This is a genomic window from Hungatella sp. L36 (genome assembly GCF_014288035.1).
The window spans coordinates 691,678-749,348 of record NZ_JACOPC010000001.1; the positions used below are offsets into that span (position 1 = coordinate 691,678).

The window sequence follows — 57,671 nt, forward strand, 5'->3', positions numbered from 1 at the left end:
AGTACCTCCTGTAATTTAATCTATCTACCGTTAAAATTATATCATATACTGTCAGAATTTGTCTATTTTTTCTTTGCCGGGTTACAGACTCCCCGGTGATTTCAGAACTGTGAAAAGCAGGTGCAGCAGGTTCCGGGGCTCATAGATCATGGGCGGCCGGTCAGGAAACCAGTATTTCATGCGGATGATATAGACCACCACCATTAGGAAGATGCAGACGGCTATGTAGACGGAAAACAGGCGCGCTTTTCGTTCCAGGACGTAATGCTCGTACAGAAATAAGAGCCCTCCGGCCAATAGCGGCAGGAGAAATGGATTGCACAGAAGACTGCCATGGATATCCCCTTTTAACAGCAGGACGGTGGCTCGGGTAAGTCCGCATCCGGGGCATGGAATCCCCAATAAGAGCCGGGCCGGGCACACCTTGCCAGCAGCGGCAGTCATGACAGACAGAAAAATTGCGCACAGAAGCATTCCGGGCAGGCAGTGTCTGACATCGGAAATCAGATGTTTTATTCTTTTTTTATACAAAATCGGGCTGTGTTTCTTTTTCATAAATTACATAGTATCCTTTTCAGCGTTTGTATGAAGCTGCAGATTTCATTATAAGGCAGTGTTACCGCTTTTACAAGCTTGTGCCTCGAATAGAGGTTTGATATAATGAAGCTGTTTGATATGCGAAATTAAAATAAACAGGATGGGGGCGTATATGATCAAAAAAACTCATATTGTATTTCTGTCATTTCTCTGTGCCGCGCTTGGAGGCTGTGGGAGCAGCAGGCCATTGGCGGAGAAAGAGACTTCTCCGCTTACCGTCGTGACCGCCACAGATCTGCACTATTTATCACCGGAGCTTACGGACTATGGAACCGGATTTATGAGAATGGTCGGAAATGGGGATGGAAAGCTGACTCAGTATGCGCCGGAGATTACGGACGCTTTTTTAGAGGAGGTAGAGAAGCTGCATCCGGACGCGCTTATTTTAAGCGGAGATCTCAGTTTTAACGGTGAGAAGACAAGCCATGAGGAACTGGCCGGGAAACTGTTCAAGCTGCAGGAACAGGGAATCCCGGTTCTGGTGCTGCCCGGAAATCATGATATCCTTTATCCGTTTGCCGCCCAATTTGAGGCAGAGACGGTGACGAGGACGGAACGGGTCAGCGGCGAAGAATTTCGTGATATATATGGCAGTCTGGGGTATCAGGACGCGGCTGGAAAGGATGAAGAATCCTTAAGCTTTCTGTATGAGCTGTCGGAACGGGTCTGGCTGCTGCTTCTGGACGCGAATACGGAGGACGCACCCGGCCGGATTAAGGATTCCACGATGCAGTGGGCGGAGCGGCAGATGAAACGCGCTGAGGAAGCGGGGGCCTCCATTATCACGGTGACTCACCAGAATGTCCTGGCTCAGAACAAACTTCTGTCACAGGGCTTCCTGCTGGATCATCATGAGGAGATGGAACAGCTGCTGAAAGCTCATGGGATCGCTTTGAATCTAAGCGGTCACGTTCATATCCAGCATATTGCGGAGAGCGGCGGCCTTTATGACATCGCAACCGGATCCCTCACCGTGTTCCCGCACCGGTACGGCGTTTTGACGGTTGATCCGGATGGAAGCATCACGTATGAAACGAAGCCGGTAAATGTGGATCGATGGGATGGGGAAAAAGCTGGAATCCCCGGTGAATATGGGGATTTTGAAGCACTGTCCCAGGCGTATTTTGACGCGTGCACGCGAAAAAAGATGAAGAAAGAGCTGGAAGCGCTGTCAGTTTCGGAGGAGGAGCTGGCGCAGATGACGGAACTGGCCGTGGAGATGAACCGGAACTACTTTGCCGGCATGACAAAACCGGAACAAGAAGTGACGGATACCGAGGGCTGGAAGCTTTGGAAAGAAAAAGGCGCAGAGCTCTTTTTCGGAAAATACATGGATTCCATGCTGGAAGATGCGGGATGTAATGAAAACAAACTGAAAATAGTAAGGGATCTGAGGCCATAGTTCCCGGAGACGATTTTGGAAGGAGGCTTATCCATGGATAAGAAAAATACAAGAATACTGGTCAGCGCCTGTCTGCTGGGTGTCAACTGCCGCTACGACGGAAAGAACGGCCGTCGTGACGAGGTGCTGAAGCTGCTTCGGGAGTATGAACTGATTCCGGTCTGTCCGGAGCAGATGGGAGGGATGGAGACCCCCAGAGAGCCGTCGGAATGCCGGAGAGACGGTGGGCGTGTCCAGGTGATGAACCGGAAGGGCCAGGATGTGACAGAGTATTTTGAAAAGGGCGGGGAGGAAGCGCTTAAGATCGCAAAGCTGTATGGATGCCGGTACGCCATTTTGAAGGAGCGCAGCCCGTCCTGCGGCAGCGGGATCATCTACGACGGAACCTTTTCGGGTGCTAAGACGGCCGGAGACGGGGTGACAGCCCGCCTTCTCAAGGAGCATGGGATCAAAGTTGTGGGGGAAAGCGGCATTTCAAGCTTGATATCGGAAATCAGCAGTGATATGATGGATGACAACATAAAAATTACAGAGGAGTGACAGGAATATGAAAACAAATGTAACGAGAGACCAGGCGCTTTCCCTTCTTATGAAATATAATAAGGAGCCCTTCCATATACTTCACGGGCTTACTGTGGAAGGCACCATGCGCTGGTATGCAAAGGAACTGGGATACGGTGAGGACGAGGATTTCTGGGGAATCGCCGGCCTTCTCCACGATGTGGATTTTGAAAATTATCCGGAGGAGCACTGCATCAAGGCGCCGGAGCTTCTGGCCGAAGCCGGGGCTGAACCGGAGCTTGTTCATGCGGTCGTAAGCCATGGCTATGGACTCGTCTCTGATGTGGAACCGGAGCATGATATGGAGAAGGTACTGTTCGCGTCAGACGAACTCACAGGCCTGATCGGAGCCGCCGCGAGAATGCGCCCATCGAAGAGCGTCATGGATATGGAGGTCTCCAGTTTGAAGAAAAAATATAAGGATAAACGGTTCGCGGCAGGCTGTTCCCGCGAGGTGATTGCGCAGGGAGCCGAGAGGCTCGGCTGGACGTTAGAGGAGCTGTTTGAAAAGACCATTGAGGCCATGCGTTCCTGCGAGGCCTCTGTCAGCGAAGAGATGGAAAAGCTGGGCGTTTAAGAGCGCCGGAAAGGAAAGACCAATCGGGAGAAGAGAACGATGATATCAGTTTCAGTGCTGAATTTTACAGGAGTTTACGAAAGAGAAAGCTTCTATAAAGATGGGGACTGTGAATGGATTGACTGTTCGGATTTGTCCGGGGTAAACGGATTCTGTGATGAGGCATCCATGAAGGAGATTGAGGCGCGGATCAGTGGGCTGTCAGGCTGGATTCACTTTATAGACGGCGGAAATTTCCACTATTTAAGCTATCTCATGATGAGGAAAATCCGGGAGCCGTTTACCCTGGTGGTATTTGACCATCATACGGATATGAAGCCTTCTATATTTGCCGGACTTTTGTCCTGCGGCTGCTGGATCAAACGGGCTCTGGACGACCAGCCATACTTAAAAAAGGTGATCCTGATCGGTGTCGCGGATTCGCTGGCAGATACCGTAGAATCAGAGTATGAGGACCGCGTGCAGGTGTTTTCGGAGAGCGCGGCCGGGGCAGATGAATCATGGCTTAAGGCTCTGGAAACAGAGGTGTCGGAGGCCGTGTATCTGTCCATAGACAAGGACGTGTTCGGGCGGAAGGAAGTGGTGACTGACTGGGATCAGGGAACCATGACGCTGGAACAGCTTGAGAGGGCGTACCGATGCCTGGAGAGCCGCCGGATTCTGGGTGTGGACATCTGCGGCGAGGCGAATCAGGACGACTCTTTTTCGGGATGGATGTCCGTGTCAGACAAACAAAATGACGCGGCAAACAGACGAATCCTCCGAATGCTTCGAAACGGTCATAAGAAGCCGGAGGGCAGTATACAATAGGGAGAGAGAAATGGAAGAAGCACCGATATTTTCGAAGGCAGCCATCAGGCGGCTGATTCTGCCGCTGATCATCGAGCAGTTTCTCGCCGTCTTAGTGGGAATGGCGGATACGATCATGGTGGCCGGAGTGGGGGAGACCGCGGTCTCGGGAATTTCGCTTGTGGATACGCTTAATATTCTGCTGATCAACGTGTTTACCGCCATGGCTACCGGAGGCGCTGTCATCGCGGCCCAGGAGCTGGGGGACGAAAACAGGGAGGAGGCGTTAAAGGCCTCCAATCAGCTGATTCTTGTGGTTCTGGTATTTTCAACGGTTTTAATGGTGCTGTCCTTACTGTTCAACTACCAGATTCTGCGGACGATTTACGGGAAGATCGAACCGTCCGTCATGAATTATGCCAGAACGTATTACTACCTGACGGCGCTGTCGTTCCCGTTTCTGGCAGTGTATAACGGGTCAGCGGCCATCTGCCGTTCTATGGGTAATTCCGGGATATCCATGAAGGTGTCCATGCTGATGAACGGGATCAACATTGTGGGAAATGCCATTCTGATTTACGGCTTTCATCTGGAGGTGGCCGGGGCTGGGATCTCCACGCTGCTGTCACGAATTACCGCGGCAGTCATTCTGGTGTGGGTGATCCGGAATCCGAAGCTTCCGCTGTGCATCGACAAAAACTTTCATCTGGGCTTCCATCCTGCCATCATCCGGCGGATCATGGGGATCGGAGTTCCCATGGGAGTGGAAAACGGCCTCTTTCAGGGCGGTAAGCTTCTTGTGGCGGGGCTGGTCTCCAGCTTCGGTACGACCTCCATTGCCGCCAATGCGGTGGCGGGAACCATCTGTTCCTTTCAGGTGATTCCGGGCAGCGCCATCTCCCTGGCCATGATAACCGTGGTGGGGCAGGCCGTGGGCGCGAAACGGTATCAGGAGGCGAAACGGTATGCAAAGAACTTTATTTTCCTCATCATGGGAGCGCACTTCCTCATCTGTTTTCCGATGCTGGTATTTCTGCCGCACATTATCGGCTTCTACCATGTGTCAGAACAGACGGCGGAGCTGGCCAGAATCATCTGCACGCTTCATGGGCTATGCTGCGTGCTGATCTGGGCGCCATCCTTTGCGCTTCCCAATGCCCTGCGAGCCGCAGATGACGTGAAATTCGCCATGTGCATTACCATTGCGTCCATGTTTCTGTGCCGGATTGCCATGAGCTTCATTCTGGGACGGTATCTTGGCATGGGGCTGATCGGTGTCTGGATTGCCATGGTTCTGGACTGGGCCGTAAGAGCGGTGGTCTACGTCGCGCGTGTCGCGTCGGGAGGCTGGCTGAAGCATCATAAAGTTCTGGCCGCGCGCCAGGAGGCTGAAAAAACCGTTTTACAAAACACTTGACAGCGCCCGGCAAGTACGATATTATTTCCGTTAAATAAATTGGATATGTGACAGAGGAGAAAGAAAACATGAAAAAGGTTGTGAAATTCGGCGGCAGTTCTCTGGCCAGTGCAAGACAGTTTAAGAAGGTTGGGGACATCATTCGCTCCGAAAAGAGCAGACGCTATGTGGTTCCATCCGCGCCGGGCAAGAGAAACGACAAGGACGAGAAGGTTACGGATATGCTGTATCAGTGTTACGATGCGGCGGCCGAGGGAAAAAGCTACAAGAAGATTCTGGAGAAGATTAAGAGCCGTTACATGGAGATCATCGACGGACTCGATTTAAACCTGAATCTGGATCATGAATTCGAGACCATCGAGGAGAATTTCTTAAAGAAGGCCGGCCGTGATTACGCGGCATCCAGAGGCGAGTACTTAAACGGCATCGTCATGGCCAACTATTTAGGCTATGAATTCATCGACGCGGCAGAGGTCATCTTCTTCGATGAAGACGGCAGCTTCGAGGCGGATATCACCAACCGTGAGCTGGGAGAGCGCTTAGAGCATGTGGAGCGCGCGGTTATTCCGGGCTTTTACGGCGCCACTCACAGCGGAAGCATCCGCACGTTCTCAAGAGGCGGATCCGATGTCACAGGCTCCATTGTGGCGAAGGCCATCCATGCTGATATGTATGAGAACTGGACCGACGTCTCCGGCTTCCTCGTAGCCGATCCGCGCATCATCGATAATCCGGAGGTCATTGAGACCATTACATACAGAGAACTCCGTGAGCTGGCCTACATGGGAGCCAGCGTTCTGCATGAGGACGCCATCTTTCCGGTCAGAAAAGAAGGCATTCCGATCAACATCCGCAATACCAACAGGCCGGAGGAGAAGGGCACTCTGATCGTGGAGAGCACCTGCAGGAAGCCGCGCTATACCATAACGGGAGTTGCGGGCAAGAAGGGCTTCTGTTCCATCAACATTGAGAAAGCCATGATGAACGCCGAGGTAGGGTTCGGCCGCAAGGTCCTGGAGGTATTTGAAAAATACGGCATTTCCTTCGAGCATATGCCTTCGGGAATCGATACCATGACCGTATTTGTCCATCAGTCCGAATTTGAGGAATACGAACAGTCCGTGATCGCGGGAATCCACCGCGCGGTCGAGCCTGATTTCGTGGAACTGGAATCTGACCTGGCGTTAGTTGCCGTCGTGGGACGCGGCATGAAGGCCACGAGAGGCACGGCCGGAAGAATCTTCTCCGCGCTGGCCCACGCCCGTGTCAACGTCAAGATGATCGACCAGGGCTCCAGTGAGTTAAATATCATTATCGGCGTTAAGAATGCAGATTTTGAGGCGGCCATCAAGGCGATCTACGATATCTTTATCTCAACCGAAATCTGATAAATGGTATACCATATATCCAAATGAAAAACCGGTCCGCACTGAGGCTTAAAAGCCTGTGCGAACCGGTTTTTCTGCAGTACTTATTAATCCTCCGGAACAAAGACATCTTTGCCCATTCCGCAGATCGGACATACCCAATCCTCAGGAAGATCTTCAAAAGCTGTGCCTGGATTGATACCGTTGTCCGGATCTCCATCAGCCGGATCATATATGTATCCACATGGCTCACAAACGTATTTTTGCATAACAGTCACCTCTTTCTTTTGTTGATACCCTATTTTACCAGATATGTAACTATTTTACAACCGGTGCAGATAAATATATGGGGCCTGAACGGCTGTCTGCGGCCTGCGAAATAGTTTCTGGTCTGAACAGTGACGAAAAACAGGGAAACTGCCAGAAAATACTTTAGAATACAGGAAATATGTGGTAAAATAAAATCAAAATTTTATACATCAGGGAGGACTAAGATGCAATACCGCAATTTTGGAAAAACAGGAATTAAAGTGTCAGCGCTGGGGTTCGGAACCATGAGATTTCCACTGCTTCACGATGAGGTGGTTGATGAGGAACGCGCCATCGGGATGATCCGTCATGCCATCGATGAGGGCGTGAATTACATTGACACCGCTTATCCTTACCATCAGGGAGAGAGCGAGAGGATCGTGGGAAAAGCGCTGGCGGACGGCTACAGGGAGAAAACGTATCTGGCGACAAAATGTCCCGTATGGAAGCTTCAGAAGGCGGAGGATTTCGAGACTCTGCTGGATGAGCAGCTGGAGAAGCTGAACACGGATCATATCGATTTCTATCTGCTTCACGCCTTGAGCGGCGAACGCATGGAGGATAAGGTAAAGCCGTTTGAACTGATTAAGCGGATGGAAAAAGCGAAGGCTGAGGGAAAGATCCGCTATCTTGGATTTTCCTTCCATGATTCATATGACGTGTTTCAGGATATCATAGATTATTATGATGGATGGGATTTCTGCCAGATTCAGTATAATTACGTGGACACCGAGCACCAGGCCGGAACAAAGGGGCTTAAGTATGCCGCTGAGAGAGGCCTCGGGGTGGTGATCATGGAGCCTTTGCTGGGCGGGAGGCTGGCGAATCCGGCATCCCATTTAAAGAAGGTATTTCCGGAGGACAAGTCTCCTGTGGAGTACGCGCTGGATTTCCTCTGGGATCAGCCTGAGGTCAGCCTGCTGCTCAGCGGAATGAGCGATGAAAAGCAGGTGGAAGAGAATCTGGAGTACGCGAAGAGAAGCAGCGTGGGTATGGCGACGGAGCAGGACAAAGAGGTGGTAAAGGAGGCAAAGCGCGTCTTTGATTCCATGGCTTTGGTGGGATGTACCGGATGCAGATACTGTATGCCATGTCCATTTGGCCTGGATATCCCGAAGATATTCTCGCTGTACAACATGACTGCGGCGCACAGGGAGGAAGATGCCAGGGCGGAGTACGAGGCTCTGGAAAAGAAGGCGGGCGACTGCCGCTCCTGCCACCACTGCGAGAAGGAATGTCCGCAGATGATCAAGGTAAGCGAGGTCATGAAGGAAGTTGCAAAGGTGTTTGAGAAGACAGAAGCCTGATTGGCAGGAAAACAGGCTTTCACGGAAGAATAATTGAAGGAGGAACGGGTTATGCTGGAAAAAATTGATTTATCGAAGAAAATGGATAAAGATACGTACAAGCAGGTCATCGGAGAGCAGAGCGAAAGACTGGGCCTTTTGCAGCGGGAACTGAGAACGGCGGGGATCCCTGTCATGATCGTGTTTGAAGGCATGGGTGCGGCCGGAAAAGGAACGCAGATCAACCGGCTGATTCAGGCGATGGATCCCAGAGGATTCGAGGTCTTTGCCAACAGCAAGGCCACCGAGGAAGAACAGCTTCGCCCGTTCCTGTGGAGATTTTGGACCAAGACACCGGCCGACGGCCGGATCGCCATCTTCGACCGGAGCTGGTACCGCCAGGTGACGATCGAACGGTTCGACGGACAGATCAAGGAGAAGAATCTGCCGGAGGCCTTTCAGGATATTTTATCGTTTGAGCGCCAGCTGGATGACGGCGGAATGGTGATCATCAAGCTGTTCCTCTATATTTCCCAGGAAGAGCAGAAGAAGCGCTTCAAGAAGCTGGAGGACTCCAAGGAGACGTCCTGGCGTGTGACGAAGGACGACTGGCGGAGGAACAAGGAGTATGGCCGTTATCTGGAGATCAACGAGGAGATGCTTCAGAAGACCGATACGGAGCGTGCGCCGTGGTCCATCATCGAGGCGACGGACAAGGATTACGCCGCCGCCAAGATCATGACCCTTGTAGCGGACCGCTTCGAGGCGGCCTTGAGAGAGAAAGCGGCTCCGAAGCCGGAAGTGTCGGAGAAACCTCCGGTGAAGGAAGAGAGATATCAAAACGGTGTGCTCTCCGGTGTGGATCTGACGAAGACGCTGACCAAGGAAGAGTATAAAAAAGAGATCGACCGGCTCCAAAAGCGCCTGGAGTTTCTGCACAGCGAGATTTACCGCCTGAGAATTCCGGTGGTTTTAGGATTTGAGGGCTGGGACGCAGGCGGAAAGGGCGGCGCTATCAAACGGCTCACCAGTCATTTGGATCCACGCGGATACCGTGTGAACCCGACCGCCTCTCCCAATGATATCGAGAAGGTGCACCATTATCTGTGGCGGTTCTGGAACAACGTTCCGAAGGCGGGCCATATCGCCGTCTTCGACCGGACGTGGTACGGCCGCGTCATGGTGGAACGGATCGAGGGCTTCTGTTCGGAGGCGGACTGGAAGCGGGCCTATCAGGAAATCAACGAGATGGAGGCCCACATGGCCAATGCCGGGGCCGTGGTCATCAAGTTCTGGCTCCATATCGACAAGGACGAGCAGGAACGCCGATTCAAGGAACGCCAGCAGAATCCGGCGAAGGAGTGGAAGATTACGGACGAGGACTGGAGAAACCGGGAAAAATGGGACCAGTACGAGACCGCTGTCAACGAGATGCTGGTGCGCACCTCCACAACGTACGCGCCGTGGGTTGTCGTGGAAGGCAACTGCAAGTACTATGCCCGCGTGAAGGTCTTAAGGACTGTGGTCGATGCTCTGGAGGAGCGGGTAAAGGCGTGCGGCAAAAAATAACAGTTAGTCCTGCTTGTGTTTTCCTGTCTTTTAGTGTAAATTAATAGGGAGCAGGAGGCAGGAAATGAAAACAGTAATCATTGTGGGCGGTGGCGCCGCGGGGATGCTGGCAGGCATTGCAGCAGCCAGGAATGGCGGCACCGTCCATATTTTTGAGAAAAATGAAAAGCTGGGGAAAAAGGTCTTTATCACGGGCAAAGGGCGCTGTAATGTGACCAATGCCTGCGACACCGAGGATTTGTTCCGGAATGTGGTGACAAATTCCAAATTCCTTTACAGCAGTTTTTATGGATTTAATAATTTTGATATGATGGCACTTCTGGAGGAGGCGGGCTGTCCGCTGAAGACCGAGAGGGGAAACCGGGTATTTCCGGTGTCCGACAAGTCTTCGGACGTGATTAAGGCGCTGTCCGGAATGCTTGGGAGACTGGGAGCGGAGGTTCACCTTCACTCGGAGGTAAAGGAGCTTCTTCTGGAAGACGGCCGGTGCCGCGGGATTCTCCTGAAAAAGGGCGGCGCGGAGACGAAGGTGTACGGAGATGCGGTGATTGTGGCCTGCGGCGGCCTGTCGTATCCGACTACAGGCTCCACCGGGGACGGATACCGGTTTGCCGGAGCGGCCGGGCACACGGTGACGGAGCTTTCACCGGCCCTGGTGCCGTTTGTGGTGAAGGAACCGGTGGTGAAGGAGCTGCAGGGCCTTTCCTTAAAGAACATTGAAGCTGTGGTGATGCGCGGCAAAAAGGTGATCTACCGGGAGTTCGGGGAGATGCTTTTCACCCATTACGGAGTCAGCGGCCCGGTGCTCTTAAGCGCCAGCAGCTACGCCGTGAAGGAATTGAAGAAAGGACCGCTTTCTCTCGTCATCGACTTAAAACCGGCGCTGTCGGAGGAACAGCTGGATGCGCGGCTGCTCCGTGAATTTGAGGGGACTTTAAACAAGCAGTTTAAGAACGCGCTGGTTCATTTATTCCCATCCAAGCTGGTTCCGGTCATGGTGGAACGGAGCGGGATTTCTCCGGAAAAGAAGGTGAATGAGATCACCAGGGAAGAACGGAAACAGATAATCCAGGCGACGAAATCATTTACCGTGACGATTACGGGGCTTCGCGATTATAACGAGGCCATCATTACGCAGGGCGGCGTATCTGTGAAAGAGGTGAATCCCTCTACCATGGAGTCGAAGCTGGTTTCCGGGCTTTACTTTGCCGGGGAGGTGCTCGATTTGGATGCGGTGACAGGAGGCTTTAACCTCCAGATCGCCTGGTCTACCGCCTGGACGGCCGGAAGCGAGGCTGCCAGGCCGGATCCTGAATGACTGGAAGTCAGACGTGCGCCTGCGCGGCAGAAGAGACGTGTGTGAGTCAGATGTGGGCCTGTGAGTCAGAAGAGACAGAGAGGGGCGCGTCCCCATAGATAAAAGGAGAGTCAAGGATGTCAAAGATTTATAACATTGCAATAGACGGCCCGGCAGGGGCAGGCAAGAGTACCATCGCAAAGGCTGTTTCTGCGAAGCTCGGCTTCGTCTATGTGGACACCGGAGCCATGTACCGGGCCATGGCGCTGTATTTTTTACGAAAAGGAATCAGACCGGACGAGGAAGCCGTGATTTCAGAGGCGGTAAAAGAGGTGGGCGTCACCATTTCCTATGAGGACGGCGCCCAGCAGGTGATATTAAACGGAGAAAATGTATCCGGTCTGATCCGGACGGAGGAGGTCAGCCAGATGGCCTCTGCCTCCTCCATATACTTACCAGTCCGCGAGAAGCTGGTGGAGCTGCAGAAGGAACTGGCCAGAAATGAGAATGTCATCATGGACGGCAGGGACATCGGAACGTGCGTGCTCCCGGAGGCGGATTTAAAGATTTATCTGACAGCGAGCACGGCGGTGCGGGCAAAACGCCGCTACGACGAGCTGACTGAAAAGGGCGAGCCGTGCAGCCTGGAGGAGATCGAAAAGGAGATTGCGGAGAGAGATTACCGCGATATGCACAGAGAAAACTCCCCGCTGAAGCAGGCAGAGGATGCGGTTCTGGTCGATACCTCCGGCCTGACCATCGACGAGGTGATCGGCTGGATACTCAGGCTGGCGGCCGAAAAAGGGATTGGCTAGTGAGGAGACAAAACGTTATGGAAGTGATTGTTGCTAAGACCGCGGGCTTCTGTTTCGGCGTCAAACGCGCCGTGGACAAAGTTTATGAACAGATAGAGCACGCCGGAAAACCGATTTATACCTACGGTCCGATCATCCACAACGAAGAAGTGGTAAAGGATTTTGAGGAAAAGGGCGTACGGGTCATCGAGTCAGAGGAGGAGCTTAAGGCACTCCGCGACGGAATCGTCATCATACGTTCCCACGGTGTGGGAAAGCATGTTTACGATATTCTGGAAGAGAACGGCATCGAGATTGTGGACGCCACCTGCCCGTTTGTGAAGAAGATTCATAAGATCGCACAGGAACAGAATCAGGCGGGAAGACGCCTGATCATCATTGGAAATGAATCGCATCCGGAGGTGCAGGGTATTAAAGGCTGGGGAAATGATAATACTTTAGTGGTGGAAACACCCGACCAAGTGGACAATTTGCCGTTTTCAGAGGGTGAAAAGCTGTGTATCGTGTCCCAGACGACATTTAATTACAAGAAATTTCAAGATTTAGTTGAAAAATTTTCTAAAACGCGTTATGATATACTTGTTTTAAATACGATTTGCAATGCAACACAGGAGAGACAGGTGGAAGCAAGACGGATAGCTTCAGAAGTGGACGCCATGATCGTGGTTGGTGGGAAGACGAGTTCCAATACCCAGAAGCTGTACGAGATATGCCAAAAGGAATGTAAGAACACTTACTATATCCAGACACTAGGTGATTTAGATCCTGAATGTATAAGTTCTGTGCGCAGCGTAGGTATTACAGCCGGGGCTTCAACCCCGAATCATATTATCGAGGAGGTTCATACTAATGTCAGAGTTAAGTTTTGAACAAATGTTAGAGGAATCATTAAAAACAATACGTACAGGAGAGATCGTCACAGGTAAAGTCATCGACGTCAAAGAAGATGAAATCGTCTTGAATATAGGTTTTAAATCCGACGGCATCATCCCGCGTAATGAGTACACGGATGACCAGAATTTAGATCTCGCAACTGTTGTATCTGTTGGTGATGAGATGGAAGCGAAAGTCGTTAAGGTAAACGATGGCGAAGGCCAGGTTGCGTTATCTTACAAGAGACTGGCAGCTGACAGAGGAAACAAGAGATTAGAAGAAGCGTTTGAGAACCATGAGGTTCTTACCGCAAAGGTAGCTGCTGTTCTGGACGGCGGTTTAAGCGTAGTAGTGGAAGGGGCGAGAGTCTTTATTCCGGCAAGCCTGGTATCCGACACATATGAGAAGGATTTATCCAAGTATGCAGACCAGGAGATCGAATTCGTAATTACCGAATTCAATCCGAAGAGAAGAAGAATTATCGGTGACAGAAAGCAGCTTATGGTTGCCAAGAGAGCCGAGATGCAGAAAGAATTATTTGAGAGAATCCATCCGGGAGATGTCGTAGAAGGAACGATTAAGAACGTAACCGATTTCGGTGCATTCATCGACCTTGGCGGCGCAGATGGTTTACTTCATATTTCCGAGATGAGCTGGGGAAGAGTTGAGAGCCCGAAGAAGGTTTTCAAAGCCGGCGAGAAGATGAGAGTCTTAATCAAGGATATCAATGGTGATAAGATCGCATTAAGCTTAAAGTTCCCGGAGACCAATCCGTGGAAGGATGCCGCTGTGAAGTACGCAGCAGGCAATATTGTAACCGGCAGAGTTGCACGTATGACTGATTTCGGCGCATTCGTTGAGCTGGAACCAGGTGTAGATGCATTGCTTCATGTATCTCAGATTTCCAGAGACCATGTAGATAAGCCATCTGACGTATTATCCATCGGCCAGGAGATCGAGGCTAAGGTTGTTGACTTCAACGAAGACGACAGAAAGATCAGCCTGAGCATGAAGGCTCTTCAGATGCAGGATATGTCTCAGATGGATGAAGATGCACCGGTTTATTCTGACGAGGAATAATTTCTGAGTTATAGATATGCAAAAGCTACGCCGCCCCCATGGGATCGCTTTCTGATCCTGTGCGGGCGGTTTTTGTGTTTCATGTGCTTTGCGAGGACCGTACTCTGCGCCAGGGGAGAATGGCTGCTATAGAAAACGTGCTCCGGTGTGAAAGTCCAGTAAGGCAGACTCTTTGCACTGCGAATTTTTGCAGAAACTTTTGCGGACACTAATTAAATGGGTAATCGGAGGTTTAGTGAAAAAATAATCTCATAAATAGTAAAATATACTTGAAAATATAGTAAATATCAGGTATAATAAACTCATTCAGGCAGATATCTTCTGCTGAATTTTAGACACATTTCTATGTAATTCTAATCGGTATTTGGATTGTCGGAAAATGGTTATTTAGAACCGTGATTTGCAGAACCGTTCATGGCTGTATCGGCCGCAAGCTCAGAGGCAGGAATCTAAGGAGGAAAGTGCATATGGCACAGGTGAAACCACAACAGGTATTAGAAAGTCAAAAAAAGCAAGGAGGATTAAAGGGACGGGAGGCACAGAACGCACAGACCGGAAAGCCATTATTCCCGCTGATGACAAGAAGCAGAGAACAGGTGTTGGATATGCTGAAAACCAATCCGGATATATGGCATAAGTTTCAACTCCTGACGAATGAATTTCAGGAGGAGCTGATCGGGTTTTCCATGGGAAGCAGCGGACTGAAAATCAGTTATGATCCCTTTTTTAAACTGGTTTTTGATCCGGATGTACACAATGACCGCTTATCCATGATGCTTTCCTGCATTATGAAGCAGAAGGTGGCGGTAAAACGGGTGTTATCCCCGGAATCTAACCGGATTACGGCGGAAGGCTCTCTGCTGATTATGGATGTACTGGCAGAACTTGAGAGCGGAGAATTGGTGAACATTGAAATTCAGCGTATTGGCTACGCATTTCCGGGAGAGCGGGCCGCCTGCTATTCTTCTGATCTGATACTCCGGCAGTATAGCCGGATAAAAGGCAGGAAAGAGAATGGGTCTACATATAAGAAGCTTCAGAATGTGTATACCATTGTCCTGATTGAGAACAGCAGCGCGGATTTTCACAAAATAGCCGGACAGTATATTCACCGCTCCAGCCAGGTGTTTGATACGGGGCTGGAACTGGATTTACTGCAGAAATATATTTTTGTGGCTCTTGATGTTTTCCGGGAAATCACTTACAATTTAAATGAGGAAATAGAGGCATGGCTGCTCTTCTTAAGTTCTGACAGGCCGGAGGATATCATGAGAATTATAGAGAGATACCCGGATTTCCGCGAAATTTACGAAGAGATAGCTCAATTTCAGGTAAAACCAGAGGAGTTGGTGGGTATGTATTCGAAAGCATTGGAGATTCTGGATAGAAATACAGTGCAGTATATGATTGAGGAACAGAAGCAGGAGATAGAGGAACAGAAGCAGGAGATAGAGGAACAGCAGCGGGAGATAGAGGAACGTAAACGGGAGATTGTGGAACAGCAGCGGGAGATAGAGGAACATAAACGGGAGATGGAGGAACAGCAGCAGGAGATAGAGGAACGTAAACGGGAGATAGAGGAGCAGCAGAAGGAAATCGAACGTTTGAAAAAACTTTTGGAACAAAGATAACAGGGTAACCCGGAAAGGCAGGCCAATGGATACAGTGGATGGCCTGTTTTTTCTATCAGAGTCAGTTGCAGAGACTGTCTTAAGAATGTTAAGAGGAGAAGAGATGGATTCCAGCCATGAGATGATTATACCGAATGATAATTTGCCGTTTAAGCTGTTTCTCTTTGAGGGCGGAGAGGGGAAGTATAAGAGGGCCAGTCACTGGCATCGGTCGATTGAGATTTTTCTTGTTATGGAGGGGAAGATCGATTTTTATCTGGGGGAGAACCATTTTCCAATTGGTGAGAAGGACTTTATTATAGTGAATTCCAATGAAGTGCACGCGATCGACGCGCCGCTTCCAAACCGGACGCTGGTATTGCAGATTCCTGTGCAGACATTTGAGGTTTACTTGCAGGAGCAGCCGTATCTGTCATTTTCCAGGAGATCGGGGGAGCAGAATGGGAAGCTGATGGGTCTTGTGATGGAGATGTACCGGACGTATGAGAGAAAAACGTATGCCTGGGAGCTGAAGGTCAACGGGCTGTTTGAATTTGTCAAGTATCTGCTTCTCACGGAGTTCAAGGATCAGGCGCAGGCTCCGGATATTATCAGGCAGAAGATCCATTTGGAGAAGCTGTCGGAGATTACGGAGTATATGAAAAATCATTACGACGAGGCACTGTCCTTAGAAAAGGTGGCGGACCGCTTTGGTTTTTCCCCTACGTATTTATCCAGAATATTTAAGCGGTATGCCAATATCAGCTACCGCGACTATCTGCAGGATTTGAGGGTGGAGTACGCGGTGAAGGAGATGGTGCATACAGCCCATGAGCTGGGGGATATTGCCGTGAATCACGGATTCTCGGACAGCAGGGCGTTTGCGAAGGCGTTTGCGAAACGTTACGGCTGTCTGCCCAGTGAATATAGGAAAAGGGCAAGAAAGTGCTATTAGGTGGTCAAGTTCCTGCTCACGTAATCTGGCGGAAAACGGTATAATGAAACTATGGCAAATTGCGTGAAACAGGTAAGGAGGCAGCAAATGGAATATTTAATTGGTATTGATGTGGGGACATCGGCGACGAAGACCGTGCTGTTCGATAAAAAAGGCAATATAATTGCATCGGCTTCGAGGGAGTATCCGCTGTATCAGCCGCATAACGGCTGGGCGGAGCAGAAACCCGAGGATTGGCGGGACGCGGTGATTGCCACCGTGGAAGACGTGGTGAAAAAGGCGGGAGCGGGAAAGGACGAGGTAAAGGGAATTGGTATTTCCGGTCAGATGCACGGACTTGTCATGCTCGATGAAGCTGGGAATGTGATCCGTCCTTCCATTATCTGGTGTGACCAGAGGACCGGAGAAGAAGTGGAAGAGATGCTGGAGATCATGCCCCGGGAACGCTGGATTGAGATTACGGCCAATCCGCCTCTGACAGGCTGGACAGCGGCGAAGATCTTATGGGTGAGAAATCACGAGCCGGAGAATTATGAGCGATGCAGGCATATTCTGCTTCCAAAGGACTATATCCGTTACATATTGACCGGTGTATTTGCGACTGAGGTGTCGGATGCCAGTGGGATGCAGCTTCTCGATGTGCCGAACCGCTGCTGGTCGGATGAGGTGCTGGAGAAACTGAACATTGATAAAGCTCTTCTCGGCAAAGTCTTTGAGTCCTGCGAGGTTACGGGAACGGTTCTGCCGGATATCGCGGAGAAGACGGGACTTTCCACAGAGACAAAGGTGGTGGGCGGCGCCGGTGACAATGCGGCTGCGGCAGTCGGTACCGGAGTCGTAAAGGACGGAACGGCATTTACGACGATCGGAACCTCCGGGGTCGTGTTTGCACACAGCAGCCAGGTGACGATCGACCCAAAGGGGCGCGTGCATACGTGCTGCGCGGCAGTGCCAGGAACGTGGCATGTCATGGGCGTGACGCAGGCGGCCGGACTTTCTTTAAAATGGTTTAAGGATAATTTCTGTCAGGACTATGTGGAAGAGGCTGCGAGACAGGACGTGGACGTTTATGACCTGATCAATCGTGATATTGCCAATATCCCGGTTGGCAGTGATAAGCTGATTTATCTTCCCTATCTGATGGGGGAGAGAACGCCCCATCTGGATCCGGACTGCCGCGGCGTGTTCTTTGGACTCTCTGCGATTCATACGAAGGCTCATATGCTGCGTGCCGTCATGGAAGGTGTTTCCTACTCTCTCTCTGACTGCAATGACATTTTAAAGGAGATGGGCATCGATGTTGACAGTATGATGGCCTGCGGCGGAGGCGGCAAGAGCCCTGTGTGGAGACAGATGCTGGCAGATTTATATGACTGCAGTGTGAATACGGTGAGACAGACGGAAGGTCCGGCACTCGGCGTGGCGATTCTGGCCGGAGTCGGATGCGGAATCTACGAAAGCGTGGAGGAGGCCTGCGACGAGCTGATTTCTGAGGCACAGAGCACCGGAGCGGATTCGAGTGTGGTTGGCAAATATAAGGCGTACCATGAACTCTATAAAGAGCTTTATGGGAATTTGAAGAACAGCTATAAGAAGCTTGCTGCTTTATAGGAGAAGAGGAGGAATACTTAAATGGGAATGCAGATCAAAGACATTTCAGACAAAGCGTTTTCTGCCTACGGAAAGGTGATTACCGGTCTTGATGTAACCGGTATCTTAAAAGAGATGGAACATACACCTCTCCCGGACGAGGTTATCTACGTACCATCCGTTCCGGAGCTGGAGGCGCTGCCTGAGGCTTTAGTCATTAAGAACAATGTGTACGGGGAGCTTCCGATTCAGATCGGCTACTGCAACGGTCACAATACGAAGTTAAACGCTGTAGAATACCACAGAAACTCCGAGATCAACATTGCGGTGACGGATCTCGTCCTGATCATCGGAAAACAGCAGGATATCGGGGCAGATTACACGTACGACACATCTCTGATGGAGGCCTTCCTGGTACCGGCGGGAACGGTAATCGAAGTCTACGGCACCACACTTCACTACGCGCCCTGCCACGTAGAAGACGGAGGTTTCCGGTGTGTAGTTGTCCTTCCAAGGGGAACCAACACAGATATGGAACCGCTGGAGATTAAGAATAAAGAGGACGAATTACTCTTCGCAAGAAACAAATGGCTGATCGGCCACGAAGAGGGCGGTCTTCCGGCAAATGCTTTTATTGGCTTAAAGGGGGAAAACCTGCACGTAGGCAATGAGCAGTGAAGCAGCAGGCAGAACAATAAATAGAAAGAATCAGGAGGAAAATACATATGAACAACATACCAGAAGTAAAAGTAGGAATTGTGGCGGTCAGCAGAGACTGTTTCCCGGAATCATTATCTGTCAACAGAAGAAAGGCTCTTGTGGAGGCGTATGCTGCCAAATATGATGCGAAGAACATCTATGAATGCCCGGTCTGTATCGTAGAAAGTGAGATTCACATGGTACAGGCGCTGGAGGATGTGAAGGCGGCAGGATGTAATGCACTGGTCGTTTATCTTGGCAACTTCGGACCGGAGATCTCCGAGACACTGCTCGCAAAACATTTCGACGGACCGAGCATGTTTATCGCGGCGGCAGAGGAGAGCGGCGACAACTTAACCCAGGGACGCGGTGACGCTTACTGCGGCATGTTAAACGCCAGCTATAACTTAAGACTGCGCAATATCAAGGCATACATTCCGGAATATCCGGTAGGAACCGCTTCAGAATGTGCGGACATGATCGAGGAATTCCTTCCGATCGCCAGAACACTGGTTGGATTATCCAGCTTAAAGATTATAAGCTTTGGACCGCGCCCGTTAAATTTCCTGGCCTGCAATGCGCCGATTAAGCAGCTTTATAACCTGGGCGTGGAGATTGAGGAGAACTCCGAGCTGGATTTATTTGAAGCGTATAACAAGCATGCGGACGATCCGAGAATCGCCGATGTGATGAAAGATATGGAGAAAGAACTGGGCGAGGGCAACTTAAAGCCGGAGATTTTACCGAAACTGGCACAGTATGAGCTTACGCTTCTTGACTGGATCGAAGAGCACAGAGGCTACCGCAAATACGTTGCCATTGCAGGCAAATGCTGGCCGGCATTCCAGACACAGTTTGGTTTCGTTCCCTGCTATGTCAACAGCCGTCTGACCGGTATGGGAATCCCGGTGTCCTGCGAAGTAGATATTTACGGCGCGCTGAGCGAGTTTATCGGAACCTGCGTGAGCCAGGATGCGGTAACGCTTCTGGATATCAACAATACGGTGCCGGATGACATGTACGACGGCGATATCAAGGGCAAATACGACTATACACACAGGGATACCTTTATGGGATTCCATTGCGGCAATACATGTTCCAAAAAGCTTTCCGCATGTTCCATGAAGTATCAGATGATTATGGCAAGAGCGCTTCCTGAGGAAGTAACACAGGGTACTCTGGAGGGAGATATCCTTCCAGGCGACATCACATTCTTCCGTTTACAGAGTACGGCAGATTGTCAGCTTCGCGCCTACGTTGCACAGGGCGAGGTTCTTCCGGTTGCGACACGTTCCTTCGGTTCCATCGGAATCTTCGCAATCCCGGAGATGGGCAGATTCTACCGTCACGTTTTGATCGAGAAGAACTATCCACACCACGGAGCAGTCGCGTTCGGCCATTTCGGAAAGGCATTATTTGAAGTATTCAAATATCTGGGCGTGGAAGATATCGGATTCAACCAGCCGAAGGGGATGCTCTATCCGTCTGAAAATCCATTCGCATAAGACGGGGATCGCTGCACAGGCGTGTCATGAAGCCAGTGCCGCTGGACTCAGATAATAAGGCAGTAATGAAGTGAAAAGCATATAGAGAGTAAATGACGACAGCAGGAGGATTGCGCGGTGATTACCGCGTGATCTGTCCGGCTGTTTTTTTGCGTAATATAGGTGCAATGAGATTCGGCAAGGCGGGATCTGCGGATTCTGGACAGCTGGGGGAGGGATCCATTTTTCATCGGTGATCCTGTGATTACGGTTGATACCACAGAGTTTGCGGAGGTGGACGAAGCTTCTGCCATAGAGACGGTCAGAAGGGCCGCGGGGCTTTCCTGAGAAAAGAAATCACCAGAAAGGACGTGTGCGGTGGAAAAACAGGACGGTTTGTGCTATACTGAAACAAGCTGATTTGACTGGAGGAAGAGAAGATGAAAGTTGAGAAAACCGTTTGGAATGGAAAAGAAGGGTACCTTCTTCAGAATGAATCCATGGAAGTATTCGTGAATCCGGAGGATGGCATGAATATCTATCAGATGGACTGGGAAGGCCGCCAGATGATCGCCTGGGAAGAGGAACGCTATCAGAGAAAGGCGACGTACGGAGTACCGGTCCTCTATCCGACGCCTAACCGCTCGGAGGAGTTAAAGATTCAGGCCTTTGGAAGGCAGTATGATGCCAGGATGCATGGTCTGGTGAAGAATCTGCCCTTCGAGGTGAAGGCGGCGGAGGCAGATGGACAGACAGCCCTGGTGACTGGTGTTCTGTTGTGGAATGAGGCGCAGCCGGATTTCCCGATGTTTCCATTCCCAAGTATATTAAGTATAACGGTCAAGGCGCTGCCTGATGAGGTGGTCTGGAGCTATGAGGTGGAAAACTGCGGAGAGGGAGAAATGTCCTATGGCATCGCGGTCCATCCGTATTTCAATAAGAGAGAACAGGCAGTGAAGATCACCGTTCCGGCCGCTTCTGTCATGGAAATGACGGAGGAGAAGATTCCTACCGGGAAGCTGATTCCGGCAGGAGAGACGGTAACGGATTTACGCACACCCGCGTTGGTGGACAGCCTTTCCCTGGATCACGTATATACGGACTGCCAGGCGGGAGCGCATGCGGAAATCTTCTATAACGACTGCAGGGTAAAACTGGAAGCCACAGAGGAATTTGGCCATATCGTCGTGTTTACTCCGAAGGCACCGTTCTTCTGCATCGAAAACCAGTCCTGTTCGACCGACTGTTTTAACCTTTTTGCAAAAGGATTCGTCCGTGAATCCGGGCTTCAGACCGTGAAGGCAGGGGAGAAGAAGTCCGGTGCGATCCGGTTTGTATTCGAGAAATAGCGGCATGACCCCTGACAATTTTCCGTGTAGTAATCGCGGGAGACTTATGCTACAATGAAAAAGAAGCGAAAGTCCCTGCCGGAGCGGGCAGTTCATGGTGCACGATGGAAAGGAAAAGTATGAGGGGAACCATCAGATATACGGTGATATGCGGCAGTTTAATATTGGCGGTTCTGTCTTCGGGATGCAAAACCGGGGGCCAGAGCATTACCTATGCCGGTGAGCAGGTTCCTGCTGCGTCTGCACCGCAGACAGAGGAGGAGATCATCTATCTGATCGGCGATGATGAGGTGACGGAGCCGGAGCAGTCATCGGGAAAGCGGGATTCTCTGATTAATCCGGAAGGAAAGACTCTGGAGGAACGCTTCTTTACACCGGAAGGCTATACGAGAATTCCCAGGGAAATGGGAAGCTTTCAGGGATATTTAAGGCGGTATGCGATGAAACCGGATCAGAGTCCTGTCCTTCTCTACGACGGAAGTGAGAAACAAAATCAGAGCGCCCATGCGGCGGTATTTTCCATGCCGGTGTTTGAAGGTGATCTGCAGCAGTGCGCCGACAGTATTATCCGCATCTACTCGGAGTATTTCTGGAAGATGGGGGACTACGATAAAATTGCGTTTCATTTAACCAATGGATTTTTAATGGATTATCCGGCCTGGAAATCAGGAAAGAGACTGGTGGTAGATGGAAATAAGACTTCCTGGGTTTCAAAATCCGGTTCCGACGATTCTTATGAGACGTTTTTAAAATACTTAAGAACAGTGATGATCTACGCTGGTACACTCTCCTTAAACGAGGAGGCGGTTCCTGTAAATGTGAGCGATATCCAGGCGGGAGACATGTTTATAAAGGGCGGGAGTCCGGGACACTGCGTCATGGTGGCTGATGTGGCGCAGAACAGAGACGGCAGCCGCTGCTTTCTGCTGGCTCAGGGCTATATGCCGGCCCAGGAATTTCAGATCATAAAAAATCCCCTTCACGGGGACGATCCGTGGTACTATGCTGCGGAACTGAACTATCCTCTTGTGACGCCGGAATACGTATTTGACGAGGGGAGTCTGAAGCGCTGGTATGGATTTGGATATTAAAGAAATCGTCAGGTTATCGCAAAGAAATTCCTGTTCTCTTATGGTATGATAAAGAGAGAATGGGGAAATCAGATTGCGGCAGGCAGGGGGAATACGGATGGCAGGATATTTCCGAATGATTTTTACAATGCTGGTTCTGGCCGTTACTTTGGCCGGATGTACGAAGGAAACCGCCGAAAGGCCCACGGAACAGCCGGTGGAAGAACGGGAAGTGACGGTGGTATCCAACGGTATCAGTTATGTGCCTTTGGAGAACTGGACGAATAATTTGACAACAGAGACAGATAAAGATGGAAACGAGCAGGAGACAGCGTCCTGCGGCCTCTGGCTTACTCCGGAGAAGATCGTGAAGGAGACAGACGGAGAGTACCATATGCCAGAGGTTTTCTATGCGGATGACTTTAAGATAAAGGTTAAGGGGAATGGGGACAATCCCATTCATTACATCATCTACAGTATGGTATTTGACACGGTGGACAGCGGAAAGGTGATGAACCCATCCGATATTCTCATCCCGGTAAATGGAAAAGACTATTACGTGCAGCTGGAATTTTCACAGGGAGATGAGAAGAATTACTCCCATTACCAGTACTTTTTCAAGGTGGTGAAGGGCGATCCGCTTCCACAGATCAGAGTGACTCAGGAGAGGAAGAGCAGGGAGATTCCCAGCGCATCCGGTGTGATCCTGTGGAATGAGCCGGGAGATGACGGCGATACGGTCAGTACGGCGGCCTGCGGACCGGAGCCATTTACCGTGCTAGCAAAAGAGGAACGGGAGATTCCGTATCTGCCGCTGGGGCGGTGGATTACCATAGAACTGACCGGAGATAAGCAGCCGGACGAGGCGATCCTTTCCGATTATATCCTGAAAGAAGACGGGAGCCCCCGTTACGATGAAAAGTCAACCATAACAACGGAACTGGAGTATGACAACCACGAGATGAGGTTCTGTCTCACGCCCAATGTGAACGCGATGCTGAGTTCGGACATGTCTGCGTATATGACAGGCGGCATACTGCGAGGGTTTAAGCTGGAACTCGTCTGGGATGACGGAAGCCGGGCGGAATACGGCTTTCTTATTTCCACAGACGCCTCCTTTGTCGGAGAAGATCCTGCGGCGATGGAGGCGGACCGGCCGTTTAAGCCGGAAGCTGATTTGTTTTTGGATTTGAAACGGTCGGAGGATGAAGCGTTAGAAAAGAAGCTGGTTCTGGAGATAAATAACCAGTCCAGATCGCCGGTCCTGTTTGGAGACGAGATGACGCTCCTGAGAATTGACGGCATGGAGATGACGGAAGTACCGGTGAATCCTGACGTGATCTGGAACAGCATTACCTATCAGGTGAGTTCCGGCTCCTATAAGGCGCTTACGGTGGATCTGGAACGCCTGTATGGAGAACTGGAGTCCGGCAGATATCGGATCATCAAGGGCGTAAGGCCGGTCGGCGGCAGCAGAAGAGAACTGTATGCGGATTTTATAGTGGGTCCCAGAGAATAAAGAGGTATCAAAGTGAAGAAAGCGCAGCATCCGAACACAGATGCTGCGCTTTCTTAAACAATCTTTTAGAATAGGATTCCTTTTCCTGATGAAATTACGTGCGTGCCTGTGATCGGCTCTCAGATCTTCCGGCACTGTGGATAATGACGCTGATTCTCTTATATACGAGTGATGTAATCAGGGACACGGTAATACCCTTGATAATATTGAACGGTCCGACACAGATGAGGGCAAAAGTCCATACATTGCTGATTGCTGGATTAATGGCGGCACCTGCCTGGATAATCGTATCCAGCGGCATCAAATTCGAATAGAATGGGATCAGGATATACACGTTTATGACAACACCGACTACAGCCATCATGACAGCGCCTGCGGCCATGCCAAGTACCGCGCTCTTCTTTGTCTTATGGAAGCGGTAGATAATGCCTGCCGGCAGAATCAGGGAACACCCGATCATCAGATTAGCAAATTCGCCTACAAATCCGGTGCTGGTTGGCTTTAAAACTAATTTAACCAGGATCTTGACAATCTCCATGACGACGCCGGCAATCGGCCCTAGCGCAAACGTACCTACCAGAATCGGCACCTCGCTTAAATCGAGACCGTAGAAGCTGGGTGCGATAAATGGCAGCGGTATCTCGAAGATCATCAGAACACCGGCGAGCGCGCCGAACATGCCCATTAATACCACATTTTTTGTTGACAGCAGTTTGTTTTCTTTCATTGTTGCATCCTCCTGAAATTTGGTTTTGTAAGTTCATCTCTAAGAGGAATCATGCGGCTTCCTGCAGTTCTGATGATCGGCTGACAGAACAGAGCGTCCGGCTTGCGGAACTCAAAAAAACCCTGGATAATTGATCCAGGGCGTCATAATTCATATCAAACCGTGTCAGGCACTGCTGCCTGTCACACAATTTCTTCTCTCATCCAGACTATACTGTCGGTTCCGGAATTACACCAGATCAACCACTGTTACAGTGGGTCGCGGACTATACCGCCGGTGGGGAATCACACCCCGCCCCGAAGAACTTATATTTATTTGTAACTGTATAATATCACAGAAAGCCAGCGCTTTCAAGAACTTTCTGTTTTATTTGAAATTTTATGTCACAAATCTGATATTAAATTGTCTAATTGGATGCAGGAATAAGATATGCAGGAACCGTCATTTGCAAAAAGCGAAAGAGAGGAAAAAGACATGAACGAAAAGGAACAAATGGAAACACAAAAGCTGGTAAGACTGGCAGCGGAGGGGGACAAAGGGGCTCTGGAGCAGCTTCTCACCGGGGTGCAGGATCTGGCTTTTAATCTCTCCCTGCGTATGTTGGGGACCATTCATGACGCGGAGGATGCGTCGCAGGAAATACTGATCCGGGTAATGACCAATCTGGCCTCCTTCCGTGGGGAGAGTGCTTTTACCACCTGGGTATTCCGCATTGCGGTCAATCATCTGAAAAACTACAGAAAGAGTATGTTTGCACAGCATCCGCTGAGCTTCGAATACTACGGCGAAGATATTGTGAGCGGAAAAGAAAAGGATATACCGGACTTAACGATGGGGGTGGACCGGAACCTGCTGGAGCAGGAATTAAAGCTTTCCTGTACGAACGTGATGCTTCAGTGCCTGGATACGGACAGCCGCTGTATTTACATTCTCGGAACCATGTTTCGTGTGGACAGCCGTCTGGCAGCCGAGATACTGGAGATTTCTCCGGAGGCCTACAGGCAGAGACTGTCCAGAATTAAGAAAAAGATGGCTGGTTTTCTGGATGAATACTGCGGCTTAAGCGGTAAAGGGGTCTGTTCCTGCAGTAAACGGATTTCCTATGCGATCGCGACTCACAGGGTGAATCCGGAGAAGCCGGAGTTTACCGGTCTGGAGGAAAATACAGAGTTCCTTCAGGAGTGCAAGACGGCGATGGAAGAGATCGATGACCGGTCTCTGGTCTTTTCTTCCCTGCCAGCCTACCGGACGACAAGGGCAGCGCGGCAGTATCTGAATGAATTTCTGAAATCGGACTGCTATTCTATGATTTCCAATGCATAGGAGGCGGTGTGATGAGAGAAAACTGTATCATGGACTTTTTAAAAGAACTTGAGCGGAACAATGACTTAAAATGGATGGCAGACCACAAGGCATTTAAGGAACAGGCGGCGGCAGAGTTTGAAGAGCTGCTTCAGATGGTGATGGAACGCCTGGCGGAAAAAGATCCTTCGGTGATTGGACTGCCGCCAAAGAATCTTATATACCGTCTGAACCGGGATACGAGATTCAGCCGTGACAAATCCCCTTATCATGCAGCTTTTCGCGCCCATATATCGCCTGCCGGCCGCGCGCCGATTCCGGGCGGCTACTATCTGAATCTGGCTCCGGGAAATGTATTTTTGGGAGGCGGCGTGCATGCGGCCCCGTTTAAGGACGCTGTGACAATGATCCGTGATTATATCTGCGGCCATGGAGAGGAATTGGAGACCATTGTATCCGCTCCGGATTTTCAAAATCATTTTACGATGACCGGGGAGCGTTTAAAAAATGTTCCCCGTGGATATGACGCTGATTTTCCCCAAAGTGAATACTTAAAGTATAAAAGCTGGGACATTGAATGCCGCCTGGAGACAGAGGGACTTTGTGATCTGGAGGATTTTTGTGAAAGGGCGTCGGAGCTGTTTCTGCTGATGCGGCCATTCAATGATTACTTTAATGAAGCGGTCAGGAATTTCCAGTACCCGGTACGGGAAAATTGATGGTAAAAATAAACGGAAATCCCGGATAATCATGACATACAGTTGACGTGTTTGTCGTGATAGGATTAAGATCCAGACAAAGGAGTCTGAGATAAAAGAACTGTGAGGAAGAAAAATGGAAGAAAAGTATTGTCAGAGCTGTGGTATGCCGATGGGAGATACGGCTGAACTGTATGGAACGAACGAAGACGGAAGCAGGAATGAAGATTACTGTAAATACTGCTATCATGATGGGGCGTTTGCGATGGACTGTACCATGGAAGAGATGATTGAAGGCTGTGTCCCCATGATGGCAGGAGCGAACAGCGGTATGAGTGAGGAAGAGGCGCGGAATATGATGAAACAGTTTTTCCCGGAGTTAAAACGCTGGAAAAAGGTGCCTGTTAATCCAGAGTAAAGTATGGTATGATTAGAAAAATCATTTGCATGGAGGTTACGATGGCGGACGACATTCTTAAGATTTTTTCAGAGCCCACAGCCGGCTGGTTTGCGGAGACATTCGGGAAAGCGACAAAGGTACAGGAGGAGGCGTGGCCGGCGATCGCAGCAGGGAAGCCGGTGCTGGTCAGCGCCCCTACGGGTACCGGCAAGACGCTGTCCGCATTTCTCGTTTTTATTGACCGGTTAAGTACGCTGGCCAGGGAGGAAAGGCTGGAGGAAAAGCTCTATCTGATCTACGTCTCGCCGCTGAAATCACTGGCTGGCGATATACGGGAAAACTTGAGACGGCCGCTTGATGGAATCGAAAGGGAAGAAGGGCAGCAGGAGATCACTGTGGCGATCCGCACTGGGGACACGCCCCAGAAGGACCGCCAGAGAATGGTGAAGCATCCGCCCCATATTCTGATTATCACGCCGGAATCGCTTTACCTGATGCTGACCTCACGGTCGGGCCAGGGGATCGTGAAGACAGCTGAGGCGGTGATCATCGATGAGCTTCACGCTCTGATCGACACGAAGCGGGGGGCTCATCTGATGCTTTCCATCGCGAGGCTGGACCGGCTCTGCGGCCGTAACCTCCAGCGCATCGGCCTGTCAGCCACGATAGAGCCGCTGGAACTGTCTGCGGAATACTTATCCCCCGAGCCGGTAGTCATCTGCGCTCCGGCCATGGAGAAGAAGGTCTTAATTGAGGTGGTGGGAACGACTCCGGCCAACGGGAGAAGAAAGGATCCGGTCTGGGAAGAACTGGGGATGGCGGTCTATCAGAAGTGTCTGGACTGCAGAAGCGTGATTGCATTTTCGGAAGGACGCCGGTATGCGGAAAAGCTGGCCTATTACGTCAACCTGCTGGGCGGTGACGGGTTTGCCAGAGTTCATCACGGAAGTCTTTCGAAGGAACAGCGGGCGGAGGTAGAGCAGGACTTGAGAGAAGGACGGCTCCGGCTTCTGTGCGCAACCTCCTCCATGGAGCTGGGGATCGATGTGGGTGAGATAGACCAGGTTCTGCAGATCGGCTGTCCGCGCACGGTTTCCAGTACGATGCAGCGGCTGGGCCGGGCGGGCCATAATCCGGGGTCGGTCAGCGTGATGTATATGTATCCCAGGACAGCACCGGAGAGCGTCTACTGCGGCATGACTGCCGAGATCGCCAGACTGGGCGGAGTCGAGCATACGAAGCCGCCGAGGCTCTGTCTCGATGTGCTTGCCCAGCATCTGGTGTCCATGGCGGCAGGCGACGGGTACAGCGTGGATGATGTGATGGATATTCTGTGCAGGGCTTATTCCTTTCGCGATGTGACGAGAGAGGACGTAAAAGGCGTGCTGCGGATGCTGGCTGGTGATTACGAGCACGGAAGAGAGATTCCGGTGCGTCCGCGGGTGATCTATGACCGGATTCATGAGCGGGTGACCGGTGACGCCTACAGCCGTATGCTGGCTGTCGCGGCAGGAGGTACCATCCCGGATAAGGGGCTCTACGCGGCGAAGACGGAGGAGGGAGTGAAGCTGGGAGAACTGGATGAGGAGTTCGTGTATGAATCCCAGATTGGAGATAAGTTTGTGCTTGGATCTTTTGCATGGAAGATCGTCAGCCAGGACCGGGATACTGTGGTAGTGACGCAGGTTCCGGCGGAGGGAGCCAGGCTGCCGTTCTGGAAGGGGGAGACGAGAGGCAGGACGCTTCGCACCAGTCTGGCGTTCGGAAGGCTGTTCCGGGAGCTGGGAAAGGCGGCGGAGGCCGGGGATGATCCAACAGGCGGAGATAGCCAATCATCTGAAAATGGTCAACCGGTGAGCGGCTCAGACGCATTGACAGGCACGCTTACCCGGCTTGGCCTCGACGGCGCAGCGGCCTGCAACGCGGCTTCATTTTTGAGGCGCCAGATTGTGGTAACAGGAGGGCTTCCGGACGACAGGACGATCGTTGTGGAACGGTTCAGAGATCATACGGGAAGCAATCAGGTCATGGTGCACGCGCTGTTTGGGAGACGGGTCAATGCACCGCTGTCTCTTCTTTTGCAGCATACGGCCAGACAGTTATGCGGAATTGATATCGGCTGCGTGGATGAGGAGGACGGCTTTCTTTTGTATCCTTATGGGGATGACGTTCTTCCGGAAGGGCTGCTGTTCAAGATCGAGGAGGGACAGGCCAGGAGTGTTCTGGAGGCGGCGCTTCCCCTGACGCCTCTGTTCAATATGACCTTTCGCTATAATGCGGCCCGCGCGCTCATGATGGGAATGAAGCGGAATGGCCGTCAGCCGCTCTGGATGCAGCGGCTGAAGAGCACGGAGATGCTCTCCTCCCTGATTAACGAACCGGGCCATCCCCTGATCCGGGAGACGAAGCGGGAATGCCTGGAGGACCAGTGGGATATCGACGGCGTAATAAAGATCCTGGGCGATATCAGGGCTGGGCTCATTACAGTACGGGAAGTCTGTGTGGACGTGCCGTCGCCCATGTCTCTTCCGTTCCAGTGGCAGGCGGAAGCGGCGGAGATGTATGAATATTCGCCGGTAACGCAGGGAATCCGTGAGGCTGTCTATGAGGAATTGAAGCAGACAGATATGATAAAGCCGCAGGCGGAGGAGCTGGCCAGGGTTCAGGCTCGGAAGAAGCTTCCGGAGGATGAGGACCAGCTTCATTCCCTTTTGATGATGGAAGGCGATTTAATTGCCGGAGAACTGCCTGTGCCGGTGGAGTGGCTGAAGAATCTGGCGGAGAGAGAATTAGTTTCCTATATGGAGCCTGGGATATGGATTGCAGCAGAACACCGGGAAGAGTATGAGCTGGCTCTTCTGGAGGGGAATGAGGAAGCGGCCATGCATATCGTGCGGCGGATGCTCTATTACCGCGGCGGGCAGAATAGGGAAGCGGTGAGTGAGCGGTACTTTTTCCCGGAAGGTATGGCGGAATGTATACTGGAAAAGCTGACGGCAGAAGCACTCGTGGTGGAGGACGACGGGATCTTTTACCATGCGAAGCTCTACGACAGGGCCAGACGCGCTTCAATCAAAGGCATGCGTCTGGAGGCTGTGACTCAGCCGCCGGCGCATTATGCGGCGCTGGCGGCCGAAAGAGCCTTCGCTGCCGCGCCGGGGGAGGAACAGCTGAGGCGAGCGGTGGAACAGATCTGCGGAAGGACGTATCCGGTCAAATTCTGGGAATCCGTCTTTTTTGCACGGCGTGTAAAAAATTACACAGAGGCCATGCTCGACAAGCTTTTGGCACAGGGCGACTATTTCTGGCAGATGAAGCCTGATGGGACACTGGCTTTCTACCGGTATGAAGATATCGACTGGGAGGCTCCGATTTCCGGGATTTCTGAGGAACTGGAGGGTGATGAGAAGCTGCTGTATCAGGAGCTGATGCGCCGGGGAGCCAGTTTTCTCAAGTTTCTTACGGAGGTACCGAAGCAGGACAGCGCTCAGGAGGTGCTTCTTAAGCTGGCAGAAAAAGGTCTTGTCTGTGCGGACAGCTTTGTGCCGGTGAGACAGTGGCAGAATCGGGAAAAGGTGAAGAAGGCAACGGCGAGACAGCGGGTGAATGCACGGGTGATGGCGCTGTCTGCAGGCCGCTGGGATATCGTGCGTCCAGTAAAGAAAAGGACCATGGAAGAGTGGCTGGACCTGTTTTTAAAGGAAGCGGCGGTCCTCTGTAAAGAGACCTACCGCAAAGCATGCGATCCCTGTATGGATTCTGCCTATGTGCTGTCAGCCGGCGGTACGGACGAAGCTAAGCAGGAGCCGGAGGCAATGACCTGGAGAAAGGCACTGGATGTGCTTCGGATCTGGGAGTACACGGGAAAAGTGAGACGCGGATACTATGTATCCGGTATGTCGGGGGCGCAGTTTATCCGGAAAGAGGACTATGAGAGCGTGACAGCGGCTTTAAAACAGCCGGATGATGAGGTGGTCTGGCTGAATGCAGCGGATCCGGCTCAGATATGGGGAAAGGCTCTGGAACAGCCGGAGGACAGAAGCTTTATGAATCTGCCGGGGACAGCTGTCGCCTTCCGGCAGGGGAGGACGGCCGCAGTGATGGAGCGTCAGGGAAAGGTTCTCAGGTTCTTTGAGGAAGAAGGGATGGAGGCTGTACTTTCTGATTTCGTCCGCTGTTTTCAGAGAAAGCTTTTATTTCCTGAGCAGAAGCGCCTGATTTTGAAGGAATATCCGGAAAATGCCGGCGAATTATTAAAAAAGGCCGGTTTCATCCGCGAGATGCAGGACTATGTGCTCTACCGGTAATGAAGATAGCAATAGTATCTGTCGGATACTAAGAAACGAACTGGTTACTATCCCACTTTTTTGTGCGTTCTTGCTGTAAAGGCTGCAGCGGTTTATAATTCAGACAGGAAGACGAAGGAGTCCTGGAGTGCGGCGGAAATTAATTTTCAGACACGCTCCCGGATGAGAGATTCCTGGTGAGAGCACAAAAAAGGAGAGAATACCATGAGCGAATGGCAGTCCACGGTGAGGACATTCATCGAGGAAGCGGAGGCGGTCGTCGTCGGAGCAGGCTCCGGGATGTCGGCTGCCGCCGGTTTAACGTATACAGGCAGGCGCTTCCGGGAGAAATTCGGTGATTTTATCGAGCACTACGGTATGACAGATATGTATTCGGCCGGTTTTTACCCGTTTCCCACACAGGAGGAAAAATGGGCGTACTGGAGCAGGCATATTTATTGTAACCGCTACGATGTTCAGGCTGGAAAGCCCTATCTGGATTTGTATCAGCTGGTGAAAGACAGGAATTACTTTATTCTGACAACGAACGTGGATCATCAGTTTCAGCTGGCTGGATTTCCGGAAGAACGGATCTTTGCGGCTCAGGGCGATTACGGTATGTTTCAGTGTGCAAAGGCCTGTCATAAGAAGCTGTATGAGAACGAGAAGGAAGTAAGAGCCATGGTGGCCCGGCAGAAAAATCTGAAAATACCGTCGGAGCTGGTGCCGAAATGTCCGGTCTGCGGCGGTGACATGGAGGTCAATCTGCGGTGCGACAGATACTTCGTTGAGGACGATGCATGGGAGCGTGCCTGTGCCGGATATACCGGTTTTATAAGACAGAATCGGAACAGGAGGCTGGTGTTTCTGGAACTGGGAGTCGGCATGAACACGCCGGGAATCATTAAATATCCGTTCTGGCAGCTGACAGACAGGGAGAAACATGGCTTTTATATCTGCATCAATCAGGGAGAAGCCTGGGGGCCGGAGGAGATCAGAGAAAAATCCTTATATGTCAACATGGACATTGCAGAAGCTCTGGAAGCAGTCAGAGAGGTGATGTGATTTGAAAAATGAGAGTTACAAGACCCAGGAAGAACGCCTCAGGTATCTGATCCGGGCTATGCAGAAGGAGATGCCTCAGTATCGCGGCATAGTGATTCCGGAGGATAGTGCGGGGCAGAAACAGCTTATCCGCTCCCTGATGAACGTAAGGCCTCCGATGCCGGCAGATCCGGAGTTCCTGGCGGAACAGGATTTGTATCTGTCGGAGGAGAATGCCGCGCGCGGCATTCTGGAAGGGGCGGATCTGGCTCCTGTAAAGGAGAACGGCCGGATCTGTCTCTGGCAGGGGGATATTACACGTCTGAAGACGGGCGCGATTGTAAATGCGGCCAACAGTGCGCTGCTGGGGTGCTTTCGGCCCTGCCATTCCTGTATCGACAATATTATCCATTCCTATGCGGGCATTCAGCTCCGCCTCGCCTGTAATGAGATTATGGAAGCCCAGGGGCACGAGGAACCGGTGGGGCATGCGAAACTTACACCAGCCTTCAATCTTCCGTGTGATTCGATTCTGCATACGGTCGGTCCGGTCATTACCGGCCCGCTGCGAAGAACAGACTGCCGGCTTCTGGCGGACTGTTACCGTTCCTGTCTGGAACTGGCTGTGGAAAATCAGATTACCTCGATTGTATTTTGCTGTATCTCGACAGGTGTATTCTGTTTCCCGCAGGAGCGGGCGGCGGAGATCGCGGTGGAGACGGCTGTTGGTTTTTTAAAGCAGAATGAATCGGTCCGTCAGGTTATATTTGATGTCTATACCGATCAGGATTTGATTATTTATCAGAAGCTGTTGGAACAGGAACGATAGTTGCTGCATGACAGATTCCCTTCCTAAAGATAATGCAATTCGGAAGAAAGCGGTGTATAATTCAAGGGAATGGAGGCAGTGATGAAAACTTTAGTATATGTGGTTTTGGGCTATGCGGCGCTTTACAGCGTTATCTGGCTTCACGAAGTCGGTCATGCATTTTTTTACCAGCTTTACGGATGCAAGAGATGCTTCCTGCACGTGACGGTTAAACCGTATCTGTTCTTTTCGACACCCCGTCCTGTCGATGAGGAACTTGCCGGCCATCTGCCGCCCCGAAGGGATCTGGTGGTTTCTTATGGCGGAATTGGAGTGAATCTGGCGGCGGCTCTGGTGACGGGGGTGATTTTGTCACAGATGGGAAAGATACATCCGTTTCTGCATTTCTTTCTTCTGCAGTTTTTGACACTGCATCTTGCCGAGATGGTCAGCTATCTCGTCATTGGCAATCTGTACCCGGTCAGTGATATGAAAAACATTTCTGACATCTGTCCGCGTTTAAGGATTGTCAACTTTTGCATCGGGCTTCTGATCTGTGTCCCTTATTTTGCGATCTTCTGGAGAATTCCGGAGGTGTTTTTTCCTGTAATCCTGTTTTATAATGCGGTGACCATCCTGTGTATGGGAATTGGTCGTGTCATATTTACGAAATTCGGCGGGTGAGTGAACCGCCGGGAGGAGCGGCTGTGAAAGGTGTGATTCTGAGAAAGGGAGAGAGAGCCTACTCGTATTTTTCCGGGGTACTCTCTGCGATTTTCCCGGCTGTCGTGGAACGGAACTGGCTGATAACGGGGTATGAAAATTATCCGGAGGCGCTGGAGCCGTATGGCGGGAACTTAGGCAGGGAAGCGTTCTTCTGGGTGCCTGGGGAGCGGCTGGAGGAGATTGTCCGGCAGCAGGATTATCCGTGGTACTGGGGCGTCCTGTCGGGATTTAAGAAAGAGGTTCCGCTGCGCCAGGTGATAAGCTATGGACTGCCGTATGCGGACGGATACACCGGTTTCTGGAAAAATCCGATTTCCATTCAGCATCCGATGGCTGATATTGAGATCGTGGCGTGGGACAGTGCGCTTACACTGCTGATCAGCAGGGATGAAGCCATTGCCCAGGCGTTCCGGAATGCGTATCCACGAAGTGAAGACCTGGAGACGTACAATCTCGGGGAACCGGAATCGGAGGAGTGGCGGAAAATATGGGAAGAAGCGGAGCTGCATTACGGGGATGGCGGGAGGTAGAAATACATGCGGGTAATTCTTGCGGGATTTGAGGGAGAGGATAACAGCTCCAAGAGACTGCTTGACTGTGTTAATGCAGGGGATCAAAAGATTTACTTAAAAAATGATAAAATGATATGTGTAAAACAGATTATCGATGTGATGGAACCGGGCGACCGGATCCTGGCATTTGGCCAAAAACCGGGATTGAAAAATGCGATTTCTGTGGAACTGCAGGCTGGGGCAGGAGAGGATATTCTGACCACACGGTTCCCTGTTGCGCAGATTGAGAGACTCTGTGCAGGAACCTGCCGGGTGAAGTTGTCTGAGCATGCCGGAACAAGCTATTGCAATCATCTGTATTACCACGTTATGAGGGAGATTAAAGAGAGACAGATCGATGTGGAAATTGTATTTCTCCACATTCCCATGTTGAAGAATATAGACGAGTTTGGGCGGCTGGCTGAAACGGTGACCGGGTTGACCAAAGGGTTGAGCGAAGGATTGACCGAGGACCTAAGACGGCCTTGCTACGGCCTGGGCCAGGCGAACCAGTCCGGAGCATCTTCGATACGCGGCGTGTCACAGGGCGGCCAGTGGTGCGGACAATCCTCGTTATGGCAGGAAAATACATAGACGTTTGTGACCTGATCGTATTCGCAGCAGGCGTCATCGCCGCAGTCCAGGCAGGAACCGTATTCCTGTTCAGAGCTGTGTTCATTCAGCATTTGATCGATGGTTTTCTTTCTGTGATGCGGCATTGGCGTTACCTCCATATATCGGTGAAGAGCAGGACAAAGTGGAATTAATACTGCATTTAAACAAAAAAATATGCTGGAAACCTTGTACGATCAAGACTTCCAGCATATGACTCATGGAGATAGTGGGATTCGAACCCATGACCTCTTGAATGCCATTCAAGCGCTCTCCCAGCTGAGCTATACCCCCATGTCCGCTATTATAGCAAAAAGATAAAAAATTTGCAATCACTAATTTACACTTTTTTTCTGATTTTTCCGATTTTTGAAATTTTAGCCTGCATTGGAGCCGGATGGAGCTAAAATGGAATAGAAAAAAGAATAGTAGAAAATAAAAAAAGTGCAGGATTTCTATGAAAGATATCCTGCACTTTTTATCATCGAGGCGACAAGATTCGAACTTGCGACCTCTGCGTCCCGAACGCAGCGCTCTACCAAACTGAGCCACGCCTCGATATGATACGCTTAGAAGCGAACGAATCATATAATAACACTTTTTGGCAGAATTTGCAAGTGGAAAATGAAAGAAAAATTAAAAAGTGGAACCAGTTGGAAGAGAGCCGCCTGAAAAAAGTTCCGTTTTGCCTGCTATTACGGGCATTACCGGCTATTTTTAAATGGAATCAAAAATTCGGGGATTCCGGTTGAGTAGGGGGCGATGTCGTATTGCTGGAAATAGATGACAATCCCTTTGGGTGTTACAAAGAAGCTCTCCGGTTTGAAGGTGGATCGAATCAGAGCCGGATAATCGTCAAAATAAGTGGAAGGCGAGTCCTTCTCCCGCGCCTTTACCTGCTGATCCAGAATCCGGAAGATGCCTTCCCGGTAAGCTGGATTGTGGGGATAGAAATCGGCCAGCGTCAAGTAACTGCCGCTGCTGAAATCCCAGGTATCCGAGGTCCGGATCGTGCTTCCGTGTGCACCTCCCGTATAGGTATACTGATCGGTGTAGAGGCTTGTCATGCATCCGGAATTCCAGGTGACGGTATAAGCACTTATGAACTCATATCCGAAAAATGGATAGTTGTCTTTCTTTGCGTATTCTGCCTGAACGGAGGCCTGGGAAGCCAGGACTGTGCGGCAGTACTCCTCCGTCTTTCGGGCGGCGGTGGAATAAAACGCATTGATACTTAAGGCGGCTGCCTCGGAGCAGGTTGTGGTGAAGTAAGGATAACGGATCGTATAAGTGAGTACGGCAGTCCCTTTGCTGTATACGGTATCCGACAGTACTCTTTGGGTAATGGTCTGCATATTGGCTCCATAAAACAGGATTTCTATATTAATATGGCCATCAAAATGGAAATATGCAGTATGACTGGGACATCATGGAATTATTTACCAGATGACCTACTTTTTATTCCTTTTTATGGCATTTTGTTGTATGATAGAAAAAAAGGAGGGTGGACATGTTTACGTCGGCAAAGGATATTATGAAAATCATATGGAACGGATTAAGAGAGATAAAGAAAAATTGTTCTGATTACTACGAAAAGGATGCCAGAAAGATATATGAGGAAACCTTAAACGGAGTAAAGGCAGAACTGTCCGGTCCGGAGCCGGAGGAAAAGCGGAAAGAACGTCTGGTCAGGAACCGATGGGAGAAGATGCGTGTGGAACGGAAGATCGCGGTGGTCAGTATTTTGACGATTCTGGTTTCCCTGGTGTTTGTGACATCCTATGGCAGATGGATGGATTTCGGGACATTTTTGCTGGTGATGGCAGCGGTGGCCGTTGTTTCGGTCTGGTGGGTTTCACACCTGTTCCGAAAGCGTTTCAAACTCAGTCTGGAAGGTTGGATGCTGGAAGCAAAAGAGGTGTAATAACCTTGCTTTTTCATGCATTATGCGTTAATATAGTAAATAGTATATACAAATGTGAAAGATGCGAAGGAGGTGCCTTATGATGGAAACATTTTTATGTTTTGAGTCAGAGGGCGCTTTTTTTTTGATTCCGCTGAAGCTGGTACGCCATATTGTTCAGGGAAATGCGGGACAGGAGAAGACGATTACATTTAACGGATGTGAGGCTGAGATTTACTCGGTTGGAGCTTCGTGGGGGGACAACCGGGAACGGGAGTATGCGGTCCTTCTGGAGGTGGAAGACGGTCTTCCGGCCCTTTTGGCTGACCGTGTGGCCGGCGTATTTGAAGTCCCGGACGACAGAATATTTGAGCTTCCTGAGGATGTAACCGGAGAGAAGAATGATTTTTTGACGCAGGCGGTGTATCTTGATTCCTCCGGATGCTGGGCCTTCGTGATGGATATAGAACGGTTTCTTAATAAAGAGAGGAATTGAACGGGTCATGGTTTCAAACAGAGAAAAACGGCTGGACCGTCTGACCAATACGTGGACAGAAGCGGCGGCTGAAGTGATGATTAATGAATACTTGAAGGAAGCGGAGAACTGGGGAGGCGACGGCCTTTTTCTTCTGGAGGCGGCAAACGGCGGGACGAAACTTCCGGAGGCCTCTGTGAAGCAGGCGGCCTTCCTTTTGCAGTGTACCCTGAGGCGGACGGATCTTGTGGCGAGAGTGGGCGAAAACTGCTTTCTTGTCTTTCTTTTGGGATGCCGCAGCCGGGAAGATGCGGTCTCTTCCATGAACAGTGTCCGTACCAGCCTGGAGCGGGAAACGGATCTGCACATGACGGCGGGAGGTGCGCTGACAGACGGACAGGGACAGACTTACGACTCTCTGTTAAAGAGGGCAAAGGCGGCGCTGGCGCGTGCGAAGCAGGAGGAGAAGTTCCTCTGTTTTACAGAGGTGTGCGGAAAAATGGAGACGGGGGACGCGGAAACAGATCTTGCGTATTCGATCCGCCCCATACCTGAGTACATAGAGGACAGCGGAAAAGCCGACATGGATTTTATCCGCAAAATTATGGATCATTTTCTGCCCGGAAAACAGGAATGCCCCATCGAAATGGGATTGAAACGGATCTGTGCCTATTATGGATGCGGTGAAGCCTATATTCTGGAGCGCAAATCCGGAGGGAAGGACTATGAGATTACCTCTTTCTGGATGGAAGAGGAGCCGATGGTCCGCAACGATAATTTAAAGATAATACCGGGACTCATTGCAGAACGTTATCTGGAGCTTTTCCGGAACCGGAAGGTGCTGGCCTGCAACCGGATCTGCGAACTGGAGATTCTGGATCCGGTCATCGCGGAACGCCAGAAGCTGAGAAAAACGAGATCCCTGATGCAGTTCCCGATCATGGAAAATGGGGACTATATCGGATATATCAGTGTGAATGATAATAAAAAAGAAAGGCTCTGGACGCTGGAGGAGAGCATGACCTTCGCTCTGGCTGGGCGCGTTATGGCCGCCTGTATTCTGGAACGCCGTTTTCAGCGTTTTACGCAGATTCTGATGGATCACGACCGGCTGACGGAGGCATGGAATTACAACCGCTTTTTAAGCGAGGGAAGAAAGCGGCTGAAGAACGCGCCGCTGTTACAGGCGATAGTCACCATGGATATCAAGAATTTCAAGGTGATTAACGCGAATTACAGTTATGAGACAGGAAACGATATTCTGGTGGGCATCAGTTCTCTGCTCAGTAATTTTACGGGCGGAGGGGAGTGCTTTGCCAGAATTGAAGCCGATAAATTTGCGCTGCTTCTGGAATACCAGACCGTTAATGGCCTGCAGCACCGTCTGGACCAGCTGCTGCGGCGGGTGGAACAGATTCCGCGGGAGGAGAAGAAGGACTTCCCGATCAGCTGCATCATGGGCGTCTGCCTGGTGGAACCGGGAGACACGGAGATGTCTATCCTGGTAGACCACGCCAACATGGCCAGAAAGGCGTTAAAGGATTACCATAAGAGTATCTACAGCTTCTACAACAGGGAGGCGGAGCGCAAATTCGCAAAGGAACGGGAGCTTGCATTCCGCATGAAACGCGCGGCGGAGAATGAGGAGTTTGTCGTCTATTACCAGCCCAAGGTGGATCTGCCCCGTAAGCGCTGTATCGGGTTCGAAGCCCTTGTGCGCTGGAAGATGATGGAGGGCCAGATGATTCCGCCCGACGAATTTATCCCGCTGTTTGAAAAAAACGGATTTATTACAGAGCTTGATTTATATGTGTTTGAGCGGGTTTGCAGACTGATTAAGAGCTGGAAGGACAGCGGCAGAACGCCGTATCCCATCGCAGTGAATATATCCAGGATCCATTTGACGAAGCCTGACTTTTTGGAGGAACTGGAACAGATTGCCGGCAAATACGGTGTGGAGAGCCGGTATCTGGAGCTGGAGATTACAGAGAGTGCATTTTTAAACAATCCGGGAGAAATCCTGGAGGTGGCGCGGCGGATCAAAGAGAGAGGCTTCGTCCTGTCCATGGACGATTTCGGAACGGGCTACTCGTCACTGAGCCTTCTGAAGGATCTGCCCGTCGATATTATCAAGCTGGATAAAGAATTCTTCCAGAAGCGCTTAAGCGACCGGGAGAAGATCATCATCGCCAACGTGATTCATCTGGCCCATGAGCTGGATATTCAGGTGATTTCAGAAGGAATCGAGACGGCCGAGCATGAGGCGTTTCTGACGGAGATCGGATGCAATCTGGCTCAGGGTTACCGATACGGGAGACCTGCGCCCATCGGGGAATTTACGGATCTGATGGCTGACTGAAGGAAAGGAGGGGCACACATGGAACAGGAAGGGATTGGCAGAGAGATGCTGCGCCTGTATTATGGCGGCGAGTGCGAAGTGACAGCCATGGAACGGGTGGAACTGATTCTTCCGTGCCCTGAAATCATAAGGGTGCCGGGGGCGCCTGATAATCTTGTAGGCATGATCTATAAAGAGGGCGGACTGATTCCCGTGTTCCGGCCGGGAAACGACCAAAAGCCGGTAAACGACCAGATCACAGGCAAGAACCAGAACCTGGCGCCGGAGGAAGCTCCGGCGTGTGTCGTACTGATAAGAAAAGAAGACGGTAGCTTAAAGGGAATGGCGGCTGATGAGGTTGCCGGAGGGGGCGCGATTGATACGGTTTACGAATGAGGAGTTCACACAGCTGATTACCTATATGTCCGGACAGTACGGAATTGATCTGTCAAAGAAGAAAATTCTGGCGGAATGCAGAATGAACGGGGAACTGGAAAAACGCGGAAACATCTCCATGGGAGAGTACATGAGACAGATGGAGATGGACAGGACTAAACAGCTGGAGAGCATCCTGTTAAACCGCCTGACCACCAACTATACATATTTTATGAGGGAGCCGAAGCATTTCGATTTCCTGCGGGAAAAGATACTTCCCAATATTAAGCCGGAATGGGGGCGCATATCGTATCAGATCTGGTGCGCTGGCTGCTCCAGCGGCGAAGAGTGCTACACGCTGGCCATGCTTTTGCAGGACTATAAGGATCAGGGCGGGTGGCTCCCATCCTTCTCCATTGTGGGAACGGATATTTCGGAGCAGGCGCTGGCCGTGGCCCAGAAGGGGAGATACCCGGTCCGGGAGCTGGAGAATATTCCGGCATTGTGGCAGCAGAAATATCTATCCATGGACGAGGCGGGAACTTCGTTTGACATCGGCCGCGCTATAAGAGAGAAAGTCCGGTTTCAGCGGATGAATCTGTTAAAACCAAGCGTGGGGCTGGGACAGTATGATCTGGTGCTGTGCCGCAATGTCATGATTTATTTTAATGAGGAGTCAAGAAAGAAATTGATTGAGAAGCTGTACCGGGCTTTAAAGCCCGGCGGTTATCTGTTTGTGGGGCATACGGAATTATTGCCCAGAAACCATGAACTGTTTGAGTACGTGTGTCCGGCTGTCTACAGGAAATAGAGGCCGCTGCGCGCCTGATGACGGAGGGGGGAAGAGTCAGTGGAGGGTCAGACGGAAAAGAAAAGCAGATATTTAGCGGTGATCGGGGCTTCGGCAGGCGGTCCGAAAGCCGTACTCACGGTCCTTAAGGAGCTGCCATCGACCACCTGCGGGATCCTGGTGATCCAGCATTTAAGCCATGGCTTTTCCGGTAAATTTGCGGAGTATTTAAATCCCCAGTGCAAGATGCGCGTGAAAGAGGCGCAGCCGGGTGAGCCGGTCTGCGACGGCACGGTCTATATTGCCCCGGACGGATATCAGATGTCGCTGGGAAAACTGGAGGACGGCTTCATGATTCGCTGTGTTCCGGGGAAACGGTACGGCGGATTCTGCCCTTCCATCAGTTACACCATGAACTCCGTTGCGGAAACGGTGAAGGAGAAAGCAATGGGGATTATTCTCACAGGTATGGGGGAGGATGGCGCCAAAGGGCTGCTGGCCATGCGCCAGGCGGGAGCCCGCACCGTTGCACAGGATAAAGAGACGAGTGAGATTTACTCCATGCCGGAATCGGCCTTTCGAAACGGCGGAGCGGAAAGACAGATGGGACTTGGCCTGATCAGCGGAGAGATAACCAGGTTCTGCATGAATATGAATAATAAAACCGGGAGGTAGGCCATGGAAAAGCCATTGATAATGATAGCAGATGATGCGATGTTTATGAGAAGAGTGATTAAGCGCGCGCTGACCCAGGGAGGGTACGACAACTTTGTGGAAGCGGGCGACGGCGTGGAAGCGGTGGAGAAATATAAGGAGGTGCAGCCGGATCTGATGCTTCTGGACATTACGATGCCCGGAAGATCAGGACTGGAAGTTCTGAATGATATTCTTGCGTTTAAAAGGAATGCAAAGGTCATCATGTGCTCGGCGGTGGGACAGGAGCAGGTGATTGCGGAGGCAATCCGCTGCGGCGCCTCCGACTTCATTATCAAGCCATTTAAGGACGAGGAGATCTTGAAAATCGTAAAAGCGTGTTTGTAGGAGGGAGAAATGAAGGACGAAAGGGAGCTGCCGGGCGGACCGGCGGCAGAAACATTGCTGGAAATGGGGAATATCGGAACCGGAAGCAGCATGGCCTCTTTATCCCATATTATCGGAGAAAAGGTGTGTTACGCCCCTCCTGTCATGAAGACGGTTGATTATGACGGGCTGGCGGAATGGATCGGCTATGCGGAAGAAAACGTGGCGGCCGTTCTGATTCCATTTACCGGCGATATTAACGGCATGCTTCTTCAGATATACAAAGAAGAGATGACGGACGTAATTCTCAGGAAACTGCTGAACACGGAGCAGGTGTCCGGGGAGATGGATGGACAGATGCTGGATCTGCTCAAGGAGACGGCCAATATTATGGCTTCTTCCTATCTGACCGGGCTCTCGGCCTGTGTCGGACTGAGGATCACGCTGTCTGACTCCGCTGTCTCCATGGACATGACAGGAGCTATTATCACGGCGCTGATCGGGACTGCGGCCGGGACATTTCCCGGCGGAATCTGCATTGGCAATAACTTTTCAACCGCAGAGGCGGAACAGAAAAGCTGTATGCTCATGGTTCTTCGTGAAGACTCCATCTCAGAGATTATGAAAGCGGTGGAGGTGAGCGGATGAGCGAGATCGTGATAAAACCTGATCAGATGGCGGTAGCGAAAGGGGAAGCGGTTCTCATCACCATGGCGCTGGGATCGAGCCTGGCTGTCTGTATGTATGATGAAGAGGGCGGTATCGGAGGACTGGTACACACTCTGCTTCCGGACATACGGAGGGAAGGCAATGGGAAAAATGGTCTGCGGTATGTAGACACGGCGACCCGGGCGCTGTTTGAGGCCATGAAGGAAGCCGGCGCGGTACCGGAACGGATCCGGGTAAAGCTGGTCGGAGGAGCGAAGATTTTCTGCTTTGCCGGACAGGCGGGGCAGCCGGATATCGGCAGGGAGAATGTCAGCTGCGCGAGAAAGATGCTGCAGGAACTGGACCTGGCGATTGTCTCGGAGGACACAGGGGAAAATTATGGACGGAGCGTTCACTTTATGGCCGGCAGCGGAAGGCTTGAGATTGAAACGGTAAACCGTTCCAGATACTGGATCTAAAATGACAGGCGGAAGGAAAGAACTGATGAGGAAAATGAAGAATATGAAAATAGGAAAGAAGCTCATGGTTTCTTATGGTATTATTATCATTTTTTATATCATAACCGTGATCGTCTCTCTGTTTGGAGTATACAATGTATCAAAATCACTGGATGTCTTCTACAATAAGGCGTTCACTGCGTCCTATACGGCGGGAAACTTAAGGGCATCCGTTCAGAGTATCGGCCGTACGATCCTGAGTATTGCCACAGAGGGGACGAATGTGGACCGGCAGGAGCAGTTGGATGAGATCGATGAGATCCTGCGCGATATGGATACGAATTTAACCATGCTGAAAGAACAGATGCCGGATAACGATCTGGTGAACCAGCTGCGGGAGTCTTTAAAAGATCAGAAGCAGTCCAGGGAAGCCGTTATTGAGGAACTGAAAAACGGCAGCGACGAGGAAGCGATTTCTTTATATGGCAGTGACTTCGAGCCGAAAGCGGAGAAGACGAGGGAATGCCTGGAAGCGATTACCGCTTATTCCAAGGTTAATGCGGAGAAATACCTTGACAGGGGCCATGAGGTAAGGCAGCAGATGACAGCAGTAATCCTGGTGTTATCGTTTCTTATCCTGATGATAACCGTGGCTCTGTGTCTCTATATCACAAAGGGAATTACAGAACCTGTCAGTGAGGTCCGGGAGGCTGCAAAGAACCTGGCGGAAGGGAATCTTAAGGTTCAGCTGAAATACCAGTCAGAGGATGAACTGGGAGAGCTGGCGGACAGCTTCCGCGAGACCATAAGCGCTTTGAACGATTATGTGTCCGCAGTGGAAGAGGGGCTTTTGGCGGTCGGCAACGGAAAGCTGAACTACCATCCGGAAACTGCATTTAAAGGCGATTTCGTCGCACTGGGTGATGCGATGGAGCAGATCACAGGACTTTTAAACCGTGCGATCATGCAGATTGCCTGTACGGCAGATCAGGTGGCGGGAGGCTCCGAGCAGGTTGCAAACGGCGCCCAGATCCTTTCCCAGGGAGCCACGGAGCAGGCTGGCTCCATGGAGGAACTGGCGGCCAATATCAACGAGATATCGGACAGCGTTAAGAGCAACGCCAATGACGCCGTGATGACCAGCAAAAAGGTGGACGAGGTAAGCGGACTGGTCACCAGAAGCAGTGACGAGATGAAGGCCATGGTTCAGGCGATCCTTGAAATCCGGGAGAACTCCAGCGCAATCGGAGGCATCGTAAAGGAGATTGAGGATATCGCGTTCCAGACGAATATACTGGCACTGAACGCTTCGGTAGAGGCGGCAAGAGCCGGAGAAGCGGGCCGGGGATTTTCTGTAGTAGCGTCCGAGGTGCGTCACCTTGCGGCGAAGACGAGGGAAGCCTCCGGGATGATGGCCCGGCTGGCGGCGCAGACCACGGAAAAAGTGGACGGCGGCACCGAGGCCGCGGATAAGACGGCCAGAGCGCTGGATCTGGTGGTGAAGGGCACGGAAGTGATCGGTACCATGGTGGATCGGATCTCCGGGGCCTCTGTGCGCCAGGCCGATTCCATTATCCAGATCAGACAGAGCATGGAGATGGTGTCTGAGATTGTACAGGGAAATTCCGCTACGGCGGAGGAGAGCGCCGCTTCCAGTGAAGAACTGTCGGCGCAGGCACAGGTATTGAAAAAATTAGTGGAGGAATTTGAGCTGTCATGAGTGAGAAGAAAGTGCTGATTGTAGATGATGCCGTGTTTATGCGTTCCATGCAGAAACGTATTATAGCCGGATCCGGGGATTACGAGGTATATGAGGCGGCCGACGGAGAAGAGGCGGTTGCGCTGTACAAAAAAATAAGGCCGGGTCTGGTGCTTCTGGACATTTCCATGCCTGGCATTAACGGAATTGAAGCATTAAAACAGATGAAAGAGACCGACGAGAACGCCTTCGTGATTATGTGTTCCGCAATCGGCCAGGATTCCATGATGAAGGAAGCCGTGGACTGCGGAGCCAGGGACTTTATTGTCAAGCCGTTTAAGGCGGAGCAGATCGTCCAGGCCCTTAACCGGGCATTTCCATCGTCTGCGGAGGTATGAGATGAATAAATATTCGGATATCAGTGAGAGTGCGAGAGATGTTTTAATGGAAATCGGTAATATCGGAACGGGAAACGCGGTCACCGCGCTCTCCAGCATGATTAACCACAGGATTGAGATCGAGCGTCCTAATGTGAAAATCATGAAATTTGAGGAAGTACCCGCCATGCTGGGCGGTCCGGAGGAGATCAAGCTGGGAGTGCTCCTGGAGCTCTCAGGCGATTTGAACGGCATGTTTATGTTCCTGATCAGCACGAAGTTCGCCCAGACCATGCTTGACAAGCTGCTGGGAACAGAGGTCGAGGATGTCAGGAACCTGGATGATATGAGTCTTTCCGCGGTCTGCGAGATCGGCAATATCATGTGCTGTTCCTATATTAACGCGATGACGGCTATGATGGATTTGAGGGTTCACGTTTCCGTCCCGGACATCTGTATTGATATGACCGGAGCCATATTAAGCGTTCCGATGATTCACTTTGCGAGACTGAGTGATGAACTGCTTCTGATTGAGGATAAATACCATTTTGACGATCAGGAAGTGGTCAGCCACATTCTGTTCCTTCCGGAGATTCACTCTCTGGAGCGGATTTTCAAGGCTTTGGGTGAGGAATATGAAGGATAATCCTGTAGTGGTGGGAATCGCGCAGGGAAAAGTAGTTTCCCGGCCGGAAAAACTCATTACTTATGCGCTTGGTTCCTGTGTGGGAGTCTGTTTATACGATGGGAAACACCGTATTGCGGGAATGGCACATATTATGCTTCCTGATGCAGGACTGAGCCTGTCTCAGGAAAATCCCTACAAATTCGCGGATAAGGGCTGTGAGCAGCTCATAAAAGAGATGGAGCTCCAGGGGGCGAACCGCCGCTTTATCACGGCGAAGCTGGCGGGAGGCGCGGGGATGTTCTCCAAATATGAAGCCCTCGGAAGCATAGGGGAACGCAATGTAAAGGCGGTAAAAGCTGTTTTAGGGGCGCTGAAGGTGAGTGTGACGGCGGAGGATACCGGTAAGAACTACGGCAGGACGATCACGTTTGATTCGGTGGATGGCGGCCTGACAGTCAAGTCAATGAGTGCAGGCATTACGGTGATATAGGGTAGAACATGGCGGTTGGAAGGAGAAAAAGCATGACAGGCAGACAGAAGATACTGGCGGTCGATGACAGCCTGCTGATATGCCAGCAGATAGAAAAGGTTTTAAAAAATGAGGAATATACGGTTTATAAATCCCATTCAGCGAAGGAGACTCTGGAGTTACTGGAGGAAGTGGATCCTGATTTGATTCTCCTCGATGTCATTTTGCCTGATATGGAGGGGTATGAACTGTTTGAAAAGATAAAAGAAAAGGATAAGAATCACGCTCCAGTGATCTTTATCACCTCCAAAGACAGTGAACAGGATGTAATCCGGGGATTTGAACTGGGCGCCTGTGATTATATTAAAAAACCGTTCCGGCCGGAAGAACTGAAATCCAGGGTGAAGGCGCATCTTGAGGACAAGCGGGAAAGAGACGAGCTGAAGATCTTAAATGAGACGCTGAAGGCCAACATGCAGATCTTAAACCGCGTGGCTTACCGGGACGAGCTGACAGGTCTTTACAACCGGCGGTTTGTGGTGGAGAAGCTGGCTCAGGATTTGATGGAACCGAATCGCCAGGATGCACTGGTCATGATCGACGTGGACGATTTCAAACACGTAAACGACTGCTACGGGCATGACGCCGGAGACATGGTTCTCGTCTGTATTTCCAATATTATGGAGAGCGTCTGCCGCCGCCATAAGGTGGTCCGCTGGGGCGGAGAGGAATTCCTGATTATTCTGATGGCAGTCACAAAACAGGAGTGTTTTGAAGTCTGCGAGGAGATCAGAAAAGAAATTCAGGCGTTTCCTTTTCTTCAGGGCAATACCACATTTTACTGCACCGTGACGCTGGGGATCAGCCTTTACGATAAGGAACAGAGTTTTAAGATGAACATGACGCACGCGGATATGGCGCTTTACCGCGGAAAGAAAACGGGAAAAAACCGTACCGTCTGGTATGGTTATGAGGAAGAGTCGGGAGTGTGATGGGTATGGGCTTTTTTGATGAGGACACGGGCGAGATGCTGGAGATCTACTTACTGGAGACCAACCAGCTTCTGGACCAGTCGGATGCCATTCTGCTCTCGGCGGAGCAGGAGATGGTATTCTCCAAAGAGAGTATCAACGGCATCTTTCGTGTAATGCATACCATAAAGAGTTCTTCCGCCATGATGGGGCTGACCGGATTGTCCACTCTGACCCACCGCCTGGAAGACTTGTTTGTGGTGTTTCGGGAAGACCCTTCCAGGCTTTCCGGTTATGAACAGGAGACATTTGATTTAATCTTCGAAGCCACTGATTTCATCCGGGAAGAACTGAAACGAATGAAATTCGAAAGCTTCGAGCCGGAGCCGGTGGACCGGTTCTGGGATAAAATAGAGGTTCTCGTACAGAAGGTAAAAGAAAAAAAGAAGACTGCCGTCCATCTGAAATTTGAAAAGGACTGCCGGATGGAGAATGTCCGGGCCTACATGGCGGTACGCCAGATCCGGGATTTATGTGCGGATTTAAAGACATATCCCGAAAATGTGGAGACGGATTCCTCTACAACGGAATATATTCATAATAATGGTTTTTATATCAGCTTTACGTCGGAAGACCCTGGCGCAGTCTTACAGACACTTAAGAGCGCGCTGTTTGTGGAGTCCTGTACGGAGCTGGCGGAGATGCCGAAGCTGTCCGGGACGGCGGAGGGACAGGCGGTGGAAGGTCAGACTGCAAAGGAACCGGAGATCGAAGCCGAGACTCCTGTGCAGAACGGCAATGATTTTATCAATGTCCGGGTGGAAAAGCTGGATGAGCTTCAGAATCTGACGGGAGAACTGATTATCGCGGCGTCCTCCTGGCTGGAAGCCTCGAAAGGGAGCGTGGAGGACGGCAGGAACCATCAGGTTGGCCGTTTTTTAAAGGAGCTGGAGGAGCTGGTCATATCGATTCGGATGGTGCCGTTTTCCAATGTGGTGCCCCAGTTAGGCAGGATCGTCCGCGACATCTGCAAGAAGGAAAAGAAAGAGGTGTCCTTCCACGTCCAGGGGCAGAATGTGGAGGTGGATAAGAAGATCGCGGATGGCATTCTGGATCCGCTTCTCCATCTGATCCGCAACGCCATTGACCATGGAATCGAGCAGCCGGAAGAGCGGGAGAAGGCGGGAAAGCCGCGGGCGGGCTCGGTGACACTGCTGTTTGCCAATGTTGGCGGAGAGATCGTGGTCAGTGTCAGCGACGACGGATGCGGCATCGATTTGGAACAGGTCCGCAAAAAGGGCAGAGAAAAGAATCTGTTCGTGCGGCCGGAATCGGAGTATTCCGAGTCGGAGATCTTAGAGTTCTGCCTTCTGCCCGGCTTTTCGACGCGGGAGGCGGCTAACGAGTACTCGGGAAGAGGCGTGGGGCTCGATGTGGTACGTCAGATGGTGGAGGCGTTCGGCGGCCATCTTCATCTGGAGAGTACCAGAGGGGAAGGCAGCAAATTCATCATGCATCTGCCTCTGACGCTTACGATCATTGAGAGCATCCGTTTTCAGACCGGAGACCGGTTCTTCGCGGTTCCGGCACACCAGGTGGTTCAGTTTGTCACCTACCAGCCGCAGGGGCCGGGAATGGTGATGCAGGAAGGAAGAGAGTTCTGGATCAGGGAGGGGCGGTATATTCCCGTCATTTCCCTGCGGAAGTTCTACCATATTCCGGGAACACCCAGGATCGGTTCGGAAATCATGGCGTATATCAAGGGCAGTACGAGAGAGCTCTGCATCGTGGCTGACCGGGTGGCAGATCAGGGCAGTCTTGTGGAGAAATCGCTCCCGGCCATTTTAGGAAAGCATTTTAAGAAGTATACGGGAATCTCCGGGTGCAGCCTGCTGGGGGACGGAACCATCTGCCTCCAGCTGGATATCGAAGACCTGGCGCGGAATACGGGAGGTGGAAAGACCCATGAATGACTTGGATCAGGCGAAAGAGAAGGAAGGCGGAGAGGAACTGGAATTTCTGTGTGTCCGCATGACAGATGCGGTCTACGGATTCGAACTTCCCCATATCCGGGAGATCATATGGGACAGCCGTATCACCCCGGTCCCCTGTGTGCCGGACTACTATGAAGGGCTGTGCAACTGGAAAGGGACGATTATTACCGCCGCTTCTTTAAGCCGGATGACAGGAACAAAAGAGAGCGGGTACGGAGACCAGCCGGTAGTCATAATAACGGAGACGGGAGCCCAGCAGTGCGGCTTCCTGGTGAGGGAGGAACCGGAGATCTTAAGGGTACCGGCAGACGCGCGGCTGACCGGAGACACGCCGGACCGGATCGGTGAGATCCTGAAGATCAAAGGGGCGTATGCCTGGGAGAATGAAGTGATCTATGTGATTGACGCAGAGGAGACTTTGAAATGTATGGTGGTATTTGACTGATACGGCCATGTATGAAAAAAGAGATATGCGAAAAGACAAATAGAGTTGTGAAAAGATAAATAAGGATGTGAAAAGAACAGATCCCGGTTCCGACGGTGAAGAGCGGAAACGGGATCTGTTTGTTATGTGTGGGCATTCGGTTTTACTTTGCCGCTTCCTGTGAGAATTCGGTTGTTACCAGCTTGTCGTAAGGAACGCGCTCATTCAGTTCGCCGGCTTCCTCCAGGATGTTTTCCAGAAGTTCGAAACTGTCTTTTTCGAATACGGTGTCGCCTTTCCAGGTGTCCTGATCTTTATAGCGGCCAACGATGGTGGCGATGGTATCCTCATCGGTTTCTTTAAACTGAGGCTGGATCACTTTGGCGATTTCTTCGGCGGAATGGGTGTTTACGTATTCCAGGCCTTTCTGAATCGCATTGGTGAATTTCTGGATGGTTTCGGGATTCTTCTCTAAATAGCTCTTCTTGACGCTGTAAGCGGTATAGGGAACGTATCCGGAATCGACGCCGAGGGAGGCGATGACGTGGCCGTTTCCTTCTTTTTCCAGACCGGTAGCAAATGGTTCAAACTCAACCGTGTAATCGGCGTCGTTGCTGGTGAAGGCGGCGGCGGTTAAACCGAAGTTGATGCTCTGGTCGATGGTCAGATCTGCGGCGGGATCGATCCCGTTCTTCTTCAAAATGTATTCAAATACCATTTCCGGCATGCCGCCGGCTCTTCCGCCCAATACCTTCTTGCCCTTCAAATCGGCCCAGGTGAAGTTATCCTGGGCTTCCCTGCCGACCAGAAAGTTACCGGCCCGCTGGGTCAGCTGGGCGAAGTTTACGGCGTAATCGTCAGAACCCTGCTGATAGACGTAGATGCTGGCCTCAGATCCCATAAAACCGATATCGGCGTCTCCGGAGATCAGGGCGGTCATGACCTTGTCGGCGCCGGCGCCGTTGACCAGCGTCAGGTCGAGCCCTTCATCCTCAAAATACCCCAGTTCAATGGCGGCATACTGGGGAGCATAGAAGATAGAATGAGCGACTTCATTCAGAACCACTGGCTTAAGCTGTTTCCTTGTGGTCGTTTTACAGCCGGTCACGCAGACGGCAAGCATGGATACGGCGAGAACGATGCTCACGATTTTTTTCATAGAATTCTCCTTTTTTGTTGTTTCTCATAGTGACATTGTATGAAATGTGACAGGCAGCAGTTCCAGAAAATAAAGAATTATATTTGCTGCTGTGTAATTTAAACAGTAAGGTGGCAGAATTATAAAGAAAACTAGATATAATAATAACTTAGTAAAAAACTTTTACTAAATATATTGACAAAAATAGACAAACATAATATACTACAACTACAGGCGGATAATCGAATATGTACATAGCAATTATCGATCCTGGGATTCCGGAATCCCAGATAAATGACAAGAAAGTAATGAACTTTTACAAAGTGAGAAATGATAAGGAAGTGTTGGGATGATTGGTGTCAACCAGCAAAATATGAACGGTACAAACAGGGGGCTTGTGCTGAAGTCAATCATGATGAAGTCCCCCATTTCCAGGGTGGAGCTAAGCCGTATGACCGGACTTAGCAAGATGACGGTAAGCGGCCTGGTGAATGATTATGTGGAGAAAGGAATTGTGTGGGAATGCGGAGAGTCCGACTCCACTGGAGGCAGGAGACGTACATTTCTCGATGTAGTCCCTGATTCACTTCTTACGCTCGGTATTTATATCGGACGGGATATCCTGAATGTAGGTGTTATCGACTTAAAGGGGAAGATTCTTCAGTCGGAAAGCCTGGTATTATCCATCGTCGAAAATAACGAGATGTTTATACAGAACCTGTTCCTGCTCTGTGACCGTTTGATTGACACAAAATACAGGGATAAGATCTGGGGAATAGGAGTTTCCTGCGCAGGTCCTCTTTTAGCCCGGGATGGCGTAATACTGAACCCTCCAGACTTCAATAACATCAGAGACCTTCCAATTGCCACAATTCTGACGGAACGCTATCATCTGCCAGCTTACTTACAGAATGACATGTGTGTGGCAGCTCTGGCGGAGTTGTATTTTGGCAATAAGCATCAATATGATAATTTCATTTACGTAGGTGTTTCGGCTGGTATTGGAGCCGGCGTTATACTGGATAAGAAATTATACACCGGTTCGACCGGTCTGGCCGGTATTGTGGGACATATTATCGTGGAAAAGGATGGGATTCCCTGTGAATGCGGACAGAAGGGCTGTCTGGAGAAATACAGCAGCACAAGAGCCGCGGTTCGCTGGGCAAGGGAGCACGGTGCAGATTCTGGCTTATCATGGCTGGGTTTGATGGACCGGGCTATGAAGGGGGATGAGATCTGTCAAAAGGCGATTGAACGGATGATGGAGTATCTGGAAGTGGCGATTGCCAATCTGGAGAGCGCCTATGATACACAGTGCTTCGTTTTGGGCGGAGATTTAAATTTCTATCAGGATGAGATGGTAAAGCGTCTTGAAAAGATGTTTGACAGTCGCGTATTTAACAAAGCACAGGGCCGTGAAGTGAGAGTGGAGGCTTCGGCATTTATGGGAAGTGCATCTTTTGTCGGAACAGTGGCGCTTGTTATGGAGAACAATTTGGAAGCTTAAGCGCGAAGGGCGGAAAGATTTTCTGCTGCGCGCTGAGATACAGAAAAGAAGTTCAGAAAGTGAGAGGAGAAGGATCATGAAGAGGTATACAAAATTTGCAGCAATTGCTTTGACGGCGGTGATGACGGCGGCGCTGGCCACTGGCTGCCAGAAGAAAGAGGACGCAGTTACACTGACTGTATGGGGGGATACGGACAATCAGGCGATTCTGGAAGAATCTTTTACGGCTATTAATCAGGCTTTTGAGGAGAAATATCCGAATATTAAGCTGGACTATCAGTATTCTGGTTCCTTCGATACGATTAACGTAGCCGTACAGTCGGATTCACTCCCGGATCTTTTCTGGGTACAGGGGAATAAATCTACCAAGATGGCAGAGCTTGCCCGCAACGGATATCTGCTTCCTCTTGACGAGTATAAGCTGGATGCCAGCCGTTTCCCCGAGGAAGCGATTACATACGCGACTGTAGATGGTTCTGTTTACTGTTCGTATCCTTCCTTTTTTGATTATGCGGTTATTTACTATAATAAGGACATATTTGCAAAATATAATCTTGAGAAACCGGCTGCCTGGGATGACTTTGTCAATGCAATGGACGTGCTGACCAGGAATGGAGAGGTAGCTATGGCCCTGGGGGGAAAAGGAGATTTCGACCGTTACTGGCTGATGCAGGCTATGGCTCCGGCTCTGTTTAATGACACCATGGGAGCGATCGCTGACCATGGAGACCCGGATTACAAGGCAATGGAGACCGGCTTTAACGACTACAGAAGCTTTGCGGAGAACGGATATTTTGGCAAGGATTTCGCTTCTATGGATGCAGTTGCGGCACAACTGGCCTTTACCAACGGCAAGGCGGCGATGACTGTGGATGGAACGTGGAATAATCAGCTATACAAGGACGCAGCATTTGAAGTGGGACGCTTTGCGATTCCGGGAACAGACGGTTCTAAATATGCACAGAGCGGCCCCAGCAACTATAATACCTACGCAGTGGCAAAGAAGACGAAATATCCGGCGGAAGCGGTAAAATATGTTGAGTTTTTAAACAGCAAAGAAGCACAGCAGATCTTAGAGGACCATTTAGGAGCGATTCCGCTGGTAAAGGATCTTACACCGAAGGATGAGACTGTTGGTGAGCTGGCAGAGTATGATGTGGTTGGCTATAATATCTACCATGTTCTTTCCGGTGTGGCCGATGAGGTTGGAAAGCCGCAGGATATCTTCCTGGGTGAGGTACTTCCAAAGCTTATGCTTTCCGAAATGACAGGAGAGGAAGCCGTTCAGAGGATTCAGGAAGAAATAGCGAAAAGCAGTGCAAAGTAACGTGCAGTCATAAATAGGAAAACTGCCAGGAAAGAATCCGCTCTATAGGAAATTTCCTGGCACTTTTTTTAAGGAGGTATCGGAGTGAAAACATTTTTTAAGAAAAAACCATATGCGTTATTTTTAGCGCCTGGATTTGTGCTTTATTCCATTTTTGTTATCTATCCCATTTTCGCGGCGGGTAAACTCAGCCTCTACAAATGGAATGGGATTGGTGAAAAAGTGTATGTAGGAATTTCCAATTATATTGAACTGTTTACCAATTCGGATTTGATGTCCCAGATGATGAATGCTCTTCTGCACAGCCTGACTATATTTGTACTGACTGTCGTGATTATGCTTCCCATACAGATTATTATGGCTTATATCATATATACCAAAGCCAGGGGAAGTAATTTTTTTCAGGTAGCTATATTTTCACCGCAGTTCATATCGACTCCGGTCATCGTGTTTATCTTTACGCTGCTTTTGGATGGCAACATCGGTATCGTCAACAAGTTACTTGAAGTGGTGGGACTGGGATCGATGACCCGTCCATGGCTGGGAATTCCAGAAATTGGAATCTATATCGTATGGGCCATGATTTCCTGGGCCGGCGTTGGTGTCGGAATGATGTATTTCATTGGTGCAATGAAGATGATATCTTTTGACTGTATGGAAAGTGCGTATCTGGAGGGCGCTGGTTTCTGGAAGCGGTTGTGGTATATTATACTGCCGCAGATTAAAATGACCGTTTTAAATCTGGTGCTGGTCAGCTATATCATAAGTATGACTATTTTCGATTACAGTTATATTCTGGGAGGAATTAACGGAGGAATTAACGGCAATGTGGATGTAATGAGTCTGTTCTTTTACCGGACGGCGTTTGGAGATACAAATCCACTGGGCGGTAATATAAGCGCCAATTCCATGGGCATGGGAACTACGGTGGCCTGTGTGTTGTTTGTCATGGTTTTTGTGATCGCTCTTGTTCAAATGCTGATGGTTTACAGAAAGGAGGAGGACTAACATATGAAAAAAGAAAAAGATGTGATGAGCCGGCATCAGGGAATCGGTGCGGGAATCGTAAAAGCGATGCTGTGGGTCTATTCTTCTTTTGCATTTCTGATTCTTATCTATATCGCATATAACTCCCTGCGGCCGCGTCAGGATATTTTAGGCAATACTTTCGGAAAACCGGCCAGACTGTCTCTTGCAAACTATTCGAAGCTGCTGTTTCAGGACCATTTTCTGAGGTACTTTGCAAACAGTGTAATTGTTTTAGTGATCAGTCTGGTACTGCTTGTACTGATTTCTTCCTTTACCGCATACGGTATTTCCCGCTACAGGTTTAAAGGAAAAAAATTCATGAGAATATACTTCCTGATCGGTTTGATGTTTCCTGTTCAGTTGGGAATTGTACCGGTCTTCCAGTTGATGAAGCAGCTGCATCTTGTCAACAGTCTGGGATCCGTTATCCTTGTTTCGGCGGCGGGGATCTCTATGCCCGTGTTTATGCTCACGGATTTCTTTTCCAAACTGCCAAAAGAGATCTATGAGGCGGCCGTCATTGATGGGGCAGGAGAGTGGACTGCATTTTTTAAGATTATGTTCCCTATGGCGACACCGGTTGTATTTTCCGTGTGTATTACGTCATCGGTCCAGATTTGGAACCAGTTCTTTCTGCCACTTATTTTTCTACAGAAGGATGAATACAAAACTTTGCCCCTGTTGGTGGTGAAGTATACGAATAAACTGATTAATACGATGGATTTGGCCATGGCAGCCTCGGCCTTGTCAACGATCCCGATCCTGATCTTATTTATGATCTTTTCCAGGAGAATACTGGATGGTGTTACATCAGGAGCGGTAAAGGGGTAAAATTATAAATGTGGAAAGGAAAAAGGAATGTCGAAGATAAAAGAAATCTGGTGCATGCACCACAGCCATCTGGATGTCGGTTATACCCATCCACAACCGCTTCTTTTGGAATTACAGAGCGATTATATCGAGCAGGCTATCGACTTATGTATCGAAACATCTGATTATCCGGAGGAATCCAGATTCCGCTGGACGGTCGAGGCCAATTACCCACTTCGCCGCTGGTTAGAGACGGCCAGACCAGAGCGGGTGGATCTGTTAAAACAGTTTGTCAGGGAGGGACAGATTAGTCTTGCCGCATTGCCCATGCATACGACTCCCGGTGCAGACGCGGGCGAAGCCCTTCATATGCTGGAGGATTTGGATCAGTTAAGAGCATTATTTGATGCAAAAATGGCGACGGCGGTTAATCACGACGTGAATGGCCAGCCATGGCCGTTGTCCCAGTTTTTGTTGGATAGCGGGGTTAATTTCTATCTTACCGGAATCAATATTCATTTCGGAGGGATTCCGTTTAACCGGCCGTCGGCATTTCGATGGGAAACTCCGGATGGGAGGGAACTTTTGACTTTTTTAGGAGAGCACTACTCGCTGTTCAGTCAATTCTTTTATACGTATGAGGCGGATACGGAAAAAATGCATGAGGGCGTCACAAAGTATGTGGCCCGGCTGGAGCAAAATGGCTACGACAAAGACTTTGCATTTTTAACAGCTACAAATCCACCGCTTTTTGATAATAACTGTCCTGATCTTCAACTGGCTGATTTGATTCGCCGTTATAATGAAGAGGGGCATGAGCAGAAAATACGTTTTGTGACACCAGAGATGCTGCGGGATAAACTGATTGCAGATGGCGTGGAAAAGCTTCCGGTGTATGCGGGAGACTGGACTGACTACTGGAATTTTGGCTGCGGCAGTACGGCCAGAGAAACCCGGGTAAACCGGCTGGCGAAACAGGCGGTAAGGCAGGCAGAGATGCTGGAGTGCGTAAATGGAAGCCCAAATCCCCAGTATGACAGAGTAAAAGCTGAATGCCTGCAGAGTTCCCTGCTGTTTGATGAACATACATGGGGAGCCTCTCAGTCTGTTACAGCACCGGATGATCCGGAAACCCAGGCTCAGAAAATCCAAAAGTATCAGTATGCCTATGATGCGGCGGCTAAATCCGCTTATCTTTTGAGTACGCAGATGGAACTGCTCTGTAATAATCCTCACCAGTCCGGGCGTCCGGAGGGAATTGTGGTGGTAAATCCTACCGGAACAGAACAGAGAGCTGAGCTGGAAGTCCCTGCCTCCTATTTAAAAGAGGAGAGACAGTTGGCTGCACTTCGTTCAAAACAATATGTTCCCTATTTAAAAGGGTACGAAGAGACTGTTTTCATGGGCGCAGTGCAGATGCCGCCTTTTAGCTGGCGGACTATCCCGTTTTCCCTGCTTCGGGAAGAAGACCGGGAGAAGCAGTATACGGTTAAAGATGGGGAGATTACCACACCGTATTACCGGGTGGTCTTTAACCGGACCACCGGCAGAATCAGACAGATTTATGACAAGGTGCAGAAAAGAGAGCTTCTTGACGAAGAGAGCCCCTGGGCTTTCTTTGAGGCGGTGAGGGAAACAGTTGACGGCCGCTGGCAGAACCAGTCGAGAGCAGCGCTGTTTCCCAGAGATGTTGAACTGGGAAATCTAAATATCACGGTGTGGCAGCATGACTGGAAGGCTGACCGAAGAGGTGCAGAGTCGGTTGAAAAATGGCGTGTAGAAGAAAAGCCTGGTGAAGTGAGTCTGATATGGGAGTCTCATATGGAAGGCATGGAGAAGATGGAGCAGTCAGTTACCTTTTCGGCTTCGTATCCGCGCGTGATGATGAAAGCCTGGTTTGTAAAGAAACCGGTCAGTACGCC

Annotated in this window: 56 protein-coding genes, 2 tRNA genes and 1 riboswitch (1 of these 59 running past the window's edge); of the genes, 51 read left to right on the forward strand and 7 right to left on the reverse strand. The window is 50.5% G+C overall.

The features are described from left to right. Positions 1-81: 81 nt before the first annotated feature. Positions 82-555, reverse strand: coding sequence for a DUF2752 domain-containing protein (locus H8S80_RS02950; protein ID WP_002600386.1), 474 nt, complete (start codon positions 553-555; stop codon positions 82-84). A 154-nt stretch (positions 556-709) separates the two neighbouring features. On the opposite strand from H8S80_RS02950, the gene H8S80_RS02955 reads away from it, so the two are divergent. The 6 genes from H8S80_RS02955 to H8S80_RS02980 all read left to right on the forward strand — a co-directional run bounded on the left by H8S80_RS02955 (position 710) and on the right by H8S80_RS02980 (position 6,731). Continuing rightward, positions 710-1,999, forward strand: a complete 1,290-nt coding sequence (locus H8S80_RS02955; protein ID WP_117630197.1) for a metallophosphoesterase — start codon at positions 710-712, stop codon at positions 1,997-1,999. A gap of 33 nt (positions 2,000-2,032) precedes the next feature. Next, a complete protein-coding gene (locus H8S80_RS02960; protein ID WP_025531719.1) occupies positions 2,033-2,539 on the forward strand; it encodes a 2-thiouracil desulfurase family protein in 507 nt (168 codons plus the stop codon). A gap of 7 nt (positions 2,540-2,546) precedes the next feature. Beyond that, positions 2,547-3,137, forward strand: coding sequence for a hydrolase (locus H8S80_RS02965; protein ID WP_117630198.1), 591 nt, complete (start codon positions 2,547-2,549; stop codon positions 3,135-3,137). A gap of 39 nt (positions 3,138-3,176) precedes the next feature. Then, positions 3,177-3,947 carry an arginase family protein gene (locus tag H8S80_RS02970; protein ID WP_117630199.1) on the forward strand — a complete coding sequence of 257 codons (771 nt, stop codon included), beginning with the start codon at positions 3,177-3,179 and terminating at the stop codon, positions 3,945-3,947. 10 nt (positions 3,948-3,957) lie between these two features. Beyond that, positions 3,958-5,343, forward strand: coding sequence for an MATE family efflux transporter (locus H8S80_RS02975; protein ID WP_117630200.1), 1,386 nt, complete (start codon positions 3,958-3,960; stop codon positions 5,341-5,343). A 68-nt stretch (positions 5,344-5,411) separates the two neighbouring features. After that, positions 5,412-6,731, forward strand: a complete 1,320-nt coding sequence (locus tag H8S80_RS02980; protein ID WP_002600380.1) for an aspartate kinase — start codon at positions 5,412-5,414, stop codon at positions 6,729-6,731. A gap of 86 nt (positions 6,732-6,817) precedes the next feature. On the opposite strand, the gene rd is transcribed toward H8S80_RS02980, so the two are convergent. After that, entirely contained in the window at positions 6,818-6,979 is a 162-nt protein-coding gene (rd, locus tag H8S80_RS02985; protein WP_002600379.1) for a rubredoxin, read from the reverse strand. A 225-nt stretch (positions 6,980-7,204) separates the two neighbouring features. Between rd and H8S80_RS02990 the strand changes: the two genes are divergently transcribed. The 14 genes from H8S80_RS02990 (at position 7,205) to H8S80_RS03055 (ending at position 24,215) form a co-directional block, all read left to right on the forward strand. Next, positions 7,205-8,326 carry an aldo/keto reductase gene (locus tag H8S80_RS02990; RefSeq protein WP_117630201.1) on the forward strand — a complete coding sequence of 374 codons (1,122 nt, stop codon included), beginning with the start codon at positions 7,205-7,207 and terminating at the stop codon, positions 8,324-8,326. Between the two features lie 51 nt (positions 8,327-8,377). Further along, on the forward strand, positions 8,378-9,874 hold the full coding sequence (gene pap / locus H8S80_RS02995) for a polyphosphate:AMP phosphotransferase (protein WP_002600377.1): 1,497 nt from the start codon (positions 8,378-8,380) through the stop codon (positions 9,872-9,874). Positions 9,875-9,938: 64 nt separating this feature from the next. After that, the gene (locus H8S80_RS03000) at positions 9,939-11,192 is read left to right on the forward strand and encodes a BaiN/RdsA family NAD(P)/FAD-dependent oxidoreductase (protein ID WP_117630202.1); all 1,254 of its coding nucleotides are present in this window, start codon (positions 9,939-9,941) and stop codon (positions 11,190-11,192) included. Positions 11,193-11,308: 116 nt separating this feature from the next. Continuing rightward, positions 11,309-11,986: a (d)CMP kinase gene (gene cmk / locus H8S80_RS03005; RefSeq protein WP_002600374.1), complete on the forward strand. Its 678-nt coding sequence runs from the start codon at positions 11,309-11,311 to the stop codon at positions 11,984-11,986. A gap of 17 nt (positions 11,987-12,003) precedes the next feature. Continuing rightward, entirely contained in the window at positions 12,004-12,855 is an 852-nt protein-coding gene (gene ispH, locus H8S80_RS03010) for a 4-hydroxy-3-methylbut-2-enyl diphosphate reductase (RefSeq protein ID WP_002600373.1), read from the forward strand. Then, positions 12,836-13,939, forward strand: a complete 1,104-nt coding sequence (gene rpsA, locus H8S80_RS03015; RefSeq protein ID WP_002600372.1) for a 30S ribosomal protein S1 — start codon at positions 12,836-12,838, stop codon at positions 13,937-13,939. The genes ispH and rpsA overlap by 20 nt, the downstream gene beginning before the upstream one ends. Before the next feature lie 467 nt (positions 13,940-14,406). Further along, positions 14,407-15,570 carry a PD-(D/E)XK nuclease family transposase gene (locus tag H8S80_RS03020; protein WP_207729766.1) on the forward strand — a complete coding sequence of 388 codons (1,164 nt, stop codon included), beginning with the start codon at positions 14,407-14,409 and terminating at the stop codon, positions 15,568-15,570. 25 nt (positions 15,571-15,595) lie between these two features. Then, entirely contained in the window at positions 15,596-16,504 is a 909-nt protein-coding gene (locus H8S80_RS03025) for an AraC family transcriptional regulator (RefSeq protein WP_242840496.1), read from the forward strand. 87 nt (positions 16,505-16,591) lie between these two features. Next, positions 16,592-18,115, forward strand: a complete 1,524-nt coding sequence (xylB, locus tag H8S80_RS03030) for a xylulokinase (protein ID WP_117630204.1) — start codon at positions 16,592-16,594, stop codon at positions 18,113-18,115. A 21-nt stretch (positions 18,116-18,136) separates the two neighbouring features. Further along, complete coding sequence (locus H8S80_RS03035; RefSeq protein ID WP_117630205.1) at positions 18,137-18,772, forward strand: DUF4867 family protein; 636 nt, start codon at positions 18,137-18,139, stop codon at positions 18,770-18,772. A 47-nt stretch (positions 18,773-18,819) separates the two neighbouring features. Further along, a complete protein-coding gene (locus H8S80_RS03040) occupies positions 18,820-20,298 on the forward strand; it encodes an L-fucose/L-arabinose isomerase family protein (protein WP_117630206.1) in 1,479 nt (492 codons plus the stop codon). 419 nt (positions 20,299-20,717) lie between these two features. Next, the gene (locus H8S80_RS03045) at positions 20,718-21,626 is read left to right on the forward strand and encodes an aldose 1-epimerase (RefSeq protein WP_117630207.1); all 909 of its coding nucleotides are present in this window, start codon (positions 20,718-20,720) and stop codon (positions 21,624-21,626) included. A 119-nt stretch (positions 21,627-21,745) separates the two neighbouring features. Beyond that, complete coding sequence (locus H8S80_RS03050) at positions 21,746-22,717, forward strand: DUF4846 domain-containing protein (protein ID WP_117630208.1); 972 nt, start codon at positions 21,746-21,748, stop codon at positions 22,715-22,717. 97 nt (positions 22,718-22,814) lie between these two features. Further along, positions 22,815-24,215: an immunoglobulin-like domain-containing protein gene (locus H8S80_RS03055; RefSeq protein ID WP_117630209.1), complete on the forward strand. Its 1,401-nt coding sequence runs from the start codon at positions 22,815-22,817 to the stop codon at positions 24,213-24,215. A gap of 94 nt (positions 24,216-24,309) precedes the next feature. On the opposite strand, the gene H8S80_RS03060 is transcribed toward H8S80_RS03055, so the two are convergent. After that, on the reverse strand, positions 24,310-24,942 hold the full coding sequence (locus H8S80_RS03060; RefSeq protein WP_002600362.1) for an ECF transporter S component: 633 nt from the start codon (positions 24,940-24,942) through the stop codon (positions 24,310-24,312). Positions 24,943-25,129: 187 nt separating this feature from the next. Further along, positions 25,130-25,250: riboswitch (FMN riboswitch) on the reverse strand. Positions 25,251-25,416: 166 nt separating this feature from the next. On the opposite strand from H8S80_RS03060, the gene H8S80_RS03065 reads away from it, so the two are divergent. From H8S80_RS03065 to H8S80_RS03110, 10 genes are all read left to right on the forward strand, one after another. Then, a complete protein-coding gene (locus tag H8S80_RS03065; RefSeq protein ID WP_117630498.1) occupies positions 25,417-26,265 on the forward strand; it encodes an RNA polymerase sigma factor in 849 nt (282 codons plus the stop codon). Between the two features lie 11 nt (positions 26,266-26,276). After that, complete coding sequence (locus H8S80_RS03070) at positions 26,277-26,963, forward strand: DUF2461 domain-containing protein (protein WP_002600360.1); 687 nt, start codon at positions 26,277-26,279, stop codon at positions 26,961-26,963. Positions 26,964-27,078: 115 nt separating this feature from the next. Next, entirely contained in the window at positions 27,079-27,360 is a 282-nt protein-coding gene (locus H8S80_RS03075) for a zinc ribbon domain-containing protein (RefSeq protein WP_117630210.1), read from the forward strand. 41 nt (positions 27,361-27,401) lie between these two features. Then, entirely contained in the window at positions 27,402-31,649 is a 4,248-nt protein-coding gene (locus H8S80_RS03080; RefSeq protein ID WP_117630211.1) for a DEAD/DEAH box helicase, read from the forward strand. A gap of 204 nt (positions 31,650-31,853) precedes the next feature. After that, entirely contained in the window at positions 31,854-32,693 is an 840-nt protein-coding gene (locus H8S80_RS03085; protein WP_002600357.1) for an SIR2 family NAD-dependent protein deacylase, read from the forward strand. A gap of 1 nt (position 32,694) precedes the next feature. Next, on the forward strand, positions 32,695-33,501 hold the full coding sequence (locus H8S80_RS03090; protein WP_117630212.1) for a protein-ADP-ribose hydrolase: 807 nt from the start codon (positions 32,695-32,697) through the stop codon (positions 33,499-33,501). Positions 33,502-33,582: 81 nt separating this feature from the next. Next, positions 33,583-34,164, forward strand: a complete 582-nt coding sequence (locus H8S80_RS03095) for a hypothetical protein (RefSeq protein ID WP_117630213.1) — start codon at positions 33,583-33,585, stop codon at positions 34,162-34,164. A 23-nt stretch (positions 34,165-34,187) separates the two neighbouring features. After that, positions 34,188-34,736 (forward strand): hypothetical protein, encoded by a 549-nt coding sequence (locus tag H8S80_RS03100; RefSeq protein ID WP_117630214.1) that lies wholly within the window; start codon positions 34,188-34,190, stop codon positions 34,734-34,736. 6 nt (positions 34,737-34,742) lie between these two features. Further along, a complete protein-coding gene (locus H8S80_RS03105; RefSeq protein ID WP_117630215.1) occupies positions 34,743-35,351 on the forward strand; it encodes a pyroglutamyl-peptidase I family protein in 609 nt (202 codons plus the stop codon). After that, positions 35,333-35,524 carry a hypothetical protein gene (locus tag H8S80_RS03110; RefSeq protein WP_181987849.1) on the forward strand — a complete coding sequence of 64 codons (192 nt, stop codon included), beginning with the start codon at positions 35,333-35,335 and terminating at the stop codon, positions 35,522-35,524. The genes H8S80_RS03105 and H8S80_RS03110 overlap by 19 nt, the downstream gene beginning before the upstream one ends. 66 nt (positions 35,525-35,590) lie before the next feature. Here H8S80_RS03110 and H8S80_RS03115 read toward each other — a convergent pair. The 3 genes from H8S80_RS03115 to H8S80_RS03125 all read right to left on the reverse strand — a co-directional run bounded on the left by H8S80_RS03115 (position 35,591) and on the right by H8S80_RS03125 (position 36,724). Continuing rightward, positions 35,591-35,663 (reverse strand) — tRNA-Ala (locus H8S80_RS03115). Between the two features lie 190 nt (positions 35,664-35,853). Continuing rightward, positions 35,854-35,927, reverse strand: a tRNA-Pro gene (locus H8S80_RS03120). Between the two features lie 146 nt (positions 35,928-36,073). Further along, positions 36,074-36,724, reverse strand: coding sequence for a DUF3298 and DUF4163 domain-containing protein (locus H8S80_RS03125; protein ID WP_002600352.1), 651 nt, complete (start codon positions 36,722-36,724; stop codon positions 36,074-36,076). Between the two features lie 155 nt (positions 36,725-36,879). On the opposite strand from H8S80_RS03125, the gene H8S80_RS03130 reads away from it, so the two are divergent. The 16 genes from H8S80_RS03130 (at position 36,880) to H8S80_RS03205 (ending at position 49,959) form a co-directional block, all read left to right on the forward strand. Further along, positions 36,880-37,293, forward strand: a complete 414-nt coding sequence (locus H8S80_RS03130; protein WP_002600351.1) for a hypothetical protein — start codon at positions 36,880-36,882, stop codon at positions 37,291-37,293. A 79-nt stretch (positions 37,294-37,372) separates the two neighbouring features. Beyond that, on the forward strand, positions 37,373-37,768 hold the full coding sequence (locus tag H8S80_RS03135; protein WP_002600350.1) for a chemotaxis protein CheW: 396 nt from the start codon (positions 37,373-37,375) through the stop codon (positions 37,766-37,768). A 7-nt stretch (positions 37,769-37,775) separates the two neighbouring features. After that, the gene (locus H8S80_RS03140; RefSeq protein WP_025530526.1) at positions 37,776-40,106 is read left to right on the forward strand and encodes a bifunctional diguanylate cyclase/phosphodiesterase; all 2,331 of its coding nucleotides are present in this window, start codon (positions 37,776-37,778) and stop codon (positions 40,104-40,106) included. Between the two features lie 18 nt (positions 40,107-40,124). After that, positions 40,125-40,481, forward strand: coding sequence for a hypothetical protein (locus tag H8S80_RS03145; RefSeq protein WP_002600348.1), 357 nt, complete (start codon positions 40,125-40,127; stop codon positions 40,479-40,481). Continuing rightward, a complete protein-coding gene (locus H8S80_RS03150; RefSeq protein ID WP_025530527.1) occupies positions 40,462-41,271 on the forward strand; it encodes a CheR family methyltransferase in 810 nt (269 codons plus the stop codon). Before H8S80_RS03145 ends, H8S80_RS03150 begins: the two co-directional genes overlap by 20 nt. A gap of 39 nt (positions 41,272-41,310) precedes the next feature. Next, on the forward strand, positions 41,311-41,925 hold the full coding sequence (locus H8S80_RS03155) for a CheB methylesterase domain-containing protein (protein ID WP_117630217.1): 615 nt from the start codon (positions 41,311-41,313) through the stop codon (positions 41,923-41,925). A 3-nt stretch (positions 41,926-41,928) separates the two neighbouring features. After that, positions 41,929-42,291, forward strand: a complete 363-nt coding sequence (locus tag H8S80_RS03160; protein WP_002600345.1) for a response regulator — start codon at positions 41,929-41,931, stop codon at positions 42,289-42,291. Positions 42,292-42,300: 9 nt separating this feature from the next. Continuing rightward, positions 42,301-42,918 carry a chemotaxis protein CheC gene (locus H8S80_RS03165; RefSeq protein ID WP_002600344.1) on the forward strand — a complete coding sequence of 206 codons (618 nt, stop codon included), beginning with the start codon at positions 42,301-42,303 and terminating at the stop codon, positions 42,916-42,918. After that, positions 42,915-43,397 carry a chemotaxis protein CheD gene (locus tag H8S80_RS03170; protein WP_002600343.1) on the forward strand — a complete coding sequence of 161 codons (483 nt, stop codon included), beginning with the start codon at positions 42,915-42,917 and terminating at the stop codon, positions 43,395-43,397. The genes H8S80_RS03165 and H8S80_RS03170 overlap by 4 nt, the downstream gene beginning before the upstream one ends. 43 nt (positions 43,398-43,440) lie before the next feature. Then, the gene (locus H8S80_RS03175; protein ID WP_181987850.1) at positions 43,441-45,096 is read left to right on the forward strand and encodes a methyl-accepting chemotaxis protein; all 1,656 of its coding nucleotides are present in this window, start codon (positions 43,441-43,443) and stop codon (positions 45,094-45,096) included. Next, positions 45,093-45,473 (forward strand): response regulator, encoded by a 381-nt coding sequence (locus H8S80_RS03180; RefSeq protein ID WP_002600341.1) that lies wholly within the window; start codon positions 45,093-45,095, stop codon positions 45,471-45,473. Before H8S80_RS03175 ends, H8S80_RS03180 begins: the two co-directional genes overlap by 4 nt. Position 45,474: 1 nt before the next feature. Next, positions 45,475-46,098 (forward strand): chemotaxis protein CheC, encoded by a 624-nt coding sequence (locus H8S80_RS03185; RefSeq protein ID WP_055655418.1) that lies wholly within the window; start codon positions 45,475-45,477, stop codon positions 46,096-46,098. Beyond that, positions 46,088-46,570 carry a chemotaxis protein CheD gene (locus tag H8S80_RS03190; protein WP_181987851.1) on the forward strand — a complete coding sequence of 161 codons (483 nt, stop codon included), beginning with the start codon at positions 46,088-46,090 and terminating at the stop codon, positions 46,568-46,570. Before H8S80_RS03185 ends, H8S80_RS03190 begins: the two co-directional genes overlap by 11 nt. A 32-nt stretch (positions 46,571-46,602) precedes the next feature. Next, positions 46,603-47,541 (forward strand): GGDEF domain-containing response regulator, encoded by a 939-nt coding sequence (locus H8S80_RS03195; protein ID WP_002600338.1) that lies wholly within the window; start codon positions 46,603-46,605, stop codon positions 47,539-47,541. Between the two features lie 5 nt (positions 47,542-47,546). Then, entirely contained in the window at positions 47,547-49,493 is a 1,947-nt protein-coding gene (locus tag H8S80_RS03200; RefSeq protein ID WP_117630500.1) for a chemotaxis protein CheA, read from the forward strand. Continuing rightward, entirely contained in the window at positions 49,486-49,959 is a 474-nt protein-coding gene (locus H8S80_RS03205) for a chemotaxis protein CheW (RefSeq protein WP_117630219.1), read from the forward strand. Before H8S80_RS03200 ends, H8S80_RS03205 begins: the two co-directional genes overlap by 8 nt. 142 nt (positions 49,960-50,101) lie before the next feature. Here the strand turns inward: H8S80_RS03205 and H8S80_RS03210 are convergent, their stop codons facing one another. Beyond that, positions 50,102-51,097, reverse strand: a complete 996-nt coding sequence (locus H8S80_RS03210; protein WP_029466051.1) for an ABC transporter substrate-binding protein — start codon at positions 51,095-51,097, stop codon at positions 50,102-50,104. A gap of 328 nt (positions 51,098-51,425) precedes the next feature. Between H8S80_RS03210 and H8S80_RS03215 the strand changes: the two genes are divergently transcribed. From H8S80_RS03215 to H8S80_RS03235, 5 genes are all read left to right on the forward strand, one after another. After that, complete coding sequence (locus H8S80_RS03215; protein ID WP_117630220.1) at positions 51,426-52,583, forward strand: ROK family transcriptional regulator; 1,158 nt, start codon at positions 51,426-51,428, stop codon at positions 52,581-52,583. A gap of 76 nt (positions 52,584-52,659) precedes the next feature. Next, positions 52,660-53,910, forward strand: coding sequence for an ABC transporter substrate-binding protein (locus tag H8S80_RS03220; protein WP_117630221.1), 1,251 nt, complete (start codon positions 52,660-52,662; stop codon positions 53,908-53,910). A gap of 84 nt (positions 53,911-53,994) precedes the next feature. Next, complete coding sequence (locus H8S80_RS03225) at positions 53,995-54,918, forward strand: carbohydrate ABC transporter permease (protein WP_117630222.1); 924 nt, start codon at positions 53,995-53,997, stop codon at positions 54,916-54,918. A gap of 3 nt (positions 54,919-54,921) precedes the next feature. Further along, complete coding sequence (locus H8S80_RS03230; RefSeq protein ID WP_117630223.1) at positions 54,922-55,770, forward strand: carbohydrate ABC transporter permease; 849 nt, start codon at positions 54,922-54,924, stop codon at positions 55,768-55,770. 27 nt (positions 55,771-55,797) lie between these two features. After that, positions 55,798-57,671 carry the 5' portion of a glycoside hydrolase family 38 N-terminal domain-containing protein gene (locus tag H8S80_RS03235; RefSeq protein WP_117630224.1) on the forward strand. It continues 724 nt past the right edge of the window, so the window shows 1,874 of its 2,598 coding nt (coding positions 1-1,874); the start codon lies at positions 55,798-55,800; the stop codon falls past the right edge of the window.

Excerpts from the sequence above, each read along its gene's own strand:
- H8S80_RS02950 (WP_002600386.1), bottom strand. The coding sequence starts at position 555 with ATGAAAAAGAAACACAGCCCGATTTTGTATAAAAAAAGAATAAAACAT.
- H8S80_RS02955 (WP_117630197.1), top strand. The coding sequence starts at position 710 with ATGATCAAAAAAACTCATATTGTATTTCTGTCATTTCTCTGTGCCGCG.
- H8S80_RS02960 (WP_025531719.1), top strand. The coding sequence starts at position 2,033 with ATGGATAAGAAAAATACAAGAATACTGGTCAGCGCCTGTCTGCTGGGT.
- H8S80_RS02965 (WP_117630198.1), top strand. The coding sequence starts at position 2,547 with ATGAAAACAAATGTAACGAGAGACCAGGCGCTTTCCCTTCTTATGAAA.
- H8S80_RS02970 (WP_117630199.1), top strand. The coding sequence starts at position 3,177 with ATGATATCAGTTTCAGTGCTGAATTTTACAGGAGTTTACGAAAGAGAA.
- H8S80_RS02975 (WP_117630200.1), top strand. The coding sequence starts at position 3,958 with ATGGAAGAAGCACCGATATTTTCGAAGGCAGCCATCAGGCGGCTGATT.
- H8S80_RS02980 (WP_002600380.1), top strand. The coding sequence starts at position 5,412 with ATGAAAAAGGTTGTGAAATTCGGCGGCAGTTCTCTGGCCAGTGCAAGA.
- rd (WP_002600379.1), bottom strand. The coding sequence starts at position 6,979 with ATGCAAAAATACGTTTGTGAGCCATGTGGATACATATATGATCCGGCT.
- H8S80_RS02990 (WP_117630201.1), top strand. The coding sequence starts at position 7,205 with ATGCAATACCGCAATTTTGGAAAAACAGGAATTAAAGTGTCAGCGCTG.
- pap (WP_002600377.1), top strand. The coding sequence starts at position 8,378 with ATGCTGGAAAAAATTGATTTATCGAAGAAAATGGATAAAGATACGTAC.
- H8S80_RS03000 (WP_117630202.1), top strand. The coding sequence starts at position 9,939 with ATGAAAACAGTAATCATTGTGGGCGGTGGCGCCGCGGGGATGCTGGCA.
- cmk (WP_002600374.1), top strand. The coding sequence starts at position 11,309 with ATGTCAAAGATTTATAACATTGCAATAGACGGCCCGGCAGGGGCAGGC.
- ispH (WP_002600373.1), top strand. The coding sequence starts at position 12,004 with ATGGAAGTGATTGTTGCTAAGACCGCGGGCTTCTGTTTCGGCGTCAAA.
- rpsA (WP_002600372.1), top strand. The coding sequence starts at position 12,836 with ATGTCAGAGTTAAGTTTTGAACAAATGTTAGAGGAATCATTAAAAACA.
- H8S80_RS03020 (WP_207729766.1), top strand. The coding sequence starts at position 14,407 with ATGGCACAGGTGAAACCACAACAGGTATTAGAAAGTCAAAAAAAGCAA.
- H8S80_RS03025 (WP_242840496.1), top strand. The coding sequence starts at position 15,596 with ATGGATACAGTGGATGGCCTGTTTTTTCTATCAGAGTCAGTTGCAGAG.
- xylB (WP_117630204.1), top strand. The coding sequence starts at position 16,592 with ATGGAATATTTAATTGGTATTGATGTGGGGACATCGGCGACGAAGACC.
- H8S80_RS03035 (WP_117630205.1), top strand. The coding sequence starts at position 18,137 with ATGGGAATGCAGATCAAAGACATTTCAGACAAAGCGTTTTCTGCCTAC.
- H8S80_RS03040 (WP_117630206.1), top strand. The coding sequence starts at position 18,820 with ATGAACAACATACCAGAAGTAAAAGTAGGAATTGTGGCGGTCAGCAGA.
- H8S80_RS03045 (WP_117630207.1), top strand. The coding sequence starts at position 20,718 with ATGAAAGTTGAGAAAACCGTTTGGAATGGAAAAGAAGGGTACCTTCTT.
- H8S80_RS03050 (WP_117630208.1), top strand. The coding sequence starts at position 21,746 with ATGAGGGGAACCATCAGATATACGGTGATATGCGGCAGTTTAATATTG.
- H8S80_RS03055 (WP_117630209.1), top strand. The coding sequence starts at position 22,815 with ATGGCAGGATATTTCCGAATGATTTTTACAATGCTGGTTCTGGCCGTT.
- H8S80_RS03060 (WP_002600362.1), bottom strand. The coding sequence starts at position 24,942 with ATGAAAGAAAACAAACTGCTGTCAACAAAAAATGTGGTATTAATGGGC.
- H8S80_RS03065 (WP_117630498.1), top strand. The coding sequence starts at position 25,417 with ATGAACGAAAAGGAACAAATGGAAACACAAAAGCTGGTAAGACTGGCA.
- H8S80_RS03070 (WP_002600360.1), top strand. The coding sequence starts at position 26,277 with ATGAGAGAAAACTGTATCATGGACTTTTTAAAAGAACTTGAGCGGAAC.
- H8S80_RS03075 (WP_117630210.1), top strand. The coding sequence starts at position 27,079 with ATGGAAGAAAAGTATTGTCAGAGCTGTGGTATGCCGATGGGAGATACG.
- H8S80_RS03080 (WP_117630211.1), top strand. The coding sequence starts at position 27,402 with ATGGCGGACGACATTCTTAAGATTTTTTCAGAGCCCACAGCCGGCTGG.
- H8S80_RS03085 (WP_002600357.1), top strand. The coding sequence starts at position 31,854 with ATGAGCGAATGGCAGTCCACGGTGAGGACATTCATCGAGGAAGCGGAG.
- H8S80_RS03095 (WP_117630213.1), top strand. The coding sequence starts at position 33,583 with ATGAAAACTTTAGTATATGTGGTTTTGGGCTATGCGGCGCTTTACAGC.
- H8S80_RS03105 (WP_117630215.1), top strand. The coding sequence starts at position 34,743 with ATGCGGGTAATTCTTGCGGGATTTGAGGGAGAGGATAACAGCTCCAAG.
- H8S80_RS03110 (WP_181987849.1), top strand. The coding sequence starts at position 35,333 with ATGGCAGGAAAATACATAGACGTTTGTGACCTGATCGTATTCGCAGCA.
- H8S80_RS03125 (WP_002600352.1), bottom strand. The coding sequence starts at position 36,724 with ATGCAGACCATTACCCAAAGAGTACTGTCGGATACCGTATACAGCAAA.
- H8S80_RS03130 (WP_002600351.1), top strand. The coding sequence starts at position 36,880 with ATGTTTACGTCGGCAAAGGATATTATGAAAATCATATGGAACGGATTA.
- H8S80_RS03135 (WP_002600350.1), top strand. The coding sequence starts at position 37,373 with ATGATGGAAACATTTTTATGTTTTGAGTCAGAGGGCGCTTTTTTTTTG.
- H8S80_RS03140 (WP_025530526.1), top strand. The coding sequence starts at position 37,776 with ATGGTTTCAAACAGAGAAAAACGGCTGGACCGTCTGACCAATACGTGG.
- H8S80_RS03145 (WP_002600348.1), top strand. The coding sequence starts at position 40,125 with ATGGAACAGGAAGGGATTGGCAGAGAGATGCTGCGCCTGTATTATGGC.
- H8S80_RS03160 (WP_002600345.1), top strand. The coding sequence starts at position 41,929 with ATGGAAAAGCCATTGATAATGATAGCAGATGATGCGATGTTTATGAGA.
- H8S80_RS03165 (WP_002600344.1), top strand. The coding sequence starts at position 42,301 with ATGAAGGACGAAAGGGAGCTGCCGGGCGGACCGGCGGCAGAAACATTG.
- H8S80_RS03170 (WP_002600343.1), top strand. The coding sequence starts at position 42,915 with ATGAGCGAGATCGTGATAAAACCTGATCAGATGGCGGTAGCGAAAGGG.
- H8S80_RS03175 (WP_181987850.1), top strand. The coding sequence starts at position 43,441 with ATGAAAATAGGAAAGAAGCTCATGGTTTCTTATGGTATTATTATCATT.
- H8S80_RS03180 (WP_002600341.1), top strand. The coding sequence starts at position 45,093 with ATGAGTGAGAAGAAAGTGCTGATTGTAGATGATGCCGTGTTTATGCGT.
- H8S80_RS03185 (WP_055655418.1), top strand. The coding sequence starts at position 45,475 with ATGAATAAATATTCGGATATCAGTGAGAGTGCGAGAGATGTTTTAATG.
- H8S80_RS03190 (WP_181987851.1), top strand. The coding sequence starts at position 46,088 with ATGAAGGATAATCCTGTAGTGGTGGGAATCGCGCAGGGAAAAGTAGTT.
- H8S80_RS03195 (WP_002600338.1), top strand. The coding sequence starts at position 46,603 with ATGACAGGCAGACAGAAGATACTGGCGGTCGATGACAGCCTGCTGATA.
- H8S80_RS03200 (WP_117630500.1), top strand. The coding sequence starts at position 47,547 with ATGGGCTTTTTTGATGAGGACACGGGCGAGATGCTGGAGATCTACTTA.
- H8S80_RS03205 (WP_117630219.1), top strand. The coding sequence starts at position 49,486 with ATGAATGACTTGGATCAGGCGAAAGAGAAGGAAGGCGGAGAGGAACTG.
- H8S80_RS03210 (WP_029466051.1), bottom strand. The coding sequence starts at position 51,097 with ATGAAAAAAATCGTGAGCATCGTTCTCGCCGTATCCATGCTTGCCGTC.
- H8S80_RS03215 (WP_117630220.1), top strand. The coding sequence starts at position 51,426 with ATGATTGGTGTCAACCAGCAAAATATGAACGGTACAAACAGGGGGCTT.
- H8S80_RS03220 (WP_117630221.1), top strand. The coding sequence starts at position 52,660 with ATGAAGAGGTATACAAAATTTGCAGCAATTGCTTTGACGGCGGTGATG.
- H8S80_RS03230 (WP_117630223.1), top strand. The coding sequence starts at position 54,922 with ATGAAAAAAGAAAAAGATGTGATGAGCCGGCATCAGGGAATCGGTGCG.